The organism is Mesorhizobium sp. M0139, from assembly GCF_040322455.1.
In the GTDB taxonomy this organism is placed as follows: domain Bacteria; phylum Pseudomonadota; class Alphaproteobacteria; order Rhizobiales; family Rhizobiaceae; genus Mesorhizobium.
The window spans coordinates 170,643-228,313 of the sequence record NZ_JAMYTN010000005.1; the positions used below are offsets into that span (position 1 = coordinate 170,643).

A 57,671-nucleotide genomic window follows, 5' to 3' on the forward strand; every position below is an offset into this window, starting at 1 on the left:
CGAGGTCGACCTCGTCGCCGACATGACGGTCTACAATCCGTTCGATTTCTTCGTCGAACCATCGGCCGAGACCTTCCCGTTCGAGTACCCCGAGGACATCAGGGACGATCTCGCCATCTGCCGCACGCCGGAGCCGGCGGGGCCGCTGCTGTCTGCTTTCCTCGCAAACATCGACCGTAGCGCCACCAACACCGTCAACTTCGTCGTCGACCTCAATGCGCGGCTGCAGCGGGAGATCGCTTATATCGTGCGGATGGAAACCGGCGTGTTCTCGCCGGAGGAAACGCTGGCCGCGAAAAAGGGATCGTGCCGGGATTCGAGCTGGCTGCTGGTGCAAATCCTCAGGAATCTCGGCCTCGCCGCGCGTTTCGTCTCAGGCTATCTGATCCAGCTGAAGCCCGATCTGGTCGCGCTCGATGGCCCAGCCGGAACCGCCGTCGACTTCACCGACCTGCACGCCTGGTGCGAGGTCTATCTGCCGGGCGCCGGCTGGATCGGCTTCGATCCGACGTCCGGCCTGCTCACCGGCGAAAGCCATGTGCCGCTGGCGGCCACGCCGCATTTCCGCAACGCCGCGCCCATTTCCGGCATGGCGAGCTTTGCCAATGTCGAGTTCGGCTTCGACATGCGTGTCGACCGCATTGCCGAACATCCGCGCATCACCAAGCCGTTTTCGGACGAAAGCTGGCAGGCGCTGGATGCGCTGGGCAACAAGGTCGACGCCGCACTTCAAGCGGGTGATGTCAGGCTGACCATGGGCGGCGAGCCGACCTTTGTGTCGATCGACGATTTCGAGTCCGCCGAGTGGAACACCGCCGCCGTCGGCCCGACCAAGCGCGAAAAGGCCGATGCGTTGATCCGGAAACTGCGCGAGCGCTTCGCGCCGGGCGGTTTCCTCCATTACGGCCAGGGCAAATGGTATCCGGGCGAGAGCCTGCCGCGTTGGACCTTCTCGCTGTATTGGCGCACCGATGGCCAGCCGGTATGGAGCGATCCGTCGCTAATCGCACACGAAAAGAGCGATGCGAAGGTCGGGCCGCAGCAAGCCGAAAGCTTGCTGACGGCAATCGCCGGCGAACTCGGCATCGACAAGGCGATGGTCAGCGAGGCCTATGAGGACCCGGCCGAATGGCTGCTGAAGGAAGGCAAGCTGCCCGACAATGTCGATCCGTCCAACTCCAAGCTGGAAGACCCGGAAGAGCGCAGCCGCATGGCGAAAGTGTTCGAGCGCGGGCTGACCAAGCCGTCCGGCTACGTGCTGCCGGTGCAGCGCTGGAACAGCCAGGCTTCGGACCCGCGCTGGCGCTCGGAGAAGTGGAAGACACGGCGCGGGCGGCTGTTCCTGGTGCCGGGCGATTCCCCTGTCGGTTACCGCCTGCCGCTGGGCACGCTGCCCTATGTGCCGCCGGCGCAGTTCCCCTATATCGTGCCGGTCGATCCGTCGCTGCCGCGTGGACCGCTGCCGGCGCGGGAAGCCATACTGCCAGAACCGGCTCCGGCCGAACTGGAAGGCGCCGACGAGATGGCGCGGCGCCAGCAGGCGGTATCGTTCACTGCGACGACCGGTCAGCAAGACCGGGTCGAGCAGGAGATCACCGAGATCGGCGGCGCGGTGCGTACAGCACTTTCGGTCGAGCCGCGCGACGGCAGGCTGTGCGTCTTCATGCCGCCGGTCGAGGCGCTGGAAGACTATCTGGAGCTCGTCGCAGCCGCAGAAAACGCGGCCAAGGCGATCGGCCTTCCCGTGCATATCGAAGGCTATGGACCGCCGCACGATCCGCGCCTCAACGTCATCAGGGTGGCACCCGATCCCGGCGTCATCGAGGTCAACATCCATCCGGCTGCCAACTGGCAGGACTGCGTGGCGACGACGACGGCGATCTACGAGGAAGCACGGCAGACGCGGCTTGGCGCCGACAAGTTCATGATCGACGGCCGCCACACCGGTACCGGCGGGGGCAACCATGTCGTCGTCGGCGGCGCGACGCCCAATGACAGCCCGTTCCTGCGCCGGCCCGATCTGTTGAAGAGCCTGGTGCTGCAATGGCAGCGGCGCCCGTCGCTGTCCTATCTATTCTCCGGCCTGTTCATCGGCCCGACCAGCCAGGCGCCGCGCTTCGACGAGGCGCGGCACGATTCGCTTTACGAACTCGAGATCGCGATGGCGCAGGTGCCGCATCCGGGCCAGGGCAACCCACCGCTGCCTTGGCTGGTCGACCGACTGTTCCGAAATCTGTTGACTGACGTCACCGGTAATACGCACCGCTCGGAAATCTGCATCGACAAGCTGTTTTCGCCCGATGGCCCGACTGGCCGGCTTGGGCTTGTTGAGTTCCGCGGTTTCGAGATGCCGCCCAATGCGCGCATGTCGCTGGCGCAGCAATTGCTGGTACGCGCCATCATCGCCCGTGCGTGGAACAACCCGCTTGATGGCCGCTTCGTGCGCTGGGGCACCTCGCTCCATGACCGTTTCATGCTGCCGCATTATGTCTGGGCGGATTTCCTCGACATGCTCGACGACCTCAAGCTCAACGGTTTCGAATTCCGGCCGGAATGGTTCGATGCCCAGCTGGAGTTCCGCTTTCCGTTCTGCGGCGAAGTCCAGCATGCCGGCATCAAGCTGGAACTGCGGCAGGCGCTGGAGCCGTGGCATGTCATGGGCGAGCAAGGCGCAATCGGCGGCACTGTGCGTTTCGTCGACTCCTCGGTCGAACGGCTGCAGGTCAGGACCGAAGGCCTCAACCCGGAACGTCATGCCATTGTCTGCAATGGCCGAATCGTGCCGATGAAGGTCACCGACAATCGCGAGGTCGCGGTGGCCGGTGTGCGCTTCAAGGCCTGGCAGCCTTCGTCGGGCCTGCATCCGGCGCTGCCGGTCAACACGCCTTTGGTCTTCGACATTTACGACCGTTGGTCGGGGCGGGCGGTGGGCGGCTGCGTCTACCATGTCGCGCATCCAGGTGGGCGCAGCTACGACACTTTCCCGGTCAACGTCAATGAGGCCGAGGCGAGGCGTCTCGCCCGCTTCGAGCCGCGCGGCCATACGCCGTCGGCCTATGTGCTGCGCAATGAAGAAGCCTCTGAAGACTTCCCCATGACCCTTGACCTCAGGCGGCCAGCAAGACTCTGATCAGCGATGGCAAAGGGGAATCAGAAAAAGGTCCGCGGCAAGCCGCTGAGGCACAGTCTGCTGGAGCACTACCAGCCGATTGACGGCGTCGTCGACGAGATGGTCGATGCTTCGGGCCATCCGCGTCCGGCCTGGGCGCCCTTCATCGAGGCGCTGGAGGAGCTGGGTCCCGAAAAGCTGGGCCAGCGCTTTGCCCGCGCCGACCAGTATCTGCGCGACGCCGGCGTTTATTATCGCGTCTACGACAAGGCCGGCGCCAACGAGCGCGAATGGCCACTGGCGCATATCCCGCTGCTGATCGAAGACAAGGAATGGGCCGGGATCAGCGCCGGTCTCGTCCAGCGCGCCGAGCTTTTCGAGGAGATAGTCGCTGATATCTATGGCCCGAACCGGCTGATCGAGAAGGGAATCCTGCCGGCAGGCCTGATTGCGGCGAGCCCCGAATTTTTGCGCCCCGTCGTCGGCACCATGCCGGCCAGCGGTCATTTCCTGCATTTTTGCGCCTTCGAGCTCGGTCGTGGGCCGGATGGAAGCTGGTGGGTGCTGGGCGACCGCACGCAGGCGCCGTCGGGCGCCGGCTTTGCGCTGGAAAACCGCGTCGCCACGACGCGGGCTTTGTCCGACGTCTATGGCGAGATGCATGTGCATCGCCTGGCCGGTTTCTTCCGCCGCTTTCGCGATGCGCTGATCGGCATGGCGAAGGAGAATGACGGCCGCGTCGCCATTCTGACGCCGGGGCCGCTCAACGAGACTTATTATGAGCACGCCTATATCGCCCGCTATCTCGGCATCATGCTGCTCGAGGGCGAGGATCTGACCGTGTCCGGCGGCAAGCTGATGGTGCGCACGGTTTCCGGGCTGATGCCGATCAGCGTGCTGTGGCGGCGGCTCGACGCCGCCTTTGCCGATCCGCTGGAACTGAGGTCGGACTCGCATATCGGCACGCCGGGGCTGGTCGAGGCGATCCGCCGCGGCACCGTGTCTACGGTCAATGCGCTGGGTTCGGGCTTGATGGAAACCCGGGCGCTGCTCGCCTTCCTGCCGAAGATTTCGCGCGCATTGCGCGGCGAAGAACTTCTGTTGCCAAGCGTCGCCACCTGGTGGTGCGGGCAAGCAACCGAACGGGCCCATGTGCTTGCCAATATCGATCGCATGGTGATCGGTCCGGCGCTGTCGACGCGGCTGGCCTTCGAGGATGACGGCCAGACCAGGCTCGGTTCGGCACTGACGCCGGAGGAACGCATCGCGCTGATCGCGCGCATCGAGAGCGATGGCAGCGGTTTCGTCGGCCAGGAAGCGGTGACGCTGTCGACGACGCCGGTCTATGTCGGCGGCTGGCTGGAACCGCGACCGGCAAGCCTGCGCGTTTATCTGGCGCGCACGCCCGATGGCTGGACGGTGATGCCGGGCGGTTTCGCCCGTGTCGGCCTTTCGCTCGACCCGACGGCCATCGCCATGCAGCGCGGCGGCCAGGCGGCCGACGTCTGGGTGGTCAGCGACCGGTCGGTCGAGCGCGAGACGCTGCTGCCGCAGGAGCATGACAGCTTCGTCCGCACCATGCCGGGCAGCCTGCCCAGCCGCGCGGCGGAAAACCTGACCTGGCTCGGCCGCTATATCGAGCGTTCGGAAGATACGGTGCGTATCCTGCGCGCCTATCATGTGCGGCTGGCCGAGACGTCCGATCCTGACATGCTGCTGCTCGCCGATATCAGGGACTATCTCGAACCCTTCGGCATCGATCTCGAAGCGGCCATTCCGCCCGGATTGATCGGCACGCTGGACAGCGCCGTCTACAGCGCCGGACAGATCCGCGACCGCTTTTCGCCCGATGGCTGGCTGGCGCTGAAGGACCTGTCGAAGACCATTCATCAGTTCGCCACCACGGTGGCGCCGGGTGACGACGCGACACGGGCGATGACGGTCATGCTGCGCAAGCTCGCCGGTTTCTCCGGCCTGTTGCACGAGAATATGTACCGTTTCACCGGCTGGCGTTTCCTCGAGATCGGCCGGCGGATCGAGCGCGGCATCCAGATCGCCCGTACGCTAGCCCGACTGACAAGGTCCGGTGCGCCGGACGGCTCGCTCGACATGATGCTGGAGATCGGCGACAGCGTCATGACCCACCGCCGGCAATATCCGGTGCGGGCCGGACGGCGCACGGTGATCGACCTCTTGGCGCTCGACCCACTCAACCCGCGCTCGATCCTGTTCCAGCTCGAACGGCTGAAGGCGGAGATCGGCCTGTTGCCATCGGTTGGGCCGGAGGGGCATATGTCGGTCGCGGCCAAGGAAATCCTGCAGCTCAACACGGCAATTGCCGTCATGGAGCCATCGGAGATGTCGGCGGAGGTGCTGGACGATCTCGCAACTGAGATCGGCAACCTCTATAGCAGCCTGGCTAAAGCGTATTTCGGTTAACATGCTGTACGATATCAGGCTTCATCTCAGCTACGATTATGACGCCGCGGCCGGTGGCAGCCGGCATCAGGTGCGTGTATTGCCGCCGACCATTGCCGGCGTGCAGCGCGTGATCGCGGCCTCGCTTTCGTTTGTGCCGACCCCATCGGAGCGCACGGATTTTGCCGATTTCTTCGGCAACAATGTCACCGCGATCGCCTTTCGCGACGTCCATGACGGGCTCGACATCAGAATGAGCGCGCGCGTGTCGGTGTCACGGCCGGAGCCTGGGCTCGACGTGTCGCCCGATCTGCAGCGCCTGCGGGAAGAACTCGGCGCCGTACGGTCACTGGCGCCGGATGCACCGCATCACTTTCTCGCCGCCAGCGATCATGCCGGCATCGATGCGGCGATCACCGCCTATGCCCGCGACAGCGCCGGCGGCTCGACGGTCGGCATGGCCATCGATCTGTGCAACCGCATCCACCGCGACTTCACCTATGACGGGGAAGCGACCACGGTGCGTACCGGGGCCAGCGATGCCTTCCGTTTGAAGCGGGGCGTGTGCCAGGACTTCTCCCACATCATGATCGCCGGCCTGCGCGGGCTAGGTATTCCTGCGGGTTATGTCAGCGGCTTCCTGCGCACCATTCCCCCGAAAGGGAAGCCGCGGCTCGAAGGCGCCGATGCCATGCATGCCTGGGTCAAGGTGTGGTGTGGGCGCGATGCCGGCTGGCAGGAATTCGACCCGACCAATGGCATGCGGGCCAGCAACGACCACATCACCGTTGGCTATGGCCGCGACTATTCCGACGTGGCTCCGATCGTCGGCGTGCTGAAAACCACCGGCGGCCAGGTCGGCGACCAGGCCGTCGACGTCATCCCGGTCGCGCTCGAGAAGGCCTGACAGCCTCGAAGCACAGCTTCTCAACAACGGCCATGCCCGTTATGCTCGGTCGAAACTTCGGGGAGGATCGGTCGGCAGGCATGCTGATGCGGAGTTCGGTATTGACGGCAATCAGTGTCATCATCCCGGCGCACAATGCGGCGGCAACCATTGCGGCCACGCTGGCCTCGCTTCGTTCCGAAGCCGAGGTTATCGGCGAGGTGCTGCTGGTCGACGATTCCTCCTCGGACGGGACGGCAGAAGCCGCGCTGAATGCCGCCACGCAATTCTCGTTGCCGTTGCGCGTGCTCAAGAGCAGCTGCCGGGACGCGGGCGGCTCCCGCAATGTGGCGCTGGCGCAGGCGCAATGCTCCTGGATCTACCTGATCGACGCCGACGACTTGCATCTGGAGGGCGGGCTGCGGTCGATGCTGGTCCGGGCGGGGGAGCAACCGGCCGCCGACATGGTGATCGGCGCCTACCGTCGGCGCACCGATGGCGAGAACCGGAACCTCAAGCTTCCAGCCGGCTACATAGAAGACGGTATAGCCAATGCCTCGGCCTATCTGGAAGGTCACATTCGCTCGATTGCCGTGGGCAGTGCGCTGGTTTCCCGGCGGGTCGTCGGCGACACGCGCTTCCCGACCGGGCTTGCCTATGACGAGGACACGCTGTTCTGGTCCAGGCTGATGGGCAGGGCGTCGCTTGCCCTGATCGTGCATCCCGTCATGATCTACCACGTTTCGGCAGTGCGTTCTGATGATCGCTTCATCACCAGGCCGGTGCGCCGCTTTCTCGACTGGCGGCTGGCGCTGCGCGAGCTGACTGACTGTGGCATCCCACTGTCGTCGCTAAAGACCAGGGAGGGGCTGGTCGCCCTCAAGATCGCCCGGGTTCACTATGCGCGCGGTGATCTGGAGACGGCGGCGCGGTTCCTGAGGATCGCGGCGGCGGCGCCGAAGGTGCGGTCGAACACCTGGCGCTGCAGGCGCTACCAGCTGAAGCTGGCGCTGCGGCGCTGGTTTTCCTCTCCGCGCGTCCAGTTGCAACGTGCCTGAATCAGCCCCGCCGCAGCTTGCCGTCATTGTCATCGGCTATCGCGCGCCGGCTCAAATCGTCGAGGCGGTGACATCCCTGCTGGATCAGGATGAGCCGCTCGAGATCATGGTGGTCAACTCGGGCGGAGGCGAGGTCATGGCGCTGCTGACCGGCGCCGGGGTCAAGGTGCCAGTGATCGAGGTCGGTCGAAGGCTGTTTGTAGGCGCAGCCCGCAATCTCGGCATTGCGGCCACCAAAGCGCCTTTCGTTGCCTTTCTTGCCGATGATTGCCTCGCCTGTTCGGGCTGGGCCGAGGCACGGATGCAGCGGCATCTGGCTGGCGACCGCGCCGTGGCGAGCGCGATGGTGAATAGCCATCCGCGCAATCTGATCGCCTGTGCGGCTCATCTGATCATGTTCATGCGACGGCTTCCCGGTCTGCCGTCGGATCGTGCGCTGCGTTACGGCGTGTCGTTCGATCGGCGGCTGTTCGATGAATTTGGCTTGTTCGATGAAACCATGCCTGCTGCCGAAGACACCGAATTCCTGGGGCGGCTGCCGCAGGAACTGCAGCCGGTGTGGGAGCCTAAGGTGCAAACCGTTCATCGCAACGAAACCCGGCTGTCCAGATTGCTTGCCGATCAGTACAGGCGCGGCTGTCGCCGCGGCGATTACCTCGCAGCGTCCGCCCTGAACACTCCGTTTCGGTGTTTTCGCGACACGTTTCGCGATCGGCGGAATGCCCGCAAGCTGGCGAAGATCGGGCTTTCCGATCGGGATCGAACTTTCGCGATGATGTCGATGCCAATTGTCTGGCTTGCCCTGCTGGTCAAATCCGTGGGTGTCTATATTGGCGTGCGAAATCGCGTGAAAGCGGCAACAAGAAAATGATAACGAGCCAAATCAAGCCTCGACGCTGGCGACGGAGCCGACTGTTCTGGACGCGCCAGAGAACGGTCGCAGTTTTCAGCTATCGTTATGACGCGCATCTGGTTGCCGATCTGATCACCAATATCGATCCGGTCGTTGACGGCTGGATTGCCTATGACGATCGCGGGGCGACCGGCGTGTTCAGCAGCGAGCCGCAGCGGCGGCGGATCTTACTCGACGCAGCGCATGAAGCTGCCGCCGACTGGATCCTGGCTATTGATCCCGATGAGCGGCTGGAACGCGGTACCGCGGAGCGGATCGGACAGCTGACGGGGGATTACAGCCGCATGGCCTGGGGGTTCCGGCTCCGCGAATTGTATTCGCCGACCGAGTACCGGGTCGACGGGCTGTGGGCCGAAAAGTTCCAGTATCGTCTGTTCAGAGCCTACGATCCGGCGAAGTACCGACCAGAGGACCTGCACGGGCTCTGGTATCCTCCCGATCTTGGTTTCAAGGCCCGCAACAGCGGGCTCAACCTCTATCATTTAAAGATGATGGAGCCGAAGCGGCGGATCGCCCGCCGCAATCTCTACCACCACCTTGATCCAAAGGGGCTCCTGCAGGATGTGGGCTATGACTACCTTGCCGATGAGGCAGGGGCCGTGTTCGAACAGATTCCGCCCGGGCGCGACTACCATCCGCCTCACGTCGACGATGGCGGCCTCTGGATGGCCGTGCCGGCTGGTGCCACCATTGGTGGACCCGACCACATTCCATAGCAACGGGGTGGAACCAGCAGTCGGCTTGGCGCTTATCTACGAGAAAAATTTCGTGGAGCGGGCATGCTTGACAAATCTGGGACGCCATCCGGCCGGTCGGCTGCCGGACGGGGGGACGATGGAGCGCCGAAGAACGGCGCGCAGACCGCTGCCGAACAGGCCTCGCTCACCTATATCAGCGACAGCGAGCCGGGGATCCGGCGCCTGAAGGCGGGCGAAGGCTTTTCCTACAAGGGCGCGAAAGGACAGGCCGTCGGCGCGGCAGCCATTGCCCGCATCAAGGCGCTGGCCATTCCGCCGGCATGGACGGATGTGTGGATCTCGCCCGATCCCGCCGGCCACATCCAGGCGACCGGCCGCGACCAGCGCGGGCGCAAACAGTACCGCTACCATCCGCTGTGGGCCGCCGAGCGCGACGGCGCCAAATACTCCAGCCTTGTCGCCTTTGCCGAAAGCCTGCCGGAGCTGCGCCGCCGGATCGATGCCGATCTGCGCCGCCGTGGCCTGCCGGCCGAGCGCGTCGTGGCGGCAATTGTCTGGCTGCTCGACAACACGATGATCCGGGTCGGCAATGCCGCCTATGCCCGCGACAACAAGAGCTTTGGGCTGACGACGCTACGCGACCGCCACGTCGACATCAAGGGATCGAGCCTGCGCTTTGCCTTCAAGGGCAAGTCCGGCAAGGAATGGAAATTGAAGCTGGTCGACCGCCGCATCGCCCGGGTCGTGCGCGGCGCGCAGGATATTCCGGGGCAGCAACTGTTCCAATATCTCGACGAGGATGGCGAGAGGCATGGAGTGCGCTCCGACGATGTCAACCGCTATATCCGCGACGCGATCGGCGCCAATTTCAGCTCCAAGCATTTCCGCACCTGGGGCGGCACCATCCATGCCGCGTCGCTGTTTGCGCGGACGGAGCTTCCCGAAAGCCAGGCGCAGACCAAGCGTGTAATGAACGCCGTCATCGACAAGGTGGCCGAGCGGCTCGGCAACACACGCGCCGTCTGCCGCAAATGCTACATCCATCCACAGGTTTTCGAAGCCTGGGTGGAAGGGCGGCTGCTTAGCGAAATGACCGAGGCCAACAAGCGCAAGCGATCGATAGACGGTCTCGATGATGAAGAGGCTCTTGTGCTGAGATGGTTGAAGGCAAGCGAAGGCTGACAAAAATGGCGTAACTTTTTTGTCGACGCCATGTCGGCATAGGCCCTACTGTTTCGTCCTTTGAGACAGGAAAGGACGTCCCATGCTCTACGCTATCCTCTGCTATGCCTCCGAAGATGTCGTCTCCTCCTGGAGCAAGGCACAGGATGACGAGGTCATGGCAAAGCTCATGCATGTGCAGGAAAAATACGCTCAAGCCGGCCGGCTTGGGCCGGTGGCGCGGCTTTTGCCCACCACCGCCGCGACGACGCTGCGCAAGGTCAAGGGCGAATCGGTCGTCATCGACGGCCCGTTTGCCGAGACCAAGGAACAGTTCCTCGGCTTCTACACGCTGGAATGCGCCGATCTCGACGAGGCCGTCGACTTCGCGCGCGAGCTTTCCGAGGTCAATCCCAGCGGCGGATCCTATGAGATCCGACCGGTTTCCGTCTTCAACCCAACCAGAGTAGCCACATGACAGACCTCGCCTGGATAAGCTCGGCGATCAGCGCTGCCCGCCCGCAGGCTATGGGTGCGCTGCTGCGCTATTTCCGCAATCTCGATACGGCGGAGGAAGCTTTCCAGGACGCGTGCCTGAGGGCACTCAAGAACTGGCCGCAGAACGGGCCGCCGCGCGATCCTGCGGCCTGGCTAATCTTTGTCGGCCGCAACACCGGCATCGACGCGGTGCGCAAGCGCGCCAAGCAGGCGCCGATGCCGGAAGAGGACCAGATCTCGGACCTGGAAGATGCCGAGAGCGATATCGCCGAACGGCTGGACGGCGCGCACTACCGCGATGACATATTGCGGCTCTTGTTCATCTGCTGCCATCCGGATCTGCCGCCTACGCAGCAGATCGCGGTGGCGCTGCGCATCGTCTCCGGTCTCACCGTCAAGCAGATCGCGCGTGCGTTCCTGGTCGGCGAAAGCGCCATGGAACAGCGCATCACGCGCGCCAAGGCGCGCATTGCCGATGCCGGCGTGCCGTTCGAGACGCCCGGAGCGGTCGAGCGCTCGGAGCGGCTCGCCGCCGTTGCCGCCATGGTCTATCTGATCTTCAACGAAGGTTATTCCACCAACAGCGGCGAGGCGCCGGCGCGTGCGCCGCTTTGCGAGGAAGCGATCCGGCTGGCGCGCCTGTTGCTGCGGCTGTTCCAGACCGAGCCGGAGATCATGGGTCTGACGGCATTGCTTTTGCTGCAGCATGCGCGCGCGCCGGCCCGCTTCGACGAGAATGGCGAGATCGTGCTGCTCGACGACCAGGACCGCTCGCTGTGGAGCCGCAAGATGATCGACGAAGGCCTGGCGCTGGTCGACAAGGCCCTGCGCCACCAGAAGCCCGGACCCTACCAGGTGCAGGCGGCGATCGCCGCCCTTCATGCGCGGGCGGCAACCCCCGAGGAGACCGACTGGACAGAGATCGACCTGCTCTACAGCCTGCTGGAGGCGATGCAACCTTCGCCGGTGGTGACGCTGAACCGTGCCGTTGCGGTCGCCAAGGTGCGCGGGCCGGAAGCTGCCCTTGCCATGATAGAGCCGCTAGGCGAGAGGCTGTCCGGCTATTTCCACTTCTTCGGCCTCAAGGGCGGTCTGTTGATGCAGCTCGGCCGTGGCGAAGAGGCGCGTGTCGCCTTCGATCGCGCCATTGCGTTGGCCAACACGGCAGCGGAAGCCGCCCATATCCGCATGCATATCGACCGGCTGATGCGAGACGGAGCCGTGAAGGCGCCGGCGAAGACAGCGCACTAAGCCTGTTTCTCCTCTGGCTCAATCGTGCAATCCCGGCTTGGACCATGCCGGGGTGGCGATTTTCCCCTGAACCGAGTAATGGCACGCCATGACAGCGCCTGCGGCATGCGGGCGATAATGGCGCCAAGGCTCGACCGCCGCCCTATGATGGCGAGCGGATCTGAAAGGGATGAAAATGACGATAGCGAAGGAAACGGCCGAACTTCTGGCGAAACTGGGTGTGGCCAAGGACGCGCTGACCGGCGGCGACCTCGTCGTGCGCAGTCCGGTGACGGGTGAACAGATCGCGGCGCTGAAGACGATTTCGCCGGCCGATGCGGCCAAGACCATCGATGCCGCGCACACGGCGTTCCAGGTTTGGCGGATGGTGCCGGGTCCCCGGCGCGGCGAACTGGTGCGGCTGCTCGGCGAGGAGTTGCGCGCGCACAAAACCGAGCTTGGCCGGCTGGTGTCGGTCGAGGTCGGCAAGATCCCGTCGGAAGGCCTCGGCGAAGTCCAGGAAATGATCGACATCTGCGATTTCGCCGTCGGCCTTTCCCGCCAGCTCTACGGTCTGACTATCGCCACCGAGCGTCCGGGACATCGCATGATGGAGACCTGGCATCCGCTCGGCGTCGTCGGCGTCATTTCGGCCTTCAACTTCCCGGTCGCGGTGTGGTCGTGGAACGCGGCGCTGGCGCTGGTCTGCGGCGATGCCGTGGTGTGGAAGCCCTCGGAAAAGACGCCGCTGACGGCGCTCGCCTGCGAGGCGATTTTTGCCGGCGCGGTCAAGCGCTTCGGCGCGGATGCGCCGCAGGGCCTGGCACCGGTGCTGATTGGCGACCGCTCCGTCGGCGAGATCCTGGTCGACCACCCGAAGGTGGCGCTGGTTTCTGCCACCGGCTCGACCCGCATGGGCCGGGATGTCGGCCCGCGGCTGGCCAAGCGCTTTGCGCGCGCCGTGCTCGAGCTCGGCGGCAACAATGCCGGCATCGTCTGCCCGACCGCCGATCTCGACATGGCGCTGCGCGCCATCGCCTTTGGCGCCATGGGCACCGCGGGCCAGCGCTGCACGACGCTGCGGCGCCTGTTCGTGCATGACAGCGTCTATGACGCGCTGCTGCCGCGGCTGAAGAAGGCCTATGAGAGCGTCTCGGTGGGCAATCCGCTGGAGACGTCTTCGCTCGTCGGGCCGCTGATCGACAAGGCGGCCTTCGACGCCATGCAGAAGGCGCTCAAGGAAGCCACCGCTCACGGTGGCAAGCTGACCGGCGGTTCGCGGGTCGAGAATGGCCATCCCGATGCTTATTACGTGCATCCGGCGCTGGTCGAAATGCCGAAGCAGGTGGCTCCCGTCACCGAAGAAACCTTCGCGCCGATCCTCTACGTGATGAAATATTCCGATTTCGATGCCGTGCTCGACGAGCACAATGCGGTCGGCGCCGGACTGTCGTCGTCGATCTTCACCCGCGACCTGCAGGAATCCGAGCGCTTCCTCGGCGTCGATGGTTCGGATTGCGGCATCGCCAACGTCAACATCGGCACGTCGGGCGCCGAGATCGGCGGCGCCTTCGGCGGCGAGAAGGAAACCGGCGGCGGGCGCGAGAGCGGCTCCGATGCCTGGAAGGCCTATATGCGCCGCGCCACCAACACGGTGAACTATTCCAAGGCGCTGCCGCTGGCGCAGGGCGTGTCATTCGACATCGATTGAGATGCTGCGCCCGGCTTTTGACCAGTTGATCCACCCGAACCCGTCGGGCGGATCGCTGCCGCTCGCGCGGATCGTTCCGCTTTCAGGCTTCGCCCCCGCTGTCCAGATGTCCGTATCCCGACGGCGGAAAGGCCACCTCGGCCCTGCGCCCGGACGGGTCCTCGCGGTCGGCACGATCGGCTGCGCAACAGCGTCTGCGCCGAACGTTCAGCCAGCGTGCGGCGACGCCGGTCGGCAGGCTTCGAACGCGGCATCGATGACGGCAAGTTTGGCGGCCTGCACGGTCATGTATTCCTGGTAGAAGCTGTTCGAGACCCACATTACGGAATGCCCGCGCCGGCCCAGCCAGCCGACGCTGCCGAGCTTTTCGGCGTCGCGCAATTTGCGCGCAAGATGGGTGCGCGAGAGTTTTAGCCAACTGGCGAATTCGCCGATCGAAACCACGCTGGTCGGGATCCGGTCGAGGGCGGCATTGTCGGGATCGATGCCGGACATCAGCCAATCCATGACGATGCCGCCATTGTTGAGCCAGATGAACAGCGAAAACGTCTGCTTGGGCTCACGCACAGGGTTGGAGGAGAGCAGGCCTTCCGCCACCAGCGGCTGCAGCCTGGAAATCATGCCGTGCTGCTCGAGAAAGGCGGCGAGGCGGCTGCCGCTGTCGAGACCGTCGAGCGTGCGCAGATGCGCAACCACCCAGCCGTCGAATTCCTTCAGCGTCGCTGCCGTCACCTGAAACGGGTGGGCTCGTCCGTCACCGGTGTGCGGCAGGTATTCGATGATGTGATAGTGCAGCATCTCCTTGATGAAGGCTTCGGCCGTGTTGCGGCTAGCGACGGAATAGTGAAGCACGGCATCGATGAAGCGGGCCAGTGTCAGTTCCGTGCGGGGATCGCGCGGGTCGCGGGCGAAATGCAGGGCTAGGCCGGTGTGAGCCAGCAACCAGCGCTGTTGCGTGGCGAACACGGCGGCCAGGCGTGGGCTCGTTTCATAGATATGCAGCAGCGCCTTCGACTGCGCCTCGACATGACGGTGCAGCGCCGGATGGCCGGCAATATATTCGAAATTCAGCGCCATCCTCCTCGTCCTCCGGCCAGCCCCCCGGCAGCGAAGACGTGCAATCACATTTCCAGCCTTAGCCGCCCGTGTCCAGCCATGCCAACCCGGACAAAAGGCCTAGAGCGAGCCTGGGCTATCGTTCCGGCTATTACGGCCGCAAGCGCGAGGTGATGGAGAGCCATCGCGTCCTAGCCACGAACACCACATCGTGGCAAACTTCTTGTTAACCACATGCTCGGTGAAAATATCGGATTAACCTCAGATGCCACTATCGAGGTTATGTTCCGTACCTTAGCGTTCAATATGAGTTCAAGGGATGTGTGGATTCGGGGGTTATTTCGGGTCAATCCGGGATGCGGAAGCTTTGCTCACGCACATGGTAGCCGCAATTGCCCATCGTGGGCCGGATGAGCAAGGGAAATTCGTAGCACCCGATGCCGGGCTCGGGCATGCGCGGCTGTCGGTGATCGGCATCGGAGACGGCCAGCAACCGATGTCCGACGAGGCCGGCAATTTGACGATTGCGTTCAACGGCGAGATTTTCAACTACATAGAACTGCGCGAAGGGCTGATCGCCAAGGGCCGACACTTTCGGACGTCGAGCGACACAGAGGTCATCCTTCAGCTCTATGAGGAGATGGGCGAAGACTGCTTGTCTCTCCTGAACGGTGATTTCGCCTTGGCGATATGGGACAATCGGCAGCGACGAATGGTGCTTGCACGAGACCGGATGGGTGTCCGGCCGCTGTTCTACACAAGTAAGGACGGGGTGCTTTACTTTGCCTCGGAGATCAAAGCCCTGCTGAAGGTCCCGGGCGTCTCCGCTGAAATTGATCCGATTGCGCTGGATCAGATCTTTACGCTGTGGGCGCCGATCGCTCCGCGCACGGCGTTCCGCAATATCCACGAGTTGGAACCGGCAAGTGTGATGATCGCGACGCAGGGGCAGGTCACGGTCAGACGATACTGGCACCTGGACTATCCGCATCGTGATGAGCCGTCGAAGATCACGAACGAGGACCATGCGGCAGAGGAGTTGCAAGCCCTTCTGACCGATGCGGTGAGGCTTCGCATGCGGGCCGACGTGCCGGTCGGTTCCTATCTTTCGGGAGGGCTCGATTCGTCGCTCGTTTCGGCGCTTGCCGCCGGCATGACTCCTCGGAGACTGGAGACATTTTCCGTAACCTTCGACAGCGCCGAGCATGACGAAAGCGCCTTTCAGACCGAAATGGCCTCGGCGCTCGGCACGCGCCACCACGCCATAGAATGCGGCGCCCGCGATATCGCCAGCGTCTTTCCTGAGGTCATCCGCTTTGCCGAGCGGCCGATCATCCGCACGGCGCCTGCGCCACTCTACAAATTGTCCGCCCTGGTTCGCCAGGCCGGCCTGAAGGTGGTGCTGACGGGTGAAGGCGCCGACGAGGTCTTCGCCGGTTACGACGTCTTCAAGGAGGCGCGTGTCCGCCGGTTCTGCGGGCGGCAGCCCACATCGCGCATAAGGCCGCAGCTGTTCCGCCGGCTTTACCCGTATCTGCCCGGCCTGCAACAGCAATCGGTGGAGTATCTGGCTGCCTTCTTCGGCACCAGCAACGCTGCCCTCGACGATCCGCTGTTCTCGCATCGGCCACGCTTCAAGACCACGGCGGCGGCGAAAATCTTCTTTTCCGGCGACCTGCGCGCGACGTTGAAGGGTTATGACGCGGCTGCAGAGCTGACTAGCCGCCTGCCCGAGGCGTTTTCCCTATGGCATCCGCTGCATCAGGCGCAATATCTCGAAACCCGCTTCCTCCTGCCCGGCTACATCCTCTCCAGCCAAGGCGATCGGATGGCCATGGCGCACGGCATCGAAGGGCGGTTTCCTTTCCTGGATCATCGCGTGGTAGAGTTCGCGGCAAGACTTCCGCCGGAGATGAAACTGAAAGGCTTGATGGAGAAGCACATTTTGCGCAAGGTGGCCAGGCACCACCTTCCGGCGGCGATCGGGAAACGCACCAAGCAACCTTACCGCGCCCCGGAGGCCCGCTCCTTCGTCGGGGCGGAGGAACTAGACTATGTTCGTGACTGCCTGGGCGAGGCGAGCATTACCGCCGGCGGCCTGTTCAACGCCAAGGCGGTGGCCAAGCTCCACGAGAAATGCCGCATGGAGACCGCGACCGGATTTCGCGACAACGCCGCCTTCGTCGGCATTCTGTCGACGCAGCTGTGGCAGAAGAATTTCGCCGGCCAAGCGGTCGGCGCGGCAAGAGCGGCCTGAGACGGCGAGGAAAAGGAAAGACATGATGACGGCAATCAAGGACAGGGTCAGAAGCTTTATCGTCGACAACTTCCTGTTCGGCGACACCTCCTACAAACTGTCGGATTCAGCCTCGCTGATCGAGAACGACATTATCGACTCGACTGCGGTGCTTGAGCTGGTGGCCTTCATCGAGGACAATTTTGGCATCGCGATGGTGGACGCCGACATCGTTCCGTCCAACCTGGACTCGCTTGACCGCATCTCGTCCTTCATCGAGGCGAGAGCACAAACGCTGGCAGCGTAAGCGCCAACGGCGAGGAACGTCCCGTGCGGATCGAGCATTTTCTGGTGGCGAAGGCTGCTGCCCACCCGGCCAAGACGGCATTAGTCACCAGGGGCAAAAAGCTGAGCTACGAAGAACTCGACGACCTTTCGAGCCGGCTGGCCACCGCTCTCTTCATGAATGGGATCAGGCGCGACGACCGCGTTCTGATCTTCATGGACAATTGCTGGGAGGCCGCCGTATCGATCTTTGCGGCACTCAAGGCAGGTGCGACCTTCAGTCCGATCAACCCCTCCACAAAGGCCGACAAGCTCGGTTACGTCATCGCCGATTGCGACGCCAGGGCGGTCCTGACGCAGGCGAAGCTGATGCCCGTGGTCACCGAAGCCTGCGCATCGCAAGGCAAGACCGGCATCTTCGTGGCTTCCACCCCTGGGGCCGATGGGCAATGCCCGGCAGGGGCCGCGTCCCTGACTGACTGCCTGACGTTCGATGGCGCGGAGGTAAACCATCGCGGCATCGACGTCGACCTTGCGATGCTGATCTACACGTCAGGTTCGACCGGCCGGCCCAAGGGTGTGATGATGACGCATCGCAATTGCGACGCTGCCGCGGGGTCGATCGCCACCTATCTGCGCAACGCGCCGGACGACATCATCCTGAACGTCCTCCCGCTTGCCTTCGACTATGGCCTCTACCAGTTGCTGATGGCAGTCAGGCTCGGGGCCACGCTGGTGCTCGAGAAGTCCTTCGCCTTCCCGCACGAGATATTCGAACGCATCCGCAACGAGGGCGTCACCGGCCTTCCGCTGGTGCCTACCATGGCGGCGATGATCCTGCAGATGCGTGATCTGGCGCCGGGTTTCCTGCCCAGCCTCCGCTATATTTCCAACACCGCGGCCGCCTTGCCGCCAGCCCACATAGAACGCCTGCGCTCGCTGCTGCCCGGCGTCCGGATCTATTCGATGTATGGGCTGACCGAATGCAAGCGCTGCACCTATTTGCCACCTGAGGAACTTGACCGCCGGCCAGGGTCGGTCGGCATAGCCATCCCCAACACGGAAGCCTTTGTCGTCGACGACCTTGGACAACGCGTGCCGGCGGGCGTGGCGGGTGAGCTCGTCATCCGCGGTCCGCACGTCATGCAGGGCTATTGGCGCAACCAGGCCGCGACGGAACGAGCGCTCCGGCCGGGGCCTAACCCTTGGGAAAAGGTGCTCTATACGGGCGACCTGTTCCAGACCGACGAGGACGGCTTTCTCTATTTTGTCGGGCGTAAGGACGACATCATCAAGACGCGTGGCGAGAAGGTCGCCCCCAAGGAAGTGGAGGCCGTGCTCCACGCCCATCCAGGTATCGCGGAAGCGGTGGTCGTCGGCGTGCCGGATCCGGTGCTGGGGCATGCGATCGGCGCGCTCGTCGTGCGGTCCGACCCGGCGCTTGGCGGAAAGGACATCATTCGTCACTGCGCGCGCCACCTGGAGGATTTCATGGTCCCCAAAATCATAGAGTTCCGCAGCGAATTGCCGAAGACGGAGTCGGGCAAGGTCAGCCGCCGGCTCGCGGCTGAGATGATGGAGGCCGAGCAATGAACATCGGCTCAACCCAGGATGCGCCGGCCCTCACCCAAGCCCTGGCCATCGATCCCGCCGCGGAAACGGACAGGATCGTGGCGGCCCTGCGCGAGCAGTTGCGCGGCATTCGCAAACGCGGCCTCGTGCTTGGTCTTTCGGGCGGTATAGATTCCAGCGTTTCGGCTGCATTGGCCGCGCGGGCCGTCGGCCACCAGAATGTGCTGTGCGTCCTCATGCCGGAAAGCGATTCCGACCCCGAAAGCCTGCGGCTCGGCCATCTGGTCGCCGACACTTTCGGCGTCGAGGCCGTTGTGGAGGATATCGGGCCGACCCTGCGGGCAATGGGCTGCTATGAACGCCGCGACGCCTTCATCCGCGAATTGGTCCCGGACTATGGCAAGGGCTGGGCCTCGAAGATCGTGATCGCGAACGTGCTCGAAGGCGAGGGCTACAACATCTCGTCGCTGGTGGTGCAGGACCCGCAAGGCAAGCAGACGAAACTGCGGATGCCGGTGGCAGTCTATCTCGGCATCGTTGCCGCCACCAACATGAAGCAGCGCACCCGCAAGCAGCTCGAATATTATCATGCCGACCGGCTGAACTTCGCCGTGCTCGGCACACCGAACCGGCTGGAATACGACCAGGGGTTCTTCGTCAAGAACGGCGACGGCGCCGCCGACGTCAAGCCGATCGCGCATCTCTACAAGACGCAGGTCTATGCGCTAGCCGCCTATCTCGGCATTCCGGAAGAGGTCCGCAACCGGCCGCCGACCACCGACACCTACTCGCTGGCGCAGACGCAGGAAGAATTCTACTTCTCCCTGCCTTACGATCGGATGGATCTGTGTCTCTACGGCCTCAACAACGGCGTGTCCGCCGAGGTGGTAGGGCAAGCGGCGGGATTGGCCGCCTCACAGATCGAACGCGTCTGGGCCGACATCGCCGCCAAGCGAAAGGCGACGCGCTATCTGCACCTGCGCCCGCAGCTCGTTGACGGCGTGGACGAAGTCGGCTCCTGACCTGATGCATTATGCCATTCCGGACGGAAACCGCGCACCCTTTCCTGGAATTGCTCTAGGCGGAACGCTTCAGGTGAAGCGGCCGCCGATCAACTGGCTCCACTGCTCGCCCGCAAGCCCGTTCAGAAAGACCTGCGCGTTCTTCATGACATCCAGAAGCTCGGGATCGCGTGAATGCACGACGGTCGAGGCGACCGGTATGAAGGCTATGCGTCTTACAAGCATGGCGTCCAGAAGCGCGGGCTGGACGCGGCCGCGCAAGCCGGAGACACCGCGCCGGGCGGCATGCTCGACCAGGCAATCGATCACCGGCCCGGCCTGGCCGGGAAGAGCGAGGACCTGCAGCACGCGGCCGATCCCGTCCGGTCGAGCGTAGTAGGCGAAAGCGCCGACATTGGCGCCGTTCGGCGATGCCACCGACACGCAGACAAGCTCTCCGAAATCCGGCTTTTGCGCCGCATCGCCCAGAATATGGTTGAGCTGACCTTCCGCCCACTGCGGACGTAGCGGAAACTGGGCGCAAAGCGGCTCCAGCAGCCCCGCAAAGCTGCCGCTGTCGATCTCGGAGGTCCGAAATGCCCCCCGGCTCGATGCGTTGGCGACGACGCCGGTCCAGCGTCGTTGACTGCCCTTCATTTTGCGAAGGTAGAGCCGGTCGACGATCCGGGCGAGCGGGTTGAACATCCAGGCAAGCTTCATGTGATTGGCAAAAAGGCTGAGCATGAAGGTCGCCGGCCGCATCACGCGAACCCAGTCAAGGCTGTATTGCGGCAGCACAACGCCGCGAAGCCGCGTCCACAGTTTCACGGACGTATCATTGGCGGTTTCGCTGAAGGAGATGTCCTGCGGACCATCGAGGAAGGCCTTCAACAGGCGGGCACCGGCCATCGGATCGGTCTCGTGATCCTCGACCATCAGCGAGCTGCAGATGGCAGCGTAGAGCTGCCGGCCGTTGAATTTCATTGGCAGCGCATGAACGCCGACGAACCCGGAAACCTGGCCGGCGTCATTGACATGGACAAGCGAACGGAGCCCGCTGCCCCAGTCGGGTGCGTCCAGATAAAACCGCCTCATGTAATCGACGAGGGAGGCCGGCGCTGGCCCCCGCTTCTTGCGCAGCATGCGTTGAAACATGCCCGCGACGGCCGCAAGGTCGGCCTGATCGAGGGCGCGGACGACGCTCACGCCGGGCTCCCGGTTCCGGGAACCCGGCCACCATGTTTGCGCGCCATGGCGACACGGGGCTGGCCGTCGGCCGTCACGGCAAAGGTTGGGGTTTCGTAGGATTTCGTTCTCGATAAAAGGGTTGCTATCTGCCGATCTTGACCTTCGCCGAACTCAAATAGCAGCCATCCGCCTGGCTTGAGGAAAGCTGCGGCATCCCGGACCAGCCTTTGGAGGATCGAAATACCGTAAGGGCCGCCGTCGAAAGCTTCCCGAGGTTCGTTCTCCAACAGATGCGCGCTTTCGCTATCGAGACGGGATGAGGAAATATAGGGCGGGTTGCACACAACCATGTCGGCAGCGCCGCGGAGGCCGTCACCCTCGATCGCGGCAAATAGGTCGCCTTGCCGGACCTTGATCCTGTCCTGCAGGGCGAGGCGCACAACATTGCGGCGGGCAAGCGAAACCGTGCTGTCGGTCAGGTCCGCCGCCCATGCCCGAGCCCGAGGACATTCGCTGACGATGCCCACGGCAAGATTGCCGCTGCCGCAGCACATGTCGATCAGGATCGTTTCGTGCGCCTGTTCGCCAAGAATGGCCGCGGCCGTCCGGCCAAGCAGTTCCGTTTCGGCTCGCGGCACCAGGACGTCAGGCGCGAGTTCCAGCTCAACCCGCATGAAGCGGTGCAATCGCGGCCAATTGCGATCGTTTGCACGGCCGGCAGGAAGGCTGTGATGCTGCGGCAAGGAAAATCCCTATCCTGAGGATAAAACGCGGGTTCCCTGTTGTTACCAACTCCGGGTAAATTGATGTTAAAGATCATGATTGGATTGGGAGTAACCGGCCTATGTTGGCGGCGTCCTGTCCCATCAATGGCGAATTCCTGTGCCGCCGCAAGCCGATCCATGCGCTAATTCAGAGCAACGCCTCGTACCGGTCTCCGATCTTTTCAATTTCGAAATCCGCCGCCCTGCTTTTCAGGATCGCGGCGGTTGTCGGCTGGTCGAGCATTCCGGCCATCGCCACTGCCAGGGCCGCGGCATCGCCGACCGGCACCAGGGCGCCGAAGCGGCCGTCATCAAGTATTTCGCGCGGGCCGTGCGGCGCGTCCGTGGAGACCACCGGAATCCCCGCTGCCATGGCCTCGACCAGAACATTGCCGAAGCCCTCGCTGGTCGATGATAGGACGAACAAGTCAGCTACTGCGTAGCAGGCCGCCGGATCATTGACATAGCCCGCAAACAGAACGTCTGCGCCGATACCGGATTCTTCGGCATAGGCGCGCAGCTCGTCGGCCAGCGGACCCTCGCCGAAGATGACAAGCCGGGCCCGGCGGCCGGCGCGCAGCACAGCGAAGGCCCGCAGCAACGTCCAATGATCCTTAACCGGCACCAGGCGTCCGGCGGTGATGATGATGGGGCCGTCGCCCATCGCCGCGAGCTCTGCCTGCCAGGCGTAGGAGCGTTGCTGGGATGCCGCAGCCGGCGGCAGCGGGTTGTTGATGACCACGACCTTGGATTTCGGGAAGCCTCGGGCCACAAGATCGCCGCCGACACCCTCAGAAACCGCGATGGCCCTGGTGGCGCGGGCCGCAACCAGGGCCGAAAGCCAGACCGCCATTTTCGCGCCAAGGCTGCCGGAAGGCAGTGAGGCGGCGGCGTGGAAACTCGGGAAGAACCGCGCCCTGCTTCGCGCGAGGGAAAGCGCCAGCGCCACGACCAGATTGGCGAATTCCGGGGCGCTGTAGATCGCGTCGGGAGAAAGGCGGCCAAGCAGGCCCGCGCTTCGCACGATGCCTTTCAATGTCGCCCACTTGCCATAACCCTCGCCGCGAATGGGGAGGCCGAAATCGACCAGATGCACGGCAGGCGAAAGCAGGGCGGCATTGGGCCCCTGCGCGTTCCAGGTAAAAAGCGTGACGTTGTGGCCGCGCGATGCCAGCTCGTTCGCTATCAGGACGAACACACGCTCGGCGCCGCCGCCCCTGAGGCTGGCAATGTGAAAGACAATCCGCTTCGCCATTTCAGGCGCGGCTGGCAATGACGTCCGGGCGGTTCGGCGGAAGACGCATGTCGCGCACGATACCCAGGGTAATGGCGAGCAACATGCCAAGGATCATGCCGCCAATGGCCCCCAGGCCGATCATCACGACCGTGCGCGGGGGCCATGAACGGCCCTTTGGCGGCACTGCGGTGGAAATCACCTGCACATTGGTGCTGTCGATCTGTTCGCGCTCGGTTATCTGGCGTGCCCGCGACAGGAAGCTTTCATAGATAGCCGTCTTCGACGCGGCGTCACGTTCAAGTTCACGCAAGGCGACCTCGGAATCGCTATCCGAGAACACGTTGCCCTTCAAGTCATTCATCTTGGCATTGAGGGAGGCCGACAAGGTTTTGGCGGCATCGAGATTGACCTTCGCCAGGCGCAGGGTGCGCGCGTATTCGGCGCTGAGTTGCGCGCTGACCGTGTTGTACTCCGTCTTCAGCCTGACGATCGACGGATGACGGGGGCCAAAGGTCATCGACTGCGAATCGATCTGCTGGCGCAGGCCGTTGGCCGTTGCGCGCAGCGCCACAAGCGCCTCCGACGTGGCGGGACCGGAATTGGTGCCGTTTGCGCCGGCGGCAAGCAGGGCGTCGTAACTTGCCTGCGCGGCGATGACGCGCGATTGCGTCTCCACGATCTGGCCGTTGAGCTGGGTCATGGTTTGCGAGGAAACAAGCTGCCCATTGCTGGTGGCCAGATTGTGGCTGCGCCTATAGGCCTCGACCTTCTCTTCGGCCGCCTGCACATCGCTCTTGAGCTGGCCCAGCCGCCCGTCCAGCGCGGCCGCGGCACGGCTGGCGCCGGAAGCCTCGGCGCTGGCCAGCTCTTCCTGGAAAGTCTTGACGATATCCTGCGAAATCAGGATCGCCTTAGCGGGGGTTTCCGCCGATACCATCAAGGTCGTGACAAACGACTTTTCATCCGCGATGCTGCTAACCCGTTCCGCCAGGTTCTTCAGGGCGGTAAGCTTTGGGTCGGGTTTGGCGCCGTCCGTCCCTGTGCGGCTTCGGTCCGCGTCGAAGAACTCCGGGTCACTGGCCAGGTCAAGATCGTCTACAACACGTGAAAGCACGCTGCCCGAGGTCAAGATGCGCTCTTTGCTGCGCGCGCTGAGCAGCTGTCCATCGACCTGGGCCGATTGCGGGTAAAGATCATTCGGAACAACCTGAAGATTGGCGGGATTGATGAGGATGTCCGTGGTCACGGTGTAGCGCTGCTTGCTCAGCAGAGCGTAGGCACCGCCGATGATCCCGCCGGCGATTGCCAGCAGGCATACCAGAGCGAGGCCGGCGCGCAGCCAGACAAACAGACGCCCGAAATCGAGTTCGAGAAAGGTTCCGATCTTGTTGAGCGTCACCGTCGTGACGGGCTCGGCTACAGGCGGCGCCACGGGTGCAGGCGACACAGGGGCCGACGTTACAGGGGCCGACGTTACAGCGGGTGCCGCCGCATGTGCCATGATCGGCGCGGTTTGTTGCGGCTTTGGCCTGCTGGCGCGCCGCGCATTTTCGATCCGTTCATAGGGGCTAATGCCGGCGGCGGCCGCGGCTGGAGGAGGACCGGAAGCGGCGGACATCATGCTAACCCTTTAATATTCAATACGCACAGCCTGCTTTACGGAAACATCGTTAACATTTCATTTTCCAGGCGTGTCAGGCGCGTTCCGGAACAGCGATCTATCCACCCTTGGTCGGTATTCTGCCACGCCCGTCGTAGCCTGGCAAAGCGTGCAGGCGTTTCAAATGGAAATACAAGAGGTCGTCGCGAGGGCACCCGCAAGGAGCGGGCTTGGCGTCATGTCGCTGTTGATGCTGGTTGGCCTGAAGGGGCGTGCCGAGGCGCCCATCCGGCTTTCGATAAGCGAGCAACAAGATGACGAGCAGCATGATATCCGGCGCCTTCGAAGAAAGGGCATTGTTTGACAATGCCGCGAGAATGGACGCGGCCGCTGCGATATGGGCGGCCCGAGGCGTATTGCGCAGGAGCTTGAAAAGGAACCGGAAGAAAGCAAACGCGAAGAGCAGGGCGATCGGCAGGCCGAACAAAAGCGTAAGAACGACCGGCGTGCTTTCGATGAAGGGGAGGTTGAGCTTTTCGTTGACGATCTTCAACAACTCGTTGGGATTCATGCCAAGCAGGATGTCCCTCCATTCAACGAACTTGAATACATCGTAGATCTTGACGCGCGCGTCGTAATTTTGATCAAAGAGCGTGTTGCTGAAGCGGTTCAGCAGCCCCGCCGAAAAGAGTATCGCAATCAGTATGGCGCCACCGGCCAGCGTCAGCATCAGCACCAGGAGTTTGGCCTGGCGTTGATGTCTGGGTGACAAGTCCGGCCAAGGCAGGAACACGAGCAGGAACAGGATCTCGCCGCAAGCGAGCAGCAGGGCGGTGCGCGCGCCCGAAGCGGCCGTGCCGATGAAGAGAATGAAGATGCAAAGCGCGCACACCCAGATACGCCACCGCGTCAATGCAACGAAACCTATGGCGGTGGTGCAAAGCGCGCCCAGCGCCAGCGGATGGGCCGACAGTCCGATCGGCCGAAAGTCCAGCTCAACGAGGGGATAGGGCAGGAATCGATGCTGGGTGACGGCCTCGATCGTTCCGATGATGGCGCTGAGGACGATCATGCCGACGATGACATTGCCAAGCGCCCTGCGCACATGGTCACCCAGGGCAAGCATGATCATCGCCGCGGCACAAGAGACCAGATAGGAATCGATTATGAAGCCGGCCGAGCCGGCACGGCCTATCACGAAGAGATAAGGCACCAGCCATAACAGCAGCAGCGAATATAACAATGTCGCCTTGAACAGCCTGACTTCATCGCCTTCGAGCCGAATTGGCCGGGTCGTGGCGATGACGACAAGCAGCAGAAAGATGGCATAGGTCCCGATATGCAGCTTTTCGGGAAACGACCCCCCCTCCGTCGAATAGGACATCACCATATTCATCAACTGCGGAGAGATGGTCGAGCGGAGCAGGAAAGCGAAGGCCGCGAGGAGAAAGAACAGGAGTGTGAGGGCGTCTTGGCGGCTGGCCTGCGCGGTCACGAACTGTTGCTCTGTGGGGGTGACACTCACGATTATCCGACCAGCGTTGCGGCTTGCGATTGAGATGGCAGGGGACGAACGCGCCCCCGGGTACATTTTCCTGCACGAACGTAAAGGAATATGGATAACCCGATCTTAACAGTGGCGATGCCGGGCATGGGCCGCCACATGTCAGCTTTGCCGAAAAGCCGGACACCGCTCATTGAAATCTCACCAAAGTGCGCCGCGTGGGAACGAATGCACGCAATGCACTTGCGCGACATGCATCGGCAGCCGGATTTACGCTATTCGTGAACTCGGTAACCCACACTTAATTGGCCGGTCGTATTGATGGCGATGCTTTGCACGGCGCCCGACGCGCTGCCTGTGGACGGCACAATGGCATCAGGCACCGGCAAAGCGCAGGAGATCAAGGTGAAGAAGTTCTATTCGATTCAGTATCTTCGCGCCTGCGCCGCCTTGCTGGTTCTGTTCGCACACGCCTTTTCCTATCAGATTGGCGTGGACAATCTGATTATTGTGACGGCGGGCCGCCTGGGCGTCGTTCTGTTCTTTGTCATCAGCGGTTTCATAATGGTCCATATTACGGGAGATGGTCCGTTTTCTGCTGCCACCTTCCTGAAACGCCGAGCAATCCGGATCATCCCCCTTTACTGGCTTTTCACCAGCCTCGCCGCGGTTCTGGCGGCGCTCGCGCCAAGTCTCTTCCAGAAGACCGTCTTTACGTGGCCCCACTATCTTCAGTCGCTCCTCTTCATTGTTCACGAAGCGCCTGGACGGGATAGCGCCAGTCCAATCCTCTCACTCGGCTGGACGCTCAATTACGAGGTATTTTTCTATATCGCTTTTGCGGTGTTCGCATTCCTGTCCGTGACCTCGCGCGTATTTGTGCTGACGGTCTTTTTCATTGCGATGTGGATAGCCGGGCTGTGGCTGGCTCCCACCAACCCTGTTATCCAGTTCTATCTCAACCCTTCTCCGGTGGCATTCGTCATCGGTATGTGGATAGGGCGGCGCTATTTGGACGGTGATTTCACTTCCGACATACGCCATGCTTGGATATTCGGCGTAATGACCGCTGCGGGCGGGGTGCTTTCATTCGTCGATGACGGTACGCCGCTCTTGGGTCAGATCAGCTTCGCGGGACAAGCAATGTGGGCGGCGGGCCTACTTCATCTCAGCCTCATTCTGGAGCCGAAACTCAAGCACTGGAGCCTTCTCGAGCAGTTGGGCGACGCTTCCTACGCGCTTTATCTGTCGCATATCTTCGTGATCGGCGCTGTGGCGTACCTGGCCAGACGCACCGTCGGATACGAGCATCCGACAACGGTATTGTTGGTGTCGGTGGTCAGCATCGTGGCAGCCTGCCTCGTCAGTCTGGTGATTTACCAGATGATCGAGAAGCCGATTCTTCAGACCCTGAACGGCAAAAGGAAGACGAGAAACACACCGCTTCCTCATATTGCCACGGAGAACAAATAAGCAGGCCAAGCAACGGGACGGTCACGGCTTTCAGCGCTTCAGTCAGCCCGCGCTGTCCACGACCTCGACATTGCCGGCGCGGTTAAGCGTATGAATGCCCGTGCGTGCCCATGCCGGACCCGCGCCGATCGGCCGGGGCGAGGCGAAGCGGACATCGGACGCGTCGAGTCGCTCAAGCTGCATCAGCCCCAGACCACCGCCATAGGCCCTCGATCCGTTCTGCACCGGCAGCACCAGGGCATCGTCCTGGCGGATAAAGGCGCCGCCCGGCCGGGTGGCCGAATGATCGACGGCAATGGGATTGAGCGGATGGGCGACCCATGGCCCGCGCAGCGAGGGCGCGCAATAGACCGCCATCGTGTCCGACGCGCTGCCGTAGCCGAACCGCTCCGTTCCAACCAGCCAGAAGCGACCGTCGGATTCGAGCAGCGTCGCGTCGTTGAAATCCCTGTCCGCCATCAGCACCGTGTCGCGGACCCAGCGGTCGGGAAACTGCGCGGCGCGATAGAGCACAAGTTCGCGAGCCGAACCACTTTCGGGGATCATGAAAATCTCGCCATCGTGTGCGAACACCTGCGGATACGACAGGTGGTGCGCTTCCTCCAATACAACCCTTGGAACACCGAAAGTGCCATCGTCACCGAGCTCGGCGACGGAAATCACGCCGCGACTCGTCGCGTAGGGGAATTCCTCGACAAACAGATGATGGCGGCGGTCGGCCTCGAAGACGAACGGGTCGGCATAGAAGCGTTGGCCATCGTCCGGCAGGACTGTGAACGGTTTGCCGTCGAGTTGCCCGGTTTCGGCGATGCCTGGTCCGTCGATCACCCGATAGGCAACCTGCCAATAGAAGGGGCGTCGTCCCCGCCTGATTTTTTGCACGGCGCGATCGATCAAAGCCCTGCCAAAAAAGGGCACATAGTGTCGAACAAAACTGTCGTTCTTCAGGATCGGCACCGGGTTGTCGCTTACCGGCACAAGCTTGCCCGCAAAGAAGCGGGCGACGGTTTGCATGATCAGCGACATGGCGCCGGCGAGCAGGTCGTTGCAGCTTCGGGATAGCCAGAGCCTGTCTGCCAGCATCGGTCTAGCCTGGGCCACGACAACGCCATCGAGGCGAGCGCCAAGTTCAGGCAATTGTCCGCTCGCCAACATTGCGGCAACGCCGGCTGGAAAGCTGTTGCGACCGCAAAATTCGAGCCTCAGGACTGGCGCGTCTTGCCCCGTTGCGCTGGCAGTGAGATCTATGACGAGGTCCGGAGGGCCGCGATCGATGGGCGGCAACGGCTCGGACCGGCCCGCCAGCGAGGGACCGAAACGCCGGCTCTCGATCGCCAAGACAGTGTCCAGCCCCCGAGCGGTTGGCGCCGGCGCCGGCGCGTGGCAACTCGAGACCACGTAACCTGCCGCATCCAACCGCATAAAAAGCTCATTTTCCCAGCGCCGGGATCCGACGGCGTGGCCGATGATTAAAATATTAGTCAACCCAAGTTATTCTCGTTAAAGCAAAAATGGCTTGCTCTGGTATCTTTCCCCACAGCTCCTGGCAAGGGTTGCCCAAGGGGGGCTGCGGACTCTAGCGTTAATCATACGTTAATTTTTTTGAACACGAAGGCGGTTCAGGGCGCTATTGTTAGGCTGAAAGCACATGTCAGCCGGGCGCCCACGCTTTCGGTGACCAGGGTCAACCATGAACGCCGTTTCACATCCGAGATTGCCCTCAAGGCGAAAACTGCTGATCGTGTTCGGCACGAGGCCGGAGGCGCTCAAATGTTTTCCGGTGGCGCGCGCCGCGCTCGCCCATCCAGGCTTTACCACGGAAATATGTGTGACGGGCCAGCATCGCGAGATGGTCGATCAGGTCATTGAATTGACGGGCCTGCCGGTGCACTACGATCTCAACATCATGCAGCCAGGTCAGACGTTGTTCGACGTGACCTCGCGCGTGCTCCTCGGAATGGCGGGGGTGCTGGAGAAGGCGAAGCCGGACATCGTCATCGTCCAGGGCGACACAACCACCGCGATGACCGCGGCTCTAGCTGCCTTCTACAAGCGGATTCCGGTTGCCCATATCGAGGCGGGATTGCGCAGCCACAACATCAACTCTCCCTTTCCGGAGGAACTGAACCGCAAGATTGCCGGCAACATCGCCACTTGGCATTTTGCGCCGACCACCGAGGCGCGCGACAATCTCATCGCCGAAGGAAAGGCTGCGAACACCATCTTCGTAACCGGCAATACCGTGATCGACACGCTGCTGCATTTCTCCAGCGAGATCGATGCCGACAAGCTGATGAACGCCAAGCTCGCCGCTCGTTTCCCCTTCATCGATCCGACCAAGAAAATGATCCTCGTCACCGGTCATCGCCGTGAGAATTTCGATGGCGGCATCCAGAGGATCTGCACCGCGCTGAAGGCATTGTCGGCGCGCAGGGATGTGCAGATCATCTACCCGGTCCATCCCAACCCGAATGTGCGCTCCGTGGTCGACGCCGAAATCGGGACGGTGCCGAACATCCACCTGATCGACCCGCAGGACTATTTGCCGTTCCTGTACCTGCAGAAACAGAGCTACCTGGTGTTGACCGACAGCGGCGGCGTGCAGGAAGAGGCGCCTTCACTCGGCAAGCCGGTGCTGGTGATGCGGGAAAACACGGAGCGACCCGAAGGGATCGCCGCTGGTACTGCCCGGCTGGTCGGTACCGATATCGAAAAAATTCTGGCCAATGCCAATAGCCTGCTCGATGATGAGAGCGTCTATCGCGGCATGGCGGAGAGGCACAACCCATACGGCGATGGCCAAGCTGCGACCCGGATCGTTGAGGAATTGCTGAATCATGGCTGAAATCAAAACCGTTTCCGTTATCGGCATGGGCTATATCGGCCTGCCGACCTGCGCCATTTTTGCCAGCCGCGGACTCGAAGTCATCGGTGTCGATATCAATGAGGCGGTGGTCGCGAAGGTCAACCGCGGCGAAATCCACATCATCGAACCGGACCTGGATGGTTTGATCCAGAAAGTCGTCGCCAATGGCAAGCTCAAGGCATTCAGCACGCCTCAGCCGGCCGATGCCTATATTATTGCCGTTCCAACTCCGATCACCCCGGACCGCAAGCCGGATGTCAGCTACGTGCTTGCGGCAGCGCGAAGCATCGCTCCGGTGCTAAAACGGGACGACCTGGTGGTGCTGGAATCAACATCGCCGGTCGGCACGACGCGCGTCATGACAGCGCTGCTCGCGGAACTGCGACCCGATCTCAAATTTCCCGTTGCGCATGGCGAGGAAGCTGACGTCCTGGTCGCCTACTCTCCCGAGCGCGTGCTGCCGGGAAAGGTGCTGACCGAGCTGATCAACAATGATCGCTCGATCGGCGGACTGTCCCGAAAGTCTTCGGAGCGGACAGCGGCACTCTATTCAAGCTTCGTCGCCGGCGACCTGTTCATAACCCAGGCCGAAAGCGCGGAACTGGTTAAGCTGACCGAAAATGCGTTCCGCGATGTCAATATCGCCTTCGCCAATGAGCTTGCGGCGGTGTGCCAGGATCTATCGCTCAATGTCTGGGAGGTAATCGATCTCGCCAACCGGCATCCTCGCGTGAACATCCTGCAGCCGAGCCCGGGCGTGGGCGGCCACTGCATTGCGATCGATCCGTATTTTATCATCGACGCCGCACCGAACAATACGCGGCTGATCAGTTCGGCACGGCGCATCAATTCCGAGCGACCCTTGTCGGTGGTCAGGGACATCGAGGCATTGCTCGACCCGACCCGCAACCAGACGATCGCCTGTCTTGGCCTCAGCTTCAAACCCAATATCGACGATATGCGCGAGAGCCCGGCTGTCGAGGTTGTTAAGCTTCTGTCCAAGATTCCCAATATCAAGATCGTCGCTGCCGAGCCCAATGCGCGTCAGTTGCCACACGAGCTCGAGGGCAGCGGCATCATGTTCACCGATGCACTTTCCGCTATTGACCAATCCGATATCGTCGTCCTGCTGGTCGACCATCGACAATTCAATCTGATCGATCCCGAAGCGCTCAAGGACAAGAAGCTCGTCGACACACGGGGCCTGTGGACCTGGCGCAAGGCGCGCAAGCCCGACGCCCGCATCGAAGGCAAGAAATCCGAAATGGAACGCTCGCAGTCTCTCGCTCGCACCGGAGAAGCGGCATGAACTCGCATGACCCGGCATGGGCGCAACACTCCCTATTGGCATCACGCCGCCGCGAGTTTCTCGGTGCGACCATCCATGCGCTGACCATGGCCGAGACGCTGGCCATCGCAGACGAGGCGATGGCGACGCGGCGACCGCTTCATCATGTTGTCGTGAACGTCGCCAAGCTTGTGAACATGCGCAAGAATGCCGAACTGCGCGAGGATGTCGTCGGGGCGGATATGGTCAATGTCGACGGCAAAGGCGTGCTTTGGGGCGCGCGGCTCTGCGGCGTCGAGTTGCCGGAGCGTGTGACCGGCGTCGACGTCATGATCAACCTGCTTGCGCTGTGCGCCAAGCGTGGCTATCGCCCCTACCTTTTGGGCGCTGAACAGCACATTCTCGACGCAGTTGAAAGCCGACTTGCCAGAGATCATCCGAGCCTGGCCATTGCCGGCCGGCGCAATGGGTATTTCAAGGCGGAGGAAGAGGCCGCGATCGTCGAGGCCATCAACGCTTCAGGTGCCGACTGCCTGTTTGTGGCGATGCCGACGCCGAGCAAGGAGCGCTTTCTCAAGCGCTATCGCGACGTACTCGCTCCGAGTTTCGTCATGGGCGTGGGCGGCAGCTTCGACGTCTATGGTGGAAAGGTCGCCCGGGCACCGAAACTGGTTCAGGCGGCCGGCCTGGAGTGGCTGTTCCGCGTGGCGCAGGAGCCGCGACGCTTGTGGCGCCGCTACTACGATACCAACACCGCCTATGCACTGCTGCTGTGGCGTGAGTTCTGGTCTCGCCGGGGACGCCGAAACGTCAATCCGTAAGCTCGCGACTTTCAGACAAGCATGCCTCATAGCGCGGGATTTATGCGATCCGGAGCCGTGCCCTTAGCTTGCCGATGAAATGCGTCACGGCCGCGGGGTGAAACAAGCAGGTCAGTCCCAGGAAAGCCGCAGCGCCGGCGACGCCGCCCGCCGCGAGCGGAAAGATCGCCGGCATATAGCCCAGCGCAGTGCTGGCGAGGCTGGCGGCCAATCCGGTGCAGATAGAAATTATGATTGAGACAGCGATGTCGCGCCAGGGCACCGGCACCGGCGTGAGCCTCTCGGCGATGACGATGCAGGCTGCAAGACCTGCCAGCGATCCGCCCGCCAACGCCAACGCCGCGCCAACCTCCGCCATGGTGGGAATCAACAGAAAAGACAGTGAAATCGTTGCCACCGAGCCGAAGGAATTGGCGATGATCAGCAACCACGGCCGCTTATGTGCGTGCACCACGACGCCATAAACGAAGCTTGTGAGATTGGCACAAAGAACGCTGAAGGCGATGATCGGAAACAGCAGACCGAAGCGACCATGATATTCCGCGGGCAGCAGGAGTCGCGTGATGTCGCCGCTGAGCGCGATAAGCGTTGCTGCGACCGGCAGGCAAAGGCGTATCATCAAGGCCATGAGTTGCGACAACAACCGCCCGGACGCCTCGGATCCCTCTTCGTCGAAGCGGCTGACCACTTCTGGAAATGCGCCCATGTTGATTGCGTTGGCGACCATATCGATCGGCTGCCGAGCCAATGCGTAGGCGGCTGCGAAGACAGCCACCGCGCCGGCATCGTAGTAGAGCTTGAGGAAGACGCGTTCAGCGCTGTTGAGACCGAAACCGACCAGCGCCATGATGACGAGGGGCACGCCGAGGGCAAAAAACTCCTTGTGGGTGAAGCGCGGCGGGCCGCCAATAACGCGCCCGGATGCCACCACGCACGCCACGATGCCGGCAATCAGCACGGCGAGGCTCGAGCCGAGCGATACCGTCAGAAACGAGCGTTGGAAGATAAGGATGGCGGCGATCGGCAAGGCGAGTTGCAGCAGGCCGCGCAGATATTCAAGCATTGAATAGAGGGAATGACGCTGCTGCATTTGCAGCACCGTCAACGCAAACCGGCTGATGGAGCCGGCAATCAGATAGCTGCAGACGGCGATTGCAAATTCGATCCAGCGCTCCGGCACGATCACCGCCGAGGCGATCACGGATATGATCAGGGCCAGCACCGTGGTGGCAAGCAATACCTGTCCGGCAAGCATCAGGCTGCCACGGCTGACGTCGCCTTTTCCACCAAGCCGCAGCAAGGCAATGCGCAGCCAGTTGGTAACGGCAACATCCGTCATTTCGCCCACGGTGACCACCAGGGTCAGCAGGCCATACTCGGTCTGGTCGATCAACCGCGTCATGACGACCAGCAGGAGCAGAGCGGAAACCCGCGTCAGCAGAATAGCGGGGCCATAGATGAGTGTGGAACGGAGCAGCAAAGGGTTGTCCCCGGAAAATTTGCCGTCGATTAACCGTTGACCGACGGGAATTCCAGCATGATGACGGCAAAGGGTGAACGGATACAGTTTGACCAAAAGATTTGTCGTAAACCTTTTTTGGAACCTTTGCTTTACGGTCACCCGGCATCCGCAATCCAAATGGTGTCATGTTGCAGCGTCTCGCCCACAATAGAAAAATACATGTCTTGGTCGCAACGCCCTCGGGCGTTTCGGGACAAGGCGGCATCGACCGGATCATGGGGGCGCTGAAGCAGGAGTTCGAACGGCAAGAGATCGCCGACATCGATCTGCGCTTTCTTTCCAGCCGTGGCCCGGGACATGTCGGGCTTTCGATCTTCTACATGCTTGGTTTTTGCGCGCGGATGCTTGCGGCCCGCCTCGACAGACGCGCCGACGTCATTCACATCAATATATCGGTCTCCGGCAGCACCTATCGCAAGATGATGATCGCCGCCTGCGCCAGGCTGTTGTCGATACCATATGTCCTTCATCTGCATGGGGCGCAGTATCAGACATTCTGGAAAGATGATCATAGTTTCATGAGCCGCCGTATCAGGGCTCTGTTCGAGCATGCCGGCCGGGTGATTGTCCTGGGCGGGCTTTGGCGCGATTTCGTCGCCAGCCGGGCACCGGCGAACGGCGGCAATATTGTCATCGTTCCCAACGCCACGGCAGTTCCTTCCCTGGCGCATGTCGGCGGAGGCGATCACGTGCACATCCTGTTCCTCGGCCGCATCGGCGAGCGAAAGGGCGTGCCGCAGTTGGGCGAGGCGCTGGAGCGGATGAAACATCTCAGGGGTTGGCGTGCCACGATCGCCGGCGATGGTGAGGTCGAGCCGGCACGAGCCAGGTCGGTCGCTCTAGGGATTGCCGACCGTATTGCTTTTCCGGGCTGGGTGGGACCTGACGAGGTCGCATCACTGATCGCTTCGGCCGATATTCTGGTGCTCCCCTCGTTCGCCGAAAATCTGCCAATGTCGGTGATCGAAGGCATGGCGGCCGGCCTGGCTGTCGTGGCCACCCCGGTTGGCGCGGTCGAGGACATCATCACCCACGAACAATCCGGTCTGTTGGTGCCGCCCGGCGATGTGGCGGCGTTGACCGAGGCGTTAACTCGGCTGGTCGAGGATACGGCGCTGCGCGCGAGGCTTGGCGCCGCCGCCATGGCGGTGCACCGGGAAAGGCTTGAGCTTGCACCGTTTGTCGACGCGATCTGCGATGTCTGGAGATCGGTCGCGTCCGAGGCTCGATCGGTCAAACGCTGACGCTGTCCTTCATTGTCGTCACTGCGGCGGGCCAAGCGCGAATTCGCGGTGGAATATCTCCAGGTTCAAAAGCGCCCATATCAGTTTTTCGTGGTCCGCGGCGCGCTCGGCGTGCTCCGTGACAATCTGGTCCAGCTTCTTGGCGCTCAAATAGCTACGGATGACCGAATGGGACGAACACAGATGGTCTCGTACATAATCGCTCATCGGCCCGCGGAACCATTCGGCGACGGGCACCTTGAAGCCGATCTTTGGGCGGTTGAGGACCTCGTCGGGAACCATGCCGGCCAAGCAGTCGCGCAGGATCTGTTTGCTGTGCAGGAGGCCCAGCCTGTAACGATCGGGCAGTTGGCTGACGAAGGAAACCAGATCGCGATCAAGGAATGGCATTCGCCCCTCGATTGAACCGGCCATCATCACCCGGTCGCCCCGTTCCAAGAGGTTGTCGGGCAACCACGATGTCTGATCAAAAAACAACACACGGCGCAGATGGGATTCCGTCACACTCGAAGAGAACGGGAAATCGTTGCAGTCATGGCCGCAAGTGGCCAACCCACCGAGGAGCGAATCGCGTTCCCGCGCCGTCATGGCTCCAAACCAGGAGATCATCCGGGTGGCAAAGTCCCGTTCACCCGCGCTTCGGGCAAATGTATCGAACTTGGCCGATGCGCCGGGCAATGCGCGCATCAAAGGGGCGAGGAGATTGTTGTGAAGCGACGCTGGAACAAGTGACCGGTAGACACCCGCCAGAGACTCTGCGCGATGTTTGGGGTAGCCGCCGAGAATCTCGTCCGCCCCTTCGCCCGTAAGCACCATCTTGACGTCCTGCGAGGCTCGAACCGACATCAGGTAAATTGGAATGTCCGTACTTTGTGAAACAGGTGCCCCCCGATGGCGGACCATCTTGGGCAGATGATTCATCAGGTCATCCGCCTGGATGACGATTTCGCAATGATCGGTCTTGAAATGATCGGCGACGCGCCGGGCGAATGGAAGCTCGCTGTAAGCCTGTTCGCTGAAACCGACCGAAAACGTACGAATGGGGTTGTCGCTGTGCCTGGTCATCAGGGCAACGATTGCCGACGAGTCGAGCCCCCCGGATAGAAAGGCGCCAAACGGCGCATCACTGCGCATCCTGATCTCGACAGAACGGTCGAGCAATTCCAGAAATCGTCGCTTGGCGGTTCCTGGTTCGATATCCGCTGTCAGATCGGTCTGATCCGGGGGCGCATAATAGCGCGTTTCCGTTACTTCCCCTTGCGACCACACAGCGTAGCTTCCCGGGTTGAGCTTGCGGATCTGTTTGAAAAGCGTCCGCGGTCCAGGCACGTAACGCCAGGTCAGATACTCGCGCACTCCATCCAGATCGAGCTGCTGGCCATCTGGCTGCGCAGACAACAACGCGCTGATCTCCGAGGCAAACGACAGCAAATTTCTGCCTTGCATGAGGTAAAGGGGTTTTTTTCCAAAGGGGTCGCGGGCGAGGATCAATTCGCGCCGTTGAGCGTCCCACAGCGCAAAAGCGAACATCCCGCTCAATCGGTCGAACATGGTCAGGCGCCACTGGTCATAAGCCCTGAGCAGCACTTCCGTGTCGGAGCGTGTGCGAAAACGGTGGCCGAGACCGATCAACTCCTCACGCAGCTCGATGTAGTTGTATATTTCGCCGTTGAAAATAATCCGGAGCCGTCCGTCCTCGGTCTGCATCGGCTGATTTGAATCGGCGTTTAAGTCAATAATCGCCAGGCGGCGATGCACCAATGCCAACTGGTCCTCGCCTGTATTCAGGTCCAGGAGTTCGATGCCTTCGGCATCGGGACCACGATGCTGCAAGGCATTCGACATCCCGGCGGCCCGATCTTGTGGCTTCTCGACCCTGCGCCCAATCCAGCCGGCAATTCCGCACATTCTTTCCCTTGGCCCTCTTTCCCTTGTTTGCGTATGATCGAGGACACCAATCTACAGCGAATATATTAAATAGCTGCTCGGTGGAGTGATTTTAAAACTGAGCCTGATTTGGTTCGATCAGGCCCTCTCGGCTGCAACTGGAGACGACAGTCCTTGGGTTTCACGCGATTGATCGCCAGCAACCAGGCAGACCGCTCGAACCGATCCTGACCCGATGATGAGTTATGGCAGGCCCAGTGCCCGCAACATCTCCCGGTCCGGGATCGCAGGCCCCTTGGGTTGGATAACACTCATTCCGTAAGGATTGGAGAATTCCCAGGCCGACCACGGCATCGCGAAGCGTTCCGCCTCTCTGCGCACTGCCATGAGATAGCGCAGGCGATCAGCATCGAAAGCTCCCATGCGGCCATCCGCAGACATCAAGATAACGCCGAATTCGCCCACGAACAGGCGTCGGCTCGCTATGCCATGGGCTTCAGCCCAGTCGACCGCCTGACGGAAACCCGCTTCGAGCTGGCTCTGCCCCCAATTCTGCTCAAAGTATCGGGCGATCGTTTCACGCGCCGAGGCCATGTTCATCACCTCTTCGATCTGGCTCAAGCCGGCGGCGTCCATCTGCGCCTTGAGGGTTTCGGCGACCACTTCGGGCGTGCTGGCGTCGGCAGGCCAGGGAAGGCCGGAGGAGAAAGCGTTCTTGTCATCGGCCCGCTGGTGCGTGAAGCTGTGCGGATCATACATGTGGAAGCTGTAATAGACGTTGGGGTCGTCGAAGTTGGGGTCCAGGTTGACCAGTCCGGCGATGCTCCCGCCGCAGGCGCCGGTCGCGACGATGGTGAGTTCGCTGCTGACGGCGCGAATATCGCGAACCGTGCCTGCCATGATCCGCTGCCAGTCATCGCTGCCGCTTGAATCGCAAGGGTAGTAGGCGGGCTCGTTATAGGGCTCGAGGGCGACCTTGTCGGCGCCAATTTTGATCAGCATGGCAGCCACCGCCACTACCATTTTGCGATAGCGGGCAACACCCTCGCTGTCGGCCCCGCCATAGATCATTTCCATGCTGTAAGCCGGAACCTGGCTGACGCCATGCAGATCGAAAACCACCTTGAGCCCGCTTGAAACGACCCGCTGCACCGCAGCGGCAAGCATGTCCAGCGCCTGTTGTCGTTTGGCGCCCTCGCTGGCAAGCAGAGGGCCAGGGTCGACACTCAGCCGGACAAAGTCGAAGCCCATGGATCGAATGCGATCAAACTGGTCGCCGTCCGGCCAATCGGTGAGCGGCCTGCCGCCCGCAAGCCATTCCTTCTCGCTGCGATAGGGCGGCCATTTGTAGGAACCATCTTTCTCCACCGGCGACCAGTTGAGCCATTCATGGACGCCGACGCCGCGCTCAAGCGGGATCGGCGCCGCCTCGGCTGACATAGCCATGCCAAGCGCGCACGCTATGACGTAGACAACTTTTCTCATCGCAAAACTCCGCGTCATGGCCGAAGATATTAACCGCGGGAACGGAAAAGAGGATGCCGCCACACGCTTTTTCGACGGGATGGTGTATGAGGATCAAAATCTTGGCGGAGCGCGGATGAGGGTCGGGTGGTATTTCAACCGATTGCGCAGCATGGAGTTGGCCGAGATATTGCATCGGTTGGACGAGCAGCGCCGGAGGACCGTTTCGCGCCGCCGCGACAACGGCTGGCAGCGCTATGCGTCGCCGCAGTTGCACCCGGTGCTGCACGGATTGCGGAATGCTGTGCCGGCCGCTGCGACACCAGCCCAGCGGCAAGCTATCGAGGCGGCTGCGCAAAACACTCTTCGAGGCCAGTTTTCAGCACTTGGGCAGACCTGGCCACAGCGAGACCCCTATACTCTCTTTCCACCCGAGCTCTGGCGCCTTGATCCGGTGACCGGCCGGCTTTGGCCGGGCCCCAAGACCCATACTTTCGATATCGATTTTCGCCATGCCACCGGCCGTGGCGATGTAAAATATGTTTGGGAAATCAACCGGCTGCAGCAACTGCCGCCACTGGCTGCCCATCTGCTTCTCACCGGCGATGATCAATCCCGTGCGGCCATCGAGGCGGCGATCGAGAGCTGGCATTTCGCCAACCCACCATTTCGGGGCGTTGGCTGGGCCTCGGGCATCGAGGTCGCGCTACGAGCCATCAGCCTGATTGTCACGCTCGACCTCGTCGGCGAGCGGCTTGGCGCGGCGACGCGAGAAAAAGTCGGTGAAATACTGGCGGCAAGCGCCTATTGGCTGCCGCGGTTTCCCTCCCGTTTTTCGTCCGCCAACAACCATCTCGTCGCGGAACTGGCTGGCGAATATCTGATCGGTCTGGCTTTCGGGGCCGAGGTGGCTCGCGAGTCGCTCCTGGCTGAGGTGCTCAAACAGATCCTGGCCGATGGCGCCGGGGCCGAGCAGACCCCGACCTACGCCGCCTTCAGTGCCGAGCTTTTCCTGCTGTGCGCTGCGGCGGCGCGCCAGGCCGGACTGCCTTTTCCCCAGCCCGTCGAAGCGCGTTTGGCCGCTTTCGCCAATTTCGCAGGCTGGCTCCCGCCGAAAGCCAGCGGCTTCGGCGACAATGATGAAGGCCGCGTGATCACGCTGGGGGGCGAAACCGATTATGTCGGATCGGTCGCGGCCGCCATCCATGGTTTTCTACGGATGCCGGGCAGGGCACCGGAGCCCGGCGATTTTCGCGCGCTTTTCTTCGGCGCGCCACCGCGGCCGGCGCCGGTGCCGGATGGATTGCATACGTTCACGCAAGGCGGGCTCTCCGTCTGGCGCGGCGAGATGAATGGTCGCAACGTCCATCTGACATACGACCACGGCCCGCTGGGCTACCTTTCGATAGCGGCGCACGGTCATGCCGACGCGCTGTCGCTCACCCTGTGCATTGACGGCGATCCGGTGCTGGTCGACCCCGGCACATGGCTCTATGGTTCGGGGGGAGGCTGGCGCGACTGGTTCCGCTCGACGCCGGCGCACAACACGCTGAACCTAGAGGGTAAAAGCCAAAGCATCATCTCCGGGGCGTTCAACTGGTCGCACAAGGCGGTTGCGACATTGGTGGAGAGCGAGCCGGGGCCGCACTGGAGGCTGTGTGCCCGACATGACGGGTACAAAGGCCGCTTCGGCGTTGTGCATCAACGCGCCGTGACACGCGATGGCGACGGCATCCTCGTGACCGACCAACTGCTCGGCGGCAGCCGCGTCGCTGAGATCGTCTTCCAACTCGCCGCCGACCTCCACGCCAACAGGGATGGAAACATTGTCACGATATTGCGCGGCGCTGAACCTTTGATGACTATCCACTTTCCAGACGCAGCGATCCACATCCGTTCCGGCGGCGACACACCGGGCCAAGGCGGCTGGGTTTCGCCGCGTTTTGGTGCAAGGCAGCCAGCCGAACGCCTCGCATGGCGTGGCCAAGTAGGCGAAAAGGGAGTAGTCATCCGGCTCGCGCCAAGTCCGCCGCAGACCCGATAACGGGCAGGTTGCAGGCGCAGCGTTCGACATTAATTACGTTCAGATATTTAGCGGTTTTGACACCGTTGATCTGCTAATTTGGCCATGATTGTTCTGCCAGTCGCATCCCGATACACAGTTGCGGGCAGCATATGATGGGCCTGGCAATATGTGCTTCGCGACGAGCCGGATCGCCATTTCACCACCTAGGAGCCACTGCATCGATGTTTTCGGAATTCGCCAGAGTGATCGTGGAAAAACTCTCACACATCAATCTGCTGACACTCGGTCTCCTGTTGCTCACGGCGCTGGGGAGCGCTGTGGTCGCCTACTGGCGAACGGTCGAACAGAAATCCTTCCGGGACTTTTTCGACTTCGCCTTTCCCGCGGAAGTCATCATGCACCCATCGGCGCGAGCGGACGCATTGTTCTGGATCACGAAAAGGCTGGTGATGCCCTTCCTGCTCATTCCCGCCGGTGTCACCTTCGTTGCCGCCACGGGATATGCAACAAACCAGGCAGTCGGCTGGCTCTTCAGCATCTCGCAACCGCTGATACCCGGCCCCGCCGGCCCAGTGACGATCATCCTCTTCACCGCAACCATGCTCGTTGCTTACGATATCTCCTACTACCTATATCACGTTGCCCAGCACCGTTTTCCGTTCCTGTGGGAATTGCACAAGGTGCATCATTCGGCCGAAGTGATGGTTGGGATCACCAAGGACCGGGTTCACCCCCTGGACGATCTGATGAACCGGATCTGGGACGGCGTCATACCGGGGATCAGTTTCGGCTTGTGGAGCCTGATCGCGCTTAATCCGGTCGAGATCGCCATATTTGGCATCAACGTCTATGTCATTCGCAACATTCTCATGATGGACTTTGTTCGCCACACGCATCTGAAGATTTCCTTCGGCCGGTTGAACGGCGTCATCTTGTGTCCGCACTGGCACCAGGTGCATCACAGTGTCGACCCTCGCCACTACGACAAGAATTTCGGGCTGCTTTTTTCATTCTGGGATCGCATATTCGGAACGCAGTTCATCCCGGATCCGGACGAAGACCTCAAGTTTGGACTGATAGATCGCGACGTACGCGACTATCAGTCGCTTTTTGGACTTTACGTGCTGCCGCTCAGGAAAATGGCAAACCATATCGTGCGACTTTTTCAAAAGCGCATCGATGTCGCGCGGCCGCAGGACCGTCTCCAACCATGAACAAAATGGCTTCGATTGACGCTGTTGGTGCGGAGCGACTGGAAATCGTCAGTTCGACGGATCGCCTGGCCGCCATCGAAGCCGAATGGGTAGACCTATGGCATCGTACCCATGCACTGATCTTTCAGAGCCATGCCTGGGTTTCGGCATGGTGGAGCACCGTGCGCGACCGCGACCGGCGCTCGCTGCGGATCGGCCTGGTATGGCGCGATGACAGGCTGGTCGCTGTCATTCCCCTGGCGATCGGCAGACGAAAAGGACTTCGGCTCCTCGAATGGGCCGCCAATAGCTATACGGACTATGGTGATATTCTTGTCGCGCCGGAATGCTCCCTATCGGCCCTCCAGAACCTCTGGAACCGGATCTGTTCGGCGGGTGGCTTCGATCTTGCTTTTATCAATCGTCTGTCGCCGGATGCGGCAGCCCGCAGGATTTTTACACCGGGCTCTTCCAGCGGCGTCAAGCTTCGCGCCAATCACCGGGAGGAAGTCAGTTATCGCGTCGGTGGACAGTGGGCCAGCGGAGCAGCGTGGCTGGCGGACCAGTCGAAAAAGATGCGCCAGAACTATCGGCGCGGCATCAAGATACTGGAAGAAACAGGCGAAGTGAAATTCCGCCTCCTGTCGGCCGACGAGCCGCTGCAGCCATTGCTGGAGCGACTGTCGGCGCTGAAGCGCAGATGGCTGGAAAAGCACACGCGTGAATCCGACCTTTTCGAAGAGGGCGAGCCGGCTTTTGCCGCCCTGGTGGACGCGCTGTCACGCGCCGGTGTGCTGCGCATTTTCGTACTTGAATGCAATGGTGCGATGGTCGCGGTTTCCATCAACATCGTCCAGCACAACGTCATGATGGCATTCGTTACCACCTACGACCCTGATTTTAGCCGAGCGTCGCCGGGTGCGGTCCTGATTACGGAGTATATACAGTGGTCGTTTGATCACGGCTTGGGATTGGTCGATTTCCTCTGTGGCGGAGAGGCCTTCAAACATAGGTTTGCAACACAGGCCGTTACCCTCCAATCCGTTCTCGGGGCACGCACTGTGCAGGGCGCGCTCGCTTCTCTCGCTGATCGTATCTGTCAGACGATCCGCGTACGCTCACGCGGATTGGCGTCGGCGAATCCAGAGCGCCCGCCCGATGAGACTGCTTAATTTAGCTGGATAACTCGGGCAGAAGCCGCCGAGCGTCAGGGGCTTGGCGGGCGACACGGGCGCGCCATTCGAAAATCCGCGTCGATTGCGCCTCGGAATCGGGACCGAATGGGTCCGCAGGTGGAGACTTTCGAGGCGCAGTTTGTTGTCTGCGAAGCGTCGCAACACGTTCGTTGGCGTCACAATGGCAGCAGGCTAGGTCCTAAAATCATTGAAGACTTTTTCGGACAGGGCGCCTACCATAGGTCCGCGTCTTTGCTATTATTTCAATAGCTTAAGGTGGGCTGGTAGCGGGAGAGGGACTTGAACCCCCGACCCCAGGATTATGATTCCCGTGCTCTAACCAACTGAGCTACCCCGCCAGGGCGGCGAAAGGCCCGAAATCGCCTTAAATCGAAAGGCATTTCGAGGCGTTCGCCAAGGTCGCGCGGATATAAGGTTGGGAGGGCGAGCCTGTCAAGCATCGATGCGCGAGGGGCGCCGGCATATTGTCGCCGGCAAAAGCTTTGCCGGGCTGGCATCTCCGGTAAGCCACCGGGGTTGAGTTCGACGGGGCACGCCGCTATGTCTCGGCCAAGAAATTAGAGTTTGAAGCTGATGAAGCCGCGCATTGCAGTCCTCGGTTGCGGATACTGGGGCAGCAACCACATCCGCACCCTCAAGGCGCTCGGCGCGCTGCATGCGGTTTCCGATGCCAATCGGGCGCGGGCCGAAGGCTTTGCCAGCGAGCAGGACTGCCTGGCGATCGAGCCCGACCAGCTGTTCGTGCGTGACGATATCGACGCCATCGTCATGGCGCTGCCGCCGCAATTCCATGCCGATCTTGCCGTGCGCGCCGCTGAGGCCGGCAAGGACGTGCTGGTGGAAAAGCCGATTGCGTTGACCGTGCCCGACGCCGAGCGCGCCGTGCAGGCGGCCAAGGACAATGGCCGCGTGTTCATGGTCGGCCATGTCTTGCGCTTCCATCCCGCCTTCGAGACGCTGAAGGCGCTGATCGACAATGGCGAGCTCGGCGAGGTCCGCTACATCCACTCGCACCGGCTCGGCCTCGGCAAATTCCACACCGAGAACGACGCACTGTGGGATCTGGCGCCGCACGATTTGTCGATGATCCTGGCCATCACCGGCACCGAGCCGATCGAGGTCAGGGGCGAGGGGGCGGCACTCCTCGACAATCTCAGCGATTTCGCGCATCTGCACATGCGTTTTCCCAACGGGCTGCGCAGCCATCTCTTCACCTCGCGGCTCAATCCCTACCGCGAGCGGCGGCTGACCGTGGTCGGCACCAAGGCAATGGCGGTGTTCGACGATGTCGAGCCCTGGGAGCGCAAGCTGGCCGTCTACCGCCACGCGGTGTGGCAGGACAGCGGCCAGTGGGCCTTCACCACCAACGAGCCGTCCTATGTCGCGGTCGGCCAGGGGATGCCGCTGACGCGCGAGCTCGAGCACTTTATCCAGTGTATCGAGACGCGGGCCGAGCCGCGCACCAGCGGCGAGGAAGCCATCAGGGTGCTGCGCATCCTGACGGCGGGTACAGTCACGCACACAAAGTCCTGAGACCGTTTCGAAACCCTGCTCTTAAGGCAGATCGAAACTAAAACTGTCTCCGAGAGGGTAGTGTTTACTCAGCGGGAATCTGCGCCGGCCTGGCTGCGAGCCGGCTGAGCATGGCTTCGGCCTCGGCGCCGCGCTCGGAGCGCTCGATGAAGCCGCCGCCGAAGACGCGGGCTTCGTTGCCGTCGTCGGAATAGAGCACGCACGCCTGTCCGGGCGCGATGCCGGACTCGCCGTCGACCAGTTCGACAAAGGTGCTGCCGGCGCGGTGATGCAGCACGGCCGGGCGCGGCGGCCGCGTCGAGCGCACCTTGGCGAACAGCTCCATGCCGGCGGCCGGAATGTCGGACAGCGCGCGATCGCCCAGCCAATTCATGTTGCGCAGATAGATCTTGTGCGTCTCCAGCGCCTCGCGCGGACCGACGATGACGCGGGCCCGGTCGGCGTCGAGATGGACGACGTAAAGCGGCTCGCCCGAGGCGATGCCGATGCCGCGGCGCTGGCCGATCGTATAGCGCAGGATGCCGTCATGGCGACCGAGCACGCGGCCGTCGATATGGACGATGTCGCCTGGGTTGGCGGCAGCCGGCTTCAGCTTGGCGATGATGTCGGAATATTTGCCCTGGGGCACGAAGCAGATGTCCTGACTGTCCTGCTTGGCGGCAACGGTCAGCCGCATTTCTTCGGCGATGGCCCGCACCGCAGGCTTGGACAGCCCACCCAGCGGAAAGCGCAGATAGTCGATCTGCGCCTGCGTGGTGGCAAACAGGAAATAGCTCTGGTCGCGGTCGGCATCGACGGGCCGGAACAGCGCGCGGTGGGCGCCATTGGCCCCGGAGCGGATATAGTGGCCGGTGGCGAGCGCATCGGCGCCAAGGTCCTTGGCGGTGGCCAAAAGGTCGGCGAACTTCACCGTCTGATTGCAAGAGACGCACGGAATGGGCGTTTCGCCGGCGACGTAGCTTTCGGCAAACGGGTCGATGACCGCCTTACGGAAGCGCTCCTCATAGTCGAGCACGTAATGCGGAATGCCCAGTGTCTCGGAAACGCGGCGGGCATCGTCAATGTCCTGGCCGGCGCAGCACGACCCGGCCCGGTGCGTTGCGGCGCCATGGTCGTAGAGCTGCAGCGTGACGCCGACGACATCATAGCCTTCGCGCTTCAAAAGGCCGGCAACGACAGACGAATCCACACCGCCCGACATGGCGACGACGATGCGGGTGTTTTGCGGGCTGGCGGGAAGGTCGAGGCTGTTCATGGTTCTTTCGTTCTGCGCGGCGCTTCAATGGCAGTGGCGCGAATATAGGTCAACCACACCAGCGGCGCTAGCTTTGCGGCGGTGCCGATTTTGCGGGAAAATTGCGCGCCTGCCCGCCGTTGCCTCAAATGCCGATAAAAAGACTAACGCGGCGTTCATGATCCTTACCTACTCATTAGGGTTCGCTTAGGCAATTTTTAAAGCTGTGGCGGTAATGTGGTGGGGATTGGGTCTTTGAGTTTTTAGTAGAGAGTACGATGACCGATCTTGTTAGACCGCGAGTCAAATATGTTATTGGGCCTGACGGCAGCCCTCTTACGATTGCCGATCTTCCGCCGACGAATACACGTCGCTGGGTTATCCGGCGCAAGGCGGAAGTGGTTGCTGCGGTGCGCGGCGGGCTTTTGAGCCTCGACGAGGCATGCCAGCGCTACAAGCTGACCACCGAGGAATTCCTGTCCTGGCAAGCGTCGATCGACGAATACGGCCTTGCCGGGCTGCGCACGACGCGCATCCAGCAATACCGGCACTAGAGCCAGGACCACAACAGAAAAGGGCGCGGTAACCGCGCCCTTTTGCCTGTCGGTAATGCCTGCTTCAGACCGTCAGCACCACCTTGCCGATCGGCCTGGTGGCGAGAAAAGCGTGCGCGGCGCCCGCCTGTTCGAGCGGAAACGCCTTTGCCACATGGACCGCAAGCTTTCCCGCATCGACCAGTTTGCCAAGTTCGACGAGGCCTTCACGGTCGGGCACGACGGACATGCGCTCGACGCCGATCCCACGCGCAGCAGCCTTGGCTCGGGTGGTGTCGTGGACATTGAGCAGCGACACCAGGGCGCCACCGTCGTTCAGCACTGTCAGCGATTGGTCGGCATGGTCGCCGCCCATCGGCTCCAGCACCAGGTCGACGTCGCTGACCTCGGCGGTGAAATCTCCTGGTGTAGTCGACCACTTCATCGGCGCCGAGCGAGCGGACGAAATCGAGTTTCTTCGGGCTGGCGGTGGCGATGACATAAGCGCCGTGCGCCTTGGCGATCTGCACCGCCAGATGCCCGACGCCGCCGGCCGCAGCATGGATCAACACGCGCTGGCCGCGCTTCAGGCCGCCATGGCGGACAAGGCCTTGCCAGGCGGTCAGACCGGCCAGCGGCAGCGCGCCGGCATGATTGTGGTCGATGCCTTGCGGCTTCGGTGCGATTTCATCGGCCGGGGCCACAGCGAGCTCCGCATAGGCCGCGGCCTGCTTGGGAAAACGCGGCATGCCGAACACGGCGTCGCCGACCCTGAGGCCGCCATCGACGCCTGGGCCTACCGCCTCGACCGTACCTGAAATATCCCAGCCCAAAGTGAAGGGCGGTTCGCCCAGCAATGGATAGTAGCCGGCGCGCACCGAGCCATCGACCGGATTGATGCCGGCAGCATGCACGCGCACGAGCACTTCGCCGGACTTGGGCGAGGGCGCGGGGCGATCGGCGATGACGAGGACGTCGGGCCCGCCGACGGAATTCTGGACAACGGCACGCATGGGAGGCTCCTGCTGGGGTTTTCTGAGCCACTATCATTTGGATAGTAACATTCCCTTGTCCAGTATATACCTTTTCCATATATAGGCACCTCATGGATAGTGATAATGATTGCGGCTCCGGCTATGACGCCTTCCAGCGGACGTGTCCTTCGCACGCCGTGCTCGAGATGCTGGCCAGCAAATGGGTCTATCTGACGGTTTGTGCGCTGCGCCGTGGCCGGATGCGCAATGGGGAACTGGCGCGTAAGCTCGAAGGCATCACACCCAAAATGCTGACGCAGACCCTGCGCGTCCTCGAGCGCGACGGGCTTGTGCGGCGCGAAATCTTTCCGGTGATCCCGCCGCGGGTCGAATATGAATTGACCGAACTTGGCCAGAACCTGGCGGGGCTGCTCACCCAGATACGCTCCTGGTCGGAAGAGCATGTGCCTGACATCAAGCAAGCGCGGGCGAGGGCGGCGGCGAACCTGGAAAGGGATTTGGCACGGGCCTGAAGCTGCGGCCGCCTTACGGGCCGGATCAGCAGCGCCGGAGCCTTTTGGCGCGCTACACGCAAAGCAAAGCGCGGCGTCAGGCGGCGCCGGTCGGGTTAAAACCCTGCCGTCAGCCGATCATGGCGCTGCGACCGCCGAGTTCCGCGTCGCGGATCTTGGTGTCGCGCGATTCCAGCATCTCGGCCTTGGAAAGCTCCGCTTCAGCTTCGCCGAGTAATGATTCGGCAGCACTTCGCTGCTGGGCGAGGTCGCTTTGAGAGTTTCTGAGGTTATCACGGCGCAGACGCGCCGCCTTGGCGAAGGTCGGATAGGCAAAATGATTGATGTCGGTGATGCCGGCCTTCTTCTCCTCGGCGGTGATCTGAAGCTCCAGTTCAACGGCCATGCGCTCGAACTCGGCGATCATCATGTCGAGCTGCAGCAGCTGCCGCCGCTTCTCATTCACCTGAAATTGCTTCAGCCGAACGAGGTTTTCACGTGACTTCATGATTCGGTACTCCCGGAAACGCACACCTGCACATATCGTCCAATCCGCCCGCCAGGGCCTGGCGTCGCCCGTATCCACCGGCATTCCCCGAACTATGGGAAACAAATCCCTAAAGTTTTTTGCCGGCGGTAACCATTCGTTTACGCGCATTGTTAATCATAAGGGCGAGGACTTAAGGCCGGGTAAAAATTCCGGCTCCCGATACGGAAGCCGGCCAGCGAGTCCCTTGAGTCACTTAGTCCGACTTATTAATGTGTTGCATTAGCGATTTGGTTCTGTGATTCATCATTAGATTCAAGAGGGTGTAGAAAGGGGTTAAAAAATCTGGTACCGTCCTTGGTGCGGAATTAGGTTTTGTTAACCATTCGATGGCAGCCTCTGTTCAGGCAATCACTGCTCCGGTCCCGGATGGGTCGTGACATGGTCCGGCGGCAGAAAAGGGGAATGAAATGCGCGTTCTGCTGATAGAAGACGACAGTGCAACCGCTCAGAGCATCGAGCTGATGCTCAAATCTGAAAGTTTTAATGTTTACACGACCGACCTCGGCGAAGAAGGTGTCGATCTCGGTAAACTTTATGATTACGATATCATTCTTCTCGACCTCAACCTTCCCGATATGTCCGGCTACGAAGTCTTGCGGACACTTCGCCTGTCCAAGGTGAAGACGCCGATCCTGATCCTGTCCGGCATGGCCGGTATAGAGGACAAGGTGCGCGGCCTGGGCTTCGGCGCCGACGACTATATGACCAAGCCGTTCCACAAGGACGAGCTGGTCGCCCGCATTCATGCCATCGTGCGCCGTTCCAAGGGCCATGCCCAGTCGGTCATCACCACCGGCGACCTGGTGGTCAATCTCGACGCCAAGACCGTCGAAGTCGGCGGCCAGCGCGTGCATCTGACCGGCAAGGAATACCAGATGCTGGAGTTGCTCTCGCTGCGCAAGGGCACCACGCTGACCAAGGAAATGTTCCTCAACCACCTTTATGGCGGCATGGACGAACCGGAACTGAAGATCATCGACGTCTTCATTTGCAAGCTGCGCAAGAAGCTCGACGCAGCATCCGGTGGCCAGAACTACATCGAGACGGTCTGGGGTCGCGGCTATGTGCTGCGCGAGCCGGAAGACATCCGCGTCAGCGCCTGAGCGAACACCATCCGATTGAACCATTGCAAAAACCCGGCTCAGGCCGGGTTTTTTGCTGTCCTTTTTGGCCGAAAACGAGCCGAATCAGGCGGCAACCTTCAAGGTACGAAAACGTTCGAGCAGTTGCGGCCGGTTGAACGGCTTCAACAGATAACCCTGGGCGCCGGCGCGCTTTGCCTTCATGATCGAGGCAACATCGACCTCGACCAGTGAGATCAGAATCTGCGGTTTGATCGTGCTCTCCATGGCGCGAACCTGGCGAATGACGTCGACCGCTTGCATGTCCGGCAGGGCGCCGTCGACGACAATCACATCAGGCATCTCGGCAGCGCACATCTCGACAGCATCAAGTCCAGTTGCTGCTTCGATCACCACCATGTCGGAGCCGCCAAGAATCCGTTTTGCAACCTTTCTGATGACGCTCGAATCGTCGACAAACATGCAGCGCTTCATTTCCGGGTCCTCTTTGCCATGGGGCGAACCGGCGGCATCCGGGTATCGGGATGCACACTAGGCCGATCTGGTAAAGAAGCAGAAAAGCCGTTAGGTAAAGTTTTTACAAACATGTCGTTTGCAGCCCCATTCTGCAGGGGCGTTGCCGGCAATGAAACTTGCCTGTTCTGAATTGCCGCAAATATCAGCGGGAAAAGATACTTGATTGTTCTTGATGCTCGGCGTCCTGCCGAACGGCTTCGCTCAGGCCGCGGACAGCACGATCTCTTCGGCGGTCGCGTGAATCGAGATCGTCATGTTGGCCTCACGCGCCAGCAGCAGCGTGTAGTAGGGCTGGACGGTATGGGCGTCGATAGGCTCCTCGGGCTTGTTGCCGGAATGGAGTTCGAGGAATTTCGGCGGCACGCGCAGCATCGGGCCGCTTGCGGCAAGCGCAAAGCGCGGCTCGGTGTCGAGGTTTTCCAGCGTGACCACCAATCTGCCACCGCGCGGGATGGCGGCATTGGCGACAAGCAGCAAATTGAGCAGCAGTTTGACCTTGTTCTTGGGGAGCAGGGCGCGAACCCCGTTCCAGATCAATTCCGGCTTCTCGTTCTTCAGGAAGGCGATGGCGACGGACTCGGCATCGCCGGTGTCGATCATCATGCCCGCCGAACCGGCGGCACCGAAGGCGATGCGGGCGAATTGCAGGCGGGCCGAAGCGTTTCTGGCGCTCTGCCGGATCAGTTTCATGGCGTCTTCGTCGGCGCCGCCCTCGTCCAGGAGTTCAAGGCCGTTGTTGATGGCGCCGACCGGCGAAATGATGTCGTGGCAGACTCGGCTGCACAACAAGGCTGCGAGATCGGGTGCGGAGAGAGAGAAAAGCTCAGCCATCGGCGAAAAATCCCTGCTAAAATTCACATCCTGGTGGCCGCGCGGCCGACAGCCACGCTCACCACCCGAATCACGCTCTCTCCCCCCAGGCATTCTGAATACACAGCGCCCGAGCGTGCAGCAACAATCCACAATTCTTGTGAGAAAAACGGCATCTTTGCACAGGATGGGAGCCCGCGCAGACCGTCAGAAACAGCCTTCGAACCGCCATGTTCATGTGGGAGGTTAATGGTTGAAAAAGGATTACGGCATAGTTTGCCCGTAACAGTCATCCTTAACGGCCGCCTAAAGAGCCGGACGGGGTGCGAGGCGTCGGCGAAAGTGCTCCCTGACGGAGATTGGAAGCATGGTTTCCCGATTCTACGACCGGACGTTTGTCCGCGTCTTCTTCATGGCGATTGCCCTCATGGGCGCTCTCGCTTTCTCAACCTCTGCGTCGCGGGCACAGGAATACACCGCTCAGGAGATCGTCGATTCCGGTCACAAGTTCTTCGGCGCGACGTCGGGCGGTCTCGCAACCGTCGTCGAGAAGATTTTTGCCTCCTACGGCCTGCCCAATGGCTATCTGCTCGGCGAAGAGGGATCCGGCGCGCTGATCGGGGGCCTGACCTATGGCGAAGGTACGCTCTACACCAAGAATGCCGGCGACCATAAGGTGTTCTGGCAAGGGCCTTCGCTCGGTTGGGATTTCGGCGGCGAGGGATCGCGGGTGATGATGCTCGTCTATAACCTCGACGACGTCAGCAATCTCTACAATCGGTTCGGCGGCGTTGCCGGTTCGGCCTATGTCGTGGCCGGCGTCGGCTTCAACGTGCTGCAGAACAACAGGGTGCTGCTGGTGCCGATCCGCACCGGCGTCGGCGCGCGACTTGGCGTCAATCTCGGCTATCTGAAGCTGACGCAGAGGCCGACCTGGAATCCTTTCTGAGCGATTCCGACCACACTTCGACCCGATCAACAGATTCTGACCCGGTGCAGCTGCGGCAAACCCTTGCCGCAGCGCTGGATTTGCGTCATGCGAACATGGCAAAGTCCAGAGTGGCGGTTGCCGGATAGCGGCCCGCCCGTAACGGGTAGTCACCTTGGTTCAGTCGATCCTGTTCTTCGCCCTCGGCTTTCTGTGCGCAGGCTTTCTGGCGCTGCTGGTCGCGCCGGCCATCTGGCGGCGGGCGGTTGTGCTGACACGCAAGCGTGTCGAGGCGTCGGTGCCGCGAACGCTGGCCGAGATCCAGGCCGACAAGGACAGCTTGCGGGCCGAGTTCGCCATGACGACGCGCCGGCTCGAAATCAGCATCAAGACGCTGCGTGAGCAGGCGAATGAGCAACTCGTCGAAATCAATCGCGGCCGCGAGGCGCTGAAGGGCCTGGCGGTCGAGCGCAAGGACAAGAAGCAGGCGCTTTCGGAGCTCGGGGAAAAAAACGAATTGCTCCTGCATCGCGAGCAGCAGATACAACAGCTGTCTGACAGGCTTGCACAAACAGAGCGCATGATGGAAAAGCGCGCGCTCGAGCTGGAAAAGCTCGAACATATGTACGACGACGCGTCCTTCTCCTCCAGCAATCGTCAGATCGAACTGGTGGCGCGCGAATCCGAGCTGGAAAAACTCGCCAACGACATTTCAGTGCTGCGCGGCCAGCGCAAGGAGGCCGACAAGCGCCATCAGGAAGTCGTCGCCGAAGGCAAGGCCACGCGCGATGCCTTGAAGGCCGAAAAGAAAAGAACCGCCGACCTCGACAGAAAGCTCGAGCGTCTGCTCGCCACGCTTGCCGATCGCGAGGACAAGCTCGATCGCCGCGAAAAGGAACTGGCCCGGCTTCGCGAACGGGTGAAGGGCGAGGCTGCGGGAGGCGCCGCGGCTGCTGGCCTGGTTGGTGCGCAAGACAGTGCCCGCGCCAGGAACGAGGACATCGACAAGACGCTCGCCAAGCTCGAAGGCGACCGAGAGCGGCTCGAAGCCAGGCTGACGACGCTGGCCCGCGAAAACAAGCGGATGAAGGCGGAGCTTGGCGGTTCTGGATCCGCGAAGCCCGGGAATGGCCCCGGCAATGGCAATGATGCCGGTTCTGCCTTGCGCGAACAGATGAACAATCTGGCGGCTGAGGTCGTCCATTTGACGGCCAAGCTCGAAGGACCTGATTCACCGATCGCCAAGGCGCTGGCGGCGCCGCAGGAAACGCGGTCAGGAACCACCAGCCTGGCCGATCGCGTGCGGGCGTTGCAGAAGGCAGATTTGCCGAGCTGAGTTTCAAGCCCCGGCTTGGAATTGCCTGACTACGCCTATCAGGGCGAAAAATGGTGCAGCGCAATGGCTGACGCGGCAGCGACATTCAGGCTGTCGAACCCTTCCGACATCGCGATCCGCACCGTCCGCAGGCGGGCAAGCAGGCTCTCCGGGAGGCCCTCGCCTTCGGTGCCGAGATAGAGCGCCAGTCGTTTCGGTCGCGCGGCATCACGAATGTCAGCCTCACCACGCGGCGACAAAGCGACCTGGCCGAAGCCCAACTCGCCGAGCTTCGCGATGAAAGCTTCAGTGTCGCCGAAGGACGCAAAGGGCACCTTCAACGCGGCGCCGACGGAGACGCGGATCGCCTTGCGATACAGTGGGTCGCAACAGGTGGCGTCGACGAAGACGGCATCGGCGCCGAAGGCGGCGGCATTGCGGAAGATCGATCCGATATTGTCATGGTTGGCGATGCCGATGAGAACGACGATCAACGCTTCGGCAGGCAAGGTGTCGAGCAAGGCCTCGGCGGGCTGTGGCGTGCCCTTGCTGCCGATCGCCAATATACCGCGATGCATGTGGAAGCCGGCGATCCTGTCCATGACGGCGCTTGCCGCAACGTAGACCGGCAGGTCGGCAGGGGCCTTGCGCAGGATGTCGTGGAGCCCGGCCAGCCGGTTTTCGAGGACCAGGACCGACTCCGCAGCAAAGCGTCCGGCTGACAGCAGGACGTCCAGCACCACCTTGCCTTCGGCAACGAACCGGCCATGGCGGCCGGTGAGATCGCGCTCGCGGATGTCGAGATAGGCGGCGACCCGCGGATCGCGCGCGTCGTCGATCTGGATCGGATCCATCAATACCTCGGCCGGCGAAAAATCGTCAGCGAGGTAAGGAGCGATCGGAGCCGCCAGTCAAGCCCTGCAGGTCAAGTCCCGGCGCGGCGCAGACGCGTTGCCATCTGGGACAAGTCGCCTATCCCGAAAATGCCGTCCAGCATGCGCAACAGTTCGCGCACGGCTTCGGACTTGCAGGAATAGTAGATCATCTGCCGGTCGCGGCGGGTCTCGACAAGATCGAGCGCCCTGAGCTTGGCCAGATGTTGCGACAAAGCGGACTGGCTGAGCATCACCTTTTCGGCGATGGCGCCGACCGACATTTCACCGTCGGCCAGATAGCTCATGATCAAGAGCCGCTTTTCGTTGCCCATAAGGGTCAGAAATGTCGCCGCCGATTCGGCATTGGCGATTAGTTTGGTCGAGACCATCGATGCCCCATGTTTTCCTGCTCATCCAAACGCTATGGGGGCAAATAGCGTTGGCTGCTATAATTCAGCTATGGATCACGCTGCTGATTCAGCGTCGTCTGAATCGTAGATCATTTCGCCCAAATCTCAAGACGTGCTTTTGATTCATGACGATTATCCTTGCGTAGCTGGCGCACGACCGGCTTTGGCCATGTCGACCAGAACCGGCCGCAGGTCGCGCGCGGTCTTCAACGGCTGCGGAAAATAGACCCTGCAAACGGTGTCGCCCGATGCCAGGTCCATGCCATCGGCATCGAAGCCGGTCATGGTCCAACCATCACCTTCAACCCTGGCGAAATGATGGGCATAGACGGCGATGGCGTCGAGATGGTCGGCATTCATGTGGTCGAGAGCGGACTGTTCGCTGGCGGCCAGCTCGTCGACGATCGGCCCCTCGGTGATGAGATCGGCACGGTCGAGCAGGTAGGCCTTGCCGAAGCCGCCATTCAGGCTGGCGCGCTCCGGCTCGAGGCGAAAGATCGAGAAATCGCCGAGCTCGGCATAGAGCTTTGCCTTGGGATTGCGGTTGAGATAGCGCCGCTCGGCCCGGGCATGCGCGCTCGACCCGCGTTCCAGCGGCTGCGCCCGGCAGACCAGCGTTATCCTGGGATGCGCCAGCGGATCGCCCTTGCCGGGTTCGCCGACAAGCAGCGAGCAGCGCGGCTCGGCAAGCATGGCGCCGGTATGGGCTGACAGCGCCGAGACAAGGATCAGCGGCGTGCCATCGATGTCGGTGGCGACTCCGACCCTGGAGGCCAGCGGTGCGCCGGTCGACGGCTCGATCACCGCGAGGGCGCCGAAACGGGCGCTGCGGATCAGCGTTGCGGCCAGCCTGATCGCCTCGGCGTCCGTCGCGCGAATGACGTCCTTCTTCGGCTGGTCCAAAATGCTCACCAGGTAAGTTGATTTTCTAAATCCAGTTACTGGCCAATCATGCCGGCTTTGACAAGCGCTTTGATCTCGGCTGTCGAAAAGCCGAAGCGCGCCAGCACAGTCTGGGGCAGCTGACCGTCATCTTCAGACATGCCGGCAAGCGCCGGCTGCGAGGCCGAGAAGCGTGGCGCGGGCGCGGGGCGCTCGAGCGCACCGGCCTTCACAAATGCGTGACGCGCCCGGTTGTGCGGATGATCCCTGGCTTCGGCCAGCGACAGAACCGGCGCCACGCAGGCATCGCTTGCGGCAAACAGCGCGTCCCAGTCGTCGCGTGTCTTCTGCCGGAACCGGTCGGCAATGGCCGCGCGCATGTCCGGCCACAACGCCTCGTCGTATTGGCCGCGGACAAAATCCTCGCCGAGCGGCAGCAGCCTTGCGAAGGCGGCGAAGAAGCGCGGCTCAAGGCAGCCGACCGCAACGTGGCGTGCGTCCGCCGTCTCATAGGTGTCGTAGAAGGGCGCACCGGAATCGAGCAGGTTGGCGCCGCGCCGGTCGCTCCACAGACCTGCCGACATGAAGGCGTGTATGGGGGCCGCCAGCATCGAAGCGCCCTCGACCATCGCCGCGTCGATCACCTGGCCTTTGCCAGAGCGCGAGCGCTCGAACAGCGCTGCAAGCACCCCGGCGATCAGCATCATGGCGCCGCCGCCATTGTCGGCGATCAGATTCAGCGGCGGCACCGGCCGGCCTTCCTCCCGGCCGATGGCGTGCAACACACCGGAATAGGCGAGGTAGGTGATGTCGTGGCCGGCGCGACCTGCGAGCGGCCCGTCCTGGCCGAAGCCGGTCATGCGGCCGTAAATCAGCGCCGGATTACGCGCCAATGCAGCATCCGGGCCGAGACCAAGCCGCTCCATCACACCGGGGCGAAAGCCTTCGACAAACAGATCGGCCTTTTCGACAAGGCGCAGCAGCAGTTCCGTTCCTTTGGCCTGCTTGAGGTCGACGCGCAGGATGGAGCGGCCGTGACGGTCGAGATTGTACGCATCGGAGAGCGGCAGCAGGGGTTGGTCCGAACCGGTGCGCTCGATGCGCAGCACCTCGGCGCCCATCTCTGACAACATCAGCCCGGCCAGAGGCACCGGGCCGAGCCCAGCCATCTCGATGACTTTCAGGCCCGCCAGCGGACCGGTCTTCACTGCGCCGGCCGCCATGGCCGTCTATTTCGGCGCCATGCGGATTGCCCCATCGAGGCGGATGGTTTCGCCGTTGAGCATCTGGTTTTCGACGATATGCAGGGCGAGCGCGGCATATTCGGACGGCTCGCCGAGGCGGGACGGGAAGGGCACGGCCGCGCCGAGCGAATCCTGCACCTCCTGCGGCATGCCGGCCATCATTGGCGTCTTGAAGATGCCGGGCGCGATGGTGCAGACGCGAATGCCGGAGCGCGCCAGGTCGCGGGCAACCGGCAGCGTCATGCCGACGACGCCGCCCTTGGATGCGGCATAGGCGGCCTGGCCGATCTGGCCATCATAAGCGGCCACCGACGCGGTGTTGACGATGACGCCGCGCTCGCCGCCCTGCAGCGGTTCGAGTTTGGCGGCACGGTCGGCGACGAGTCGGATCATGTTGAAGGTGCCGATCAAATTGATCTCGATCACCTTGCGGTACTGGTCGAGCGGATGTGGACCATCCTTGCCGATCGTCTTCACGCCGATGGCAATGCCCGCGCAATTGACCAGGATGCGCGCTGGCCCAAGTCTCTTTTCCACCTCGGCGACCGCGGCCGCACCGCTGTCGGCGCTGCTCACATCGCACTGGATGGCGGCGCCGCCAATGTCGCCCGCCACCTTCGATGCCCGGTCGATGCCGACATCGAAAATGGCGACGCGCGCGCCCTTGTCGGCCAGCGCGCGGGCGGTTGCCTCGCCGAGGCCGGAGCCGCCGCCGGTTATGATCGCAATCTGGCCGTTCGGGTTCATGCTGCGTGCTCCGTGCTGTTCCGGTCATGCTACGGAGGTCGCCGCCATGGTGCAACCTGACCAATGCAACCTGACCAATGGGGATCCATCGCGACCGGTGCCGCGACCGATCCTGGAGCTCAGGCCATCATTGGTGCCTGCTCCGCGATCCTGGCAAGGCTGGCATGGCCGACCTCGCCGGAGAGCCGCGCCACGGCACCGGGCACGATCTCGTGCGACAGCAGCCGGTCGAGGTCGACCGGGCGCGGCATGGAGATCTGGCCGCGGGGGATCTTTCTGAAGCCGAGCGGGCCGTAATAAGGCTCGTCGCCGACAAGGATCACCGCCGGCGCGCCGGCCTTGGCGGCCGCCTCCAGCGCGATCGCCACGAGCCGGCGGCCGATACCGAGATTCTTGAAGGCGGGCCGCACGGCGAGCGGCC

Annotated in this window: 49 protein-coding genes, 1 tRNA gene and 1 pseudogene (2 of these 51 cut by a window edge); 28 read left to right on the forward strand and 23 right to left on the reverse strand. The window is 62.1% G+C overall.

From position 1 onward, the window contains the following. The 10 genes from NKJ58_RS10245 to amaB form a co-directional block, all read left to right on the forward strand. On the forward strand, positions 1-3,130 hold the 3' portion of the coding sequence (locus NKJ58_RS10245) for a transglutaminase family protein (RefSeq protein WP_352853063.1). 230 nt of this gene lie to the left of the window's left edge; only the last 3,130 of its 3,360 coding nucleotides appear in the window; the start codon falls outside the window, past its left edge; the stop codon is at positions 3,128-3,130. Positions 3,131-3,136: 6 nt separating this feature from the next. Next, positions 3,137-5,548, forward strand: a complete 2,412-nt coding sequence (locus NKJ58_RS10250; protein WP_352497612.1) for a circularly permuted type 2 ATP-grasp protein — start codon at positions 3,137-3,139, stop codon at positions 5,546-5,548. 1 nt (position 5,549) lies between these two features. Continuing rightward, the gene (locus tag NKJ58_RS10255) at positions 5,550-6,434 is read left to right on the forward strand and encodes a transglutaminase family protein (protein ID WP_023683456.1); all 885 of its coding nucleotides are present in this window, start codon (positions 5,550-5,552) and stop codon (positions 6,432-6,434) included. 101 nt (positions 6,435-6,535) lie between these two features. Continuing rightward, positions 6,536-7,471 carry a glycosyltransferase family 2 protein gene (locus NKJ58_RS10260; RefSeq protein WP_023686317.1) on the forward strand — a complete coding sequence of 312 codons (936 nt, stop codon included), beginning with the start codon at positions 6,536-6,538 and terminating at the stop codon, positions 7,469-7,471. Then, positions 7,464-8,342, forward strand: a complete 879-nt coding sequence (locus NKJ58_RS10265; RefSeq protein WP_023725134.1) for a glycosyltransferase family 2 protein — start codon at positions 7,464-7,466, stop codon at positions 8,340-8,342. Before NKJ58_RS10260 ends, NKJ58_RS10265 begins: the two co-directional genes overlap by 8 nt. Continuing rightward, a complete protein-coding gene (locus NKJ58_RS10270; RefSeq protein ID WP_352518368.1) occupies positions 8,339-9,100 on the forward strand; it encodes a hypothetical protein in 762 nt (253 codons plus the stop codon). The genes NKJ58_RS10265 and NKJ58_RS10270 overlap by 4 nt, the downstream gene beginning before the upstream one ends. A gap of 63 nt (positions 9,101-9,163) precedes the next feature. After that, complete coding sequence (locus tag NKJ58_RS10275; RefSeq protein WP_023683452.1) at positions 9,164-10,264, forward strand: DNA topoisomerase IB; 1,101 nt, start codon at positions 9,164-9,166, stop codon at positions 10,262-10,264. A gap of 82 nt (positions 10,265-10,346) precedes the next feature. Continuing rightward, positions 10,347-10,721 carry a YciI family protein gene (locus NKJ58_RS10280; RefSeq protein ID WP_023671781.1) on the forward strand — a complete coding sequence of 125 codons (375 nt, stop codon included), beginning with the start codon at positions 10,347-10,349 and terminating at the stop codon, positions 10,719-10,721. Next, a complete protein-coding gene (locus tag NKJ58_RS10285) occupies positions 10,718-11,992 on the forward strand; it encodes an RNA polymerase sigma factor (protein ID WP_023707663.1) in 1,275 nt (424 codons plus the stop codon). The genes NKJ58_RS10280 and NKJ58_RS10285 overlap by 4 nt, the downstream gene beginning before the upstream one ends. A 175-nt stretch (positions 11,993-12,167) precedes the next feature. Next, positions 12,168-13,682, forward strand: coding sequence for an L-piperidine-6-carboxylate dehydrogenase (gene amaB, locus NKJ58_RS10290; protein ID WP_023735004.1), 1,515 nt, complete (start codon positions 12,168-12,170; stop codon positions 13,680-13,682). Positions 13,683-13,889: 207 nt separating this feature from the next. Here the strand turns inward: amaB and NKJ58_RS10295 are convergent, their stop codons facing one another. Further along, positions 13,890-14,759, reverse strand: coding sequence for a hypothetical protein (locus NKJ58_RS10295; protein ID WP_023671785.1), 870 nt, complete (start codon positions 14,757-14,759; stop codon positions 13,890-13,892). 298 nt (positions 14,760-15,057) lie between these two features. Here NKJ58_RS10295 and asnB (NKJ58_RS10300) point away from each other — a divergent pair, with 298 nt between their 5' ends. From asnB (NKJ58_RS10300) to nadE, 4 genes are read left to right on the forward strand one after another with little or no spacing between them, the layout of a single operon-like run. Next, complete coding sequence (gene asnB / locus NKJ58_RS10300) at positions 15,058-16,995, forward strand: asparagine synthase (glutamine-hydrolyzing) (RefSeq protein WP_352853065.1); 1,938 nt, start codon at positions 15,058-15,060, stop codon at positions 16,993-16,995. 22 nt (positions 16,996-17,017) lie between these two features. Further along, positions 17,018-17,281 carry an acyl carrier protein gene (locus tag NKJ58_RS10305; protein WP_352853067.1) on the forward strand — a complete coding sequence of 88 codons (264 nt, stop codon included), beginning with the start codon at positions 17,018-17,020 and terminating at the stop codon, positions 17,279-17,281. A gap of 23 nt (positions 17,282-17,304) precedes the next feature. Further along, on the forward strand, positions 17,305-18,852 hold the full coding sequence (locus NKJ58_RS10310; protein WP_352853068.1) for a class I adenylate-forming enzyme family protein: 1,548 nt from the start codon (positions 17,305-17,307) through the stop codon (positions 18,850-18,852). Continuing rightward, a complete protein-coding gene (nadE, locus tag NKJ58_RS10315; RefSeq protein ID WP_023831510.1) occupies positions 18,849-19,853 on the forward strand; it encodes an NAD(+) synthase in 1,005 nt (334 codons plus the stop codon). Before NKJ58_RS10310 ends, nadE begins: the two co-directional genes overlap by 4 nt. Positions 19,854-19,922: 69 nt before the next feature. On the opposite strand, the gene NKJ58_RS10320 is transcribed toward nadE, so the two are convergent. The 5 genes from NKJ58_RS10320 to NKJ58_RS10340 all read right to left on the reverse strand — a co-directional run bounded on the left by NKJ58_RS10320 (position 19,923) and on the right by NKJ58_RS10340 (position 26,116). Continuing rightward, positions 19,923-21,038, reverse strand: coding sequence for a hypothetical protein (locus NKJ58_RS10320; protein WP_352853069.1), 1,116 nt, complete (start codon positions 21,036-21,038; stop codon positions 19,923-19,925). Next, positions 21,035-21,763: a N5-glutamine methyltransferase family protein gene (locus NKJ58_RS10325; RefSeq protein WP_023671791.1), complete on the reverse strand. Its 729-nt coding sequence runs from the start codon at positions 21,761-21,763 to the stop codon at positions 21,035-21,037. Before NKJ58_RS10325 ends, NKJ58_RS10320 begins: the two co-directional genes overlap by 4 nt. A 169-nt stretch (positions 21,764-21,932) precedes the next feature. After that, entirely contained in the window at positions 21,933-23,039 is a 1,107-nt protein-coding gene (locus NKJ58_RS10330) for a glycosyltransferase (protein WP_023671792.1), read from the reverse strand. Between the two features lies 1 nt (position 23,040). Beyond that, a complete protein-coding gene (locus NKJ58_RS10335; RefSeq protein WP_352853070.1) occupies positions 23,041-24,639 on the reverse strand; it encodes a GumC family protein in 1,599 nt (532 codons plus the stop codon). 100 nt (positions 24,640-24,739) lie between these two features. Continuing rightward, positions 24,740-26,116, reverse strand: a complete 1,377-nt coding sequence (locus tag NKJ58_RS10340; protein WP_352853071.1) for a VpsF family polysaccharide biosynthesis protein — start codon at positions 26,114-26,116, stop codon at positions 24,740-24,742. A gap of 378 nt (positions 26,117-26,494) precedes the next feature. Here NKJ58_RS10340 and NKJ58_RS10345 point away from each other — a divergent pair, with 378 nt between their 5' ends. Continuing rightward, on the forward strand, positions 26,495-27,598 hold the full coding sequence (locus NKJ58_RS10345; RefSeq protein WP_196814062.1) for an acyltransferase family protein: 1,104 nt from the start codon (positions 26,495-26,497) through the stop codon (positions 27,596-27,598). A 42-nt stretch (positions 27,599-27,640) separates the two neighbouring features. Here NKJ58_RS10345 and NKJ58_RS10350 read toward each other — a convergent pair whose 3' ends face one another. Continuing rightward, positions 27,641-28,555 (reverse strand): glucosamine inositolphosphorylceramide transferase family protein, encoded by a 915-nt coding sequence (locus NKJ58_RS10350; protein WP_245260025.1) that lies wholly within the window; start codon positions 28,553-28,555, stop codon positions 27,641-27,643. 733 nt (positions 28,556-29,288) lie between these two features. On the opposite strand from NKJ58_RS10350, the gene wecB reads away from it, so the two are divergent. Genes wecB through NKJ58_RS10365 form a run of 3 tightly spaced genes read left to right on the forward strand, consistent with a single transcriptional unit; the run spans position 29,289 to position 32,573 of the window. Continuing rightward, entirely contained in the window at positions 29,289-30,443 is a 1,155-nt protein-coding gene (wecB, locus tag NKJ58_RS10355) for a non-hydrolyzing UDP-N-acetylglucosamine 2-epimerase (protein ID WP_023671798.1), read from the forward strand. Beyond that, positions 30,436-31,773 carry a UDP-N-acetyl-D-mannosamine dehydrogenase gene (gene wecC / locus NKJ58_RS10360; protein WP_023671799.1) on the forward strand — a complete coding sequence of 446 codons (1,338 nt, stop codon included), beginning with the start codon at positions 30,436-30,438 and terminating at the stop codon, positions 31,771-31,773. The genes wecB and wecC overlap by 8 nt, the downstream gene beginning before the upstream one ends. After that, positions 31,770-32,573 (forward strand): WecB/TagA/CpsF family glycosyltransferase, encoded by an 804-nt coding sequence (locus tag NKJ58_RS10365; RefSeq protein WP_023725122.1) that lies wholly within the window; start codon positions 31,770-31,772, stop codon positions 32,571-32,573. The genes wecC and NKJ58_RS10365 overlap by 4 nt, the downstream gene beginning before the upstream one ends. A 40-nt stretch (positions 32,574-32,613) precedes the next feature. Here the strand turns inward: NKJ58_RS10365 and NKJ58_RS10370 are convergent, their stop codons facing one another. Further along, entirely contained in the window at positions 32,614-34,149 is a 1,536-nt protein-coding gene (locus tag NKJ58_RS10370; protein WP_352518365.1) for a lipopolysaccharide biosynthesis protein, read from the reverse strand. A 71-nt stretch (positions 34,150-34,220) separates the two neighbouring features. On the opposite strand from NKJ58_RS10370, the gene NKJ58_RS10375 reads away from it, so the two are divergent. Beyond that, on the forward strand, positions 34,221-35,339 hold the full coding sequence (locus NKJ58_RS10375; protein WP_023671802.1) for a glycosyltransferase family 4 protein: 1,119 nt from the start codon (positions 34,221-34,223) through the stop codon (positions 35,337-35,339). Between the two features lie 18 nt (positions 35,340-35,357). On the opposite strand, the gene asnB (NKJ58_RS10380) is transcribed toward NKJ58_RS10375, so the two are convergent. Together asnB (NKJ58_RS10380) and NKJ58_RS10385 are read right to left on the reverse strand one after the other, a co-directional pair. Then, entirely contained in the window at positions 35,358-37,247 is a 1,890-nt protein-coding gene (asnB, locus tag NKJ58_RS10380; protein ID WP_352853074.1) for an asparagine synthase (glutamine-hydrolyzing), read from the reverse strand. A 222-nt stretch (positions 37,248-37,469) separates the two neighbouring features. Further along, positions 37,470-38,711 (reverse strand): glycoside hydrolase family 5 protein, encoded by a 1,242-nt coding sequence (locus NKJ58_RS10385; protein ID WP_031195904.1) that lies wholly within the window; start codon positions 38,709-38,711, stop codon positions 37,470-37,472. A 16-nt stretch (positions 38,712-38,727) separates the two neighbouring features. Here NKJ58_RS10385 and NKJ58_RS10390 point away from each other — a divergent pair, with 16 nt between their 5' ends. From NKJ58_RS10390 to NKJ58_RS10400, 3 genes are all read left to right on the forward strand, one after another. Continuing rightward, positions 38,728-40,734, forward strand: coding sequence for a heparinase II/III family protein (locus tag NKJ58_RS10390; protein ID WP_023691686.1), 2,007 nt, complete (start codon positions 38,728-38,730; stop codon positions 40,732-40,734). Positions 40,735-40,937: 203 nt separating this feature from the next. Beyond that, the gene (locus tag NKJ58_RS10395; RefSeq protein WP_352518363.1) at positions 40,938-41,930 is read left to right on the forward strand and encodes a sterol desaturase family protein; all 993 of its coding nucleotides are present in this window, start codon (positions 40,938-40,940) and stop codon (positions 41,928-41,930) included. Further along, positions 41,927-43,081 (forward strand): GNAT family N-acetyltransferase, encoded by a 1,155-nt coding sequence (locus NKJ58_RS10400; RefSeq protein WP_023713986.1) that lies wholly within the window; start codon positions 41,927-41,929, stop codon positions 43,079-43,081. The genes NKJ58_RS10395 and NKJ58_RS10400 overlap by 4 nt, the downstream gene beginning before the upstream one ends. Before the next feature lie 285 nt (positions 43,082-43,366). Here the strand turns inward: NKJ58_RS10400 and NKJ58_RS10405 are convergent. Further along, positions 43,367-43,443 (reverse strand) — tRNA-Met (locus NKJ58_RS10405). A 235-nt stretch (positions 43,444-43,678) separates the two neighbouring features. Here NKJ58_RS10405 and NKJ58_RS10410 point away from each other — a divergent pair. Then, entirely contained in the window at positions 43,679-44,638 is a 960-nt protein-coding gene (locus NKJ58_RS10410) for a Gfo/Idh/MocA family protein (RefSeq protein WP_023683623.1), read from the forward strand. A 64-nt stretch (positions 44,639-44,702) separates the two neighbouring features. Here the strand turns inward: NKJ58_RS10410 and mnmA are convergent, their stop codons facing one another. Continuing rightward, on the reverse strand, positions 44,703-45,893 hold the full coding sequence (gene mnmA, locus NKJ58_RS10415; RefSeq protein ID WP_023669942.1) for a tRNA 2-thiouridine(34) synthase MnmA: 1,191 nt from the start codon (positions 45,891-45,893) through the stop codon (positions 44,703-44,705). Positions 45,894-46,150: 257 nt separating this feature from the next. Here mnmA and sciP point away from each other — a divergent pair, with 257 nt between their 5' ends. Then, positions 46,151-46,426 carry a CtrA inhibitor SciP gene (gene sciP, locus NKJ58_RS10420; protein WP_013529904.1) on the forward strand — a complete coding sequence of 92 codons (276 nt, stop codon included), beginning with the start codon at positions 46,151-46,153 and terminating at the stop codon, positions 46,424-46,426. Positions 46,427-46,490: 64 nt separating this feature from the next. Here sciP and NKJ58_RS10425 read toward each other — a convergent pair whose 3' ends face one another. Both NKJ58_RS10425 and NKJ58_RS10430 read right to left on the reverse strand, forming a co-directional pair. After that, a complete protein-coding gene (locus tag NKJ58_RS10425; RefSeq protein WP_352853076.1) occupies positions 46,491-46,850 on the reverse strand; it encodes a zinc-binding dehydrogenase in 360 nt (119 codons plus the stop codon). 28 nt (positions 46,851-46,878) lie between these two features. Then, positions 46,879-47,418: pseudogene (locus NKJ58_RS10430) on the reverse strand (NADP-dependent oxidoreductase); the annotation flags it as partial. A gap of 92 nt (positions 47,419-47,510) precedes the next feature. Between NKJ58_RS10430 and NKJ58_RS10435 the strand changes: the two are divergent. Then, a complete protein-coding gene (locus tag NKJ58_RS10435; RefSeq protein WP_352518330.1) occupies positions 47,511-47,912 on the forward strand; it encodes a winged helix-turn-helix transcriptional regulator in 402 nt (133 codons plus the stop codon). Between the two features lie 109 nt (positions 47,913-48,021). Here the strand turns inward: NKJ58_RS10435 and NKJ58_RS10440 are convergent, their stop codons facing one another. Then, entirely contained in the window at positions 48,022-48,399 is a 378-nt protein-coding gene (locus NKJ58_RS10440) for a flagellar export protein FliJ (protein WP_023669945.1), read from the reverse strand. Positions 48,400-48,848: 449 nt separating this feature from the next. Here NKJ58_RS10440 and ctrA point away from each other — a divergent pair, with 449 nt between their 5' ends. Next, complete coding sequence (gene ctrA / locus NKJ58_RS10445; RefSeq protein ID WP_006203583.1) at positions 48,849-49,544, forward strand: response regulator transcription factor CtrA; 696 nt, start codon at positions 48,849-48,851, stop codon at positions 49,542-49,544. Positions 49,545-49,628: 84 nt separating this feature from the next. Here the strand turns inward: ctrA and NKJ58_RS10450 are convergent, their stop codons facing one another. Both NKJ58_RS10450 and chpT read right to left on the reverse strand, forming a co-directional pair. After that, entirely contained in the window at positions 49,629-49,997 is a 369-nt protein-coding gene (locus NKJ58_RS10450) for a response regulator transcription factor (protein ID WP_023669946.1), read from the reverse strand. Between the two features lie 243 nt (positions 49,998-50,240). Next, positions 50,241-50,870: a histidine phosphotransferase ChpT gene (gene chpT, locus NKJ58_RS10455; RefSeq protein ID WP_023669947.1), complete on the reverse strand. Its 630-nt coding sequence runs from the start codon at positions 50,868-50,870 to the stop codon at positions 50,241-50,243. 391 nt (positions 50,871-51,261) lie between these two features. On the opposite strand from chpT, the gene NKJ58_RS10460 reads away from it, so the two are divergent. Both NKJ58_RS10460 and NKJ58_RS10465 read left to right on the forward strand, forming a co-directional pair. After that, positions 51,262-51,798 carry a DUF1134 domain-containing protein gene (locus NKJ58_RS10460; RefSeq protein WP_245259859.1) on the forward strand — a complete coding sequence of 179 codons (537 nt, stop codon included), beginning with the start codon at positions 51,262-51,264 and terminating at the stop codon, positions 51,796-51,798. 154 nt (positions 51,799-51,952) lie between these two features. Then, positions 51,953-53,113 (forward strand): coiled-coil domain-containing protein, encoded by a 1,161-nt coding sequence (locus NKJ58_RS10465; protein ID WP_352518328.1) that lies wholly within the window; start codon positions 51,953-51,955, stop codon positions 53,111-53,113. A 38-nt stretch (positions 53,114-53,151) separates the two neighbouring features. Here NKJ58_RS10465 and NKJ58_RS10470 read toward each other — a convergent pair whose 3' ends face one another. The 6 genes from NKJ58_RS10470 to NKJ58_RS10495 all read right to left on the reverse strand — a co-directional run. After that, positions 53,152-53,946 (reverse strand): TrmH family RNA methyltransferase, encoded by a 795-nt coding sequence (locus NKJ58_RS10470; RefSeq protein ID WP_023737770.1) that lies wholly within the window; start codon positions 53,944-53,946, stop codon positions 53,152-53,154. 71 nt (positions 53,947-54,017) lie between these two features. Beyond that, positions 54,018-54,356, reverse strand: a complete 339-nt coding sequence (locus tag NKJ58_RS10475) for an ArsR/SmtB family transcription factor (RefSeq protein WP_023669951.1) — start codon at positions 54,354-54,356, stop codon at positions 54,018-54,020. Positions 54,357-54,509: 153 nt separating this feature from the next. Beyond that, positions 54,510-55,280, reverse strand: coding sequence for a HugZ family pyridoxamine 5'-phosphate oxidase (locus tag NKJ58_RS10480; protein WP_352518419.1), 771 nt, complete (start codon positions 55,278-55,280; stop codon positions 54,510-54,512). A 35-nt stretch (positions 55,281-55,315) separates the two neighbouring features. Beyond that, positions 55,316-56,482 carry a CaiB/BaiF CoA transferase family protein gene (locus tag NKJ58_RS10485; protein ID WP_352518326.1) on the reverse strand — a complete coding sequence of 389 codons (1,167 nt, stop codon included), beginning with the start codon at positions 56,480-56,482 and terminating at the stop codon, positions 55,316-55,318. A gap of 6 nt (positions 56,483-56,488) precedes the next feature. Continuing rightward, positions 56,489-57,250 (reverse strand): 3-hydroxyacyl-CoA dehydrogenase, encoded by a 762-nt coding sequence (locus NKJ58_RS10490; RefSeq protein WP_352518324.1) that lies wholly within the window; start codon positions 57,248-57,250, stop codon positions 56,489-56,491. A 119-nt stretch (positions 57,251-57,369) separates the two neighbouring features. Beyond that, on the reverse strand, positions 57,370-57,671 hold the 3' portion of the coding sequence (locus NKJ58_RS10495; RefSeq protein WP_352853079.1) for a GNAT family N-acetyltransferase. It continues 235 nt past the right edge of the window; only the last 302 of its 537 coding nucleotides appear in the window; the start codon falls outside the window, past its right edge; the stop codon is at positions 57,370-57,372.

Coding starts and splice junctions, on each gene's coding strand:
- NKJ58_RS10250 (WP_352497612.1), top strand. CDS start 3,137: ATGGCAAAGGGGAATCAGAAAAAGGTCCGCGGCAAGCCGCTGAGGCAC.
- NKJ58_RS10255 (WP_023683456.1), top strand. CDS start 5,550: ATGCTGTACGATATCAGGCTTCATCTCAGCTACGATTATGACGCCGCG.
- NKJ58_RS10270 (WP_352518368.1), top strand. CDS start 8,339: ATGATAACGAGCCAAATCAAGCCTCGACGCTGGCGACGGAGCCGACTG.
- NKJ58_RS10275 (WP_023683452.1), top strand. CDS start 9,164: ATGCTTGACAAATCTGGGACGCCATCCGGCCGGTCGGCTGCCGGACGG.
- NKJ58_RS10280 (WP_023671781.1), top strand. CDS start 10,347: ATGCTCTACGCTATCCTCTGCTATGCCTCCGAAGATGTCGTCTCCTCC.
- NKJ58_RS10285 (WP_023707663.1), top strand. CDS start 10,718: ATGACAGACCTCGCCTGGATAAGCTCGGCGATCAGCGCTGCCCGCCCG.
- amaB (WP_023735004.1), top strand. CDS start 12,168: ATGACGATAGCGAAGGAAACGGCCGAACTTCTGGCGAAACTGGGTGTG.
- NKJ58_RS10295 (WP_023671785.1), bottom strand. CDS start 14,759: ATGGCGCTGAATTTCGAATATATTGCCGGCCATCCGGCGCTGCACCGT.
- asnB (WP_352853065.1), top strand. CDS start 15,058: ATGTGTGGATTCGGGGGTTATTTCGGGTCAATCCGGGATGCGGAAGCT.
- NKJ58_RS10305 (WP_352853067.1), top strand. CDS start 17,018: ATGATGACGGCAATCAAGGACAGGGTCAGAAGCTTTATCGTCGACAAC.
- nadE (WP_023831510.1), top strand. CDS start 18,849: ATGAACATCGGCTCAACCCAGGATGCGCCGGCCCTCACCCAAGCCCTG.
- NKJ58_RS10330 (WP_023671792.1), bottom strand. CDS start 23,039: ATGGCGAAGCGGATTGTCTTTCACATTGCCAGCCTCAGGGGCGGCGGC.
- NKJ58_RS10335 (WP_352853070.1), bottom strand. CDS start 24,639: ATGTCCGCCGCTTCCGGTCCTCCTCCAGCCGCGGCCGCCGCCGGCATT.
- NKJ58_RS10345 (WP_196814062.1), top strand. CDS start 26,495: ATGGCATCAGGCACCGGCAAAGCGCAGGAGATCAAGGTGAAGAAGTTC.
- wecB (WP_023671798.1), top strand. CDS start 29,289: ATGAACGCCGTTTCACATCCGAGATTGCCCTCAAGGCGAAAACTGCTG.
- wecC (WP_023671799.1), top strand. CDS start 30,436: ATGGCTGAAATCAAAACCGTTTCCGTTATCGGCATGGGCTATATCGGC.
- NKJ58_RS10365 (WP_023725122.1), top strand. CDS start 31,770: ATGAACTCGCATGACCCGGCATGGGCGCAACACTCCCTATTGGCATCA.
- NKJ58_RS10375 (WP_023671802.1), top strand. CDS start 34,221: ATGTTGCAGCGTCTCGCCCACAATAGAAAAATACATGTCTTGGTCGCA.
- asnB (WP_352853074.1), bottom strand. CDS start 37,247: ATGTGCGGAATTGCCGGCTGGATTGGGCGCAGGGTCGAGAAGCCACAA.
- NKJ58_RS10385 (WP_031195904.1), bottom strand. CDS start 38,711: ATGAGAAAAGTTGTCTACGTCATAGCGTGCGCGCTTGGCATGGCTATG.
- NKJ58_RS10390 (WP_023691686.1), top strand. CDS start 38,728: ATGGCCGAAGATATTAACCGCGGGAACGGAAAAGAGGATGCCGCCACA.
- NKJ58_RS10395 (WP_352518363.1), top strand. CDS start 40,938: ATGTTTTCGGAATTCGCCAGAGTGATCGTGGAAAAACTCTCACACATC.
- NKJ58_RS10400 (WP_023713986.1), top strand. CDS start 41,927: ATGAACAAAATGGCTTCGATTGACGCTGTTGGTGCGGAGCGACTGGAA.
- NKJ58_RS10410 (WP_023683623.1), top strand. CDS start 43,679: ATGAAGCCGCGCATTGCAGTCCTCGGTTGCGGATACTGGGGCAGCAAC.
- mnmA (WP_023669942.1), bottom strand. CDS start 45,893: ATGAACAGCCTCGACCTTCCCGCCAGCCCGCAAAACACCCGCATCGTC.
- sciP (WP_013529904.1), top strand. CDS start 46,151: ATGACCGATCTTGTTAGACCGCGAGTCAAATATGTTATTGGGCCTGAC.
- NKJ58_RS10425 (WP_352853076.1), bottom strand. CDS start 46,850: ATGAAGTGGTCGACTACACCAGGAGATTTCACCGCCGAGGTCAGCGAC.
- NKJ58_RS10435 (WP_352518330.1), top strand. CDS start 47,511: ATGGATAGTGATAATGATTGCGGCTCCGGCTATGACGCCTTCCAGCGG.
- NKJ58_RS10440 (WP_023669945.1), bottom strand. CDS start 48,399: ATGAAGTCACGTGAAAACCTCGTTCGGCTGAAGCAATTTCAGGTGAAT.
- ctrA (WP_006203583.1), top strand. CDS start 48,849: ATGCGCGTTCTGCTGATAGAAGACGACAGTGCAACCGCTCAGAGCATC.
- NKJ58_RS10450 (WP_023669946.1), bottom strand. CDS start 49,997: ATGAAGCGCTGCATGTTTGTCGACGATTCGAGCGTCATCAGAAAGGTT.
- chpT (WP_023669947.1), bottom strand. CDS start 50,870: ATGGCTGAGCTTTTCTCTCTCTCCGCACCCGATCTCGCAGCCTTGTTG.
- NKJ58_RS10460 (WP_245259859.1), top strand. CDS start 51,262: ATGGCGATTGCCCTCATGGGCGCTCTCGCTTTCTCAACCTCTGCGTCG.
- NKJ58_RS10470 (WP_023737770.1), bottom strand. CDS start 53,946: ATGGATCCGATCCAGATCGACGACGCGCGCGATCCGCGGGTCGCCGCC.
- NKJ58_RS10475 (WP_023669951.1), bottom strand. CDS start 54,356: ATGGTCTCGACCAAACTAATCGCCAATGCCGAATCGGCGGCGACATTT.
- NKJ58_RS10485 (WP_352518326.1), bottom strand. CDS start 56,482: ATGGCGGCCGGCGCAGTGAAGACCGGTCCGCTGGCGGGCCTGAAAGTC.
- NKJ58_RS10490 (WP_352518324.1), bottom strand. CDS start 57,250: ATGAACCCGAACGGCCAGATTGCGATCATAACCGGCGGCGGCTCCGGC.